Source organism: Mycobacterium sp. 663a-19 (assembly GCF_035616495.1).
Lineage (GTDB): Bacteria > Actinomycetota > Actinomycetes > Mycobacteriales > Mycobacteriaceae > Mycobacterium.
Genome location: NZ_JAPJAV010000005.1, coordinates 343,367 through 395,484 on the forward strand (window position 1 = coordinate 343,367; position 52,118 = coordinate 395,484).

Consider the following 52,118-nt stretch of genomic DNA (forward strand, 5'->3'; position numbering starts at 1 on the left):
GCTGACCGGCGCGATGCGCAGCGTCGACGCGCCCGACGCCGACGGCCCGGCCAACGTGCGCGACGCGCTGGCGCTGGCGGCCAGCCCGGGCGCGCGCGGCCTCGGCGTGCTGGTGTCGTTCGCCGGCCGGGTGTGGCAGCCGCTGGGCCTGCACAAGGTGGCCACCCGGGATGGCTTCGCGGGCCGGCTGCTTGGCACCGGCTCGGGTGAGATAGCGCTGACGGCCCACAAGGCGCGCCCGTACCTCGGCGATCTCGGCGCCGCCGGCGCGCCGCGGGTCGACATCGTCGCGGCGTACCCGGGCAGCGACTCGGTGGCGATGGACGCCTGCGTGGCCGCCGGGGCGCGCGCCGTGGTGCTCGAGGCACTGGGCTCGGGCAACGCCGGGGCCGCCGTCGTCGACGGGGTGCGCCGCCATTGCCGCGACGGGGTCGTCGTCGCGGTGTCCAGCCGGGTCGCCGGCGCGCGGGTCGGCGCGGGCTACGGTCCCGGGCACGCCCTGGTGGAGGCCGGCGCGGTGATGGTGCCGCGGCTGCGGCCGTCGCAGACCCGGGTGTTGCTGATGGCCGCGCTGGCGGCGGGGCTACCCGCCGCCGACGTCGTCGGCCGCTGGGGCTGACTCCTCGGCGCGCAGCACGCCGACGTAGTCCGGCCAGTCCAGGGAGTCGACCGGGTTGGCGGCGGACAGGTCGTCGGTATCGGCGGGGAACGTCCGCGCCTGGCCCGGCCCGGAACCGCGGGTCTCGAAGCGCACCGTGACCACTCCGTGGCCCGCGCCCTGCACCCAGCCGTGCCCGAGATCGCGATGCGCGACGTCGTCGCCGATGCGCCACCGCGAGGGCTCGTCGGCCGGCCCGAACATCGCCTCGGTCGCGGTGGCCGCGGTGTGTTCCTCCGAGGTCTCGCCCGACAGCTCCAGGTCCGGGAACAACGACTCCTGGCGCACGTCGCTCAGGCCCGAAAACCCCACGCCGACAAGGCGAATGGGCCCGATCTCGCGCGGGTCGAGCAGCAGCCGGCGGGCCAACGCGATCAGCGCGCCGGCCTCGGCGGTGGCGTAGGGCAGCGTCGCCGAGCGGGTCAGCGTGCTCATGTCGGACTTCTTCAGCTTCACCGTGACGGTGCGGGCGCCGCGGCCGTCGCGCAGCAGGCGTTGATGCGCGTGCTCGGCGATCGGCTCGACCGCCTCACGCAGCTGCTCCAGGCTGGTCAGGTCGACGGCGAAGGTGGACTCGGAGCTGATCTGCTTCGCCTCGGCGCGCTCGGTGACCGGGCGGTCGTCGATGCCGCGGGCCAGCCGGTGCAGCGCCGGCCCGATCGTCGCGCCCAGGATGTTGGCGACCTCGGCGTCGGTCAGCGCGGCCAGCTGACCGACCGTCTCGATGCCGAGCCGATTCAGCTTCTCCTCGGCGACCGGGCCGATGCCCCACAGCCGCCGCACCGGCAACCCGCCCAGCAGCGGCCGCTCGTCGGCGCGCCGCACGACCCGCACGCCGTCGGGCTTCGCCAGGCCCGACGCGATCTTGGCGATCTGCTTGCCCGAGCCCGCGCCGACCGAGGCGATCAGGCCGGTCTCGTCGCGCACCCGTCGCCGCAAGCCCTCGCAGAATTGCTCGACGTCCGCCGCCGACGCCCCGGCGAGCTGGGGCGGTTCGCCGAAGCCCTCGTCGAAGGACAGTTGCTCGACGACGGGCACCACGCTGCGGATGGTGTCGAAGACCCGCCGGCTGGCCACCCCGTACACGACGCCGCGCGGCGGCAACACCACCGCGGTCACCCCGATCAGCCGACGGGCCTGATGCATCGGCATCGCGGAGCGGGCGCCGAACACCCGCGCCTCATAGCTCGCGCCGGCCACCACACCCCGGCCGCCCAAGCCGCCGACCAGCACCGGCCGGTTGCGCAGCGTCGGCCGGGTGAGTTGCTCGACGGAGGCGAAGAACGCGTCCATGTCCAGGTGCAGCACCCAACGGGACTCCATTGCTACTAGCGTCTCAGACCATGGCCATGAATCTGTGTCACCGGTTGTGTTGCAGCTCGAACCGCTACTTCAAGGCCGTCGAGGACCAGCTGTTGCCGTGGGTGCTCGGCGACGTGGACCTCGGCGACAACGTGCTCGAGATCGGTCCGGGCTACGGCGCCAATCTGCGGGTGCTGGCGGGCAGGACACCGCGCTACACCGCGGTCGAGATCGACGGGCCGATGGCTGATCGGCTGCGCGAACTGTACGGCGAGCGGGCGCGCATCATCACCGGCGACGGCACCGACACCGGGCTGCCGGCCGACGAGTTCAGCTCGGTGGTGTCGTTCACCATGCTGCACCACGTTCCCACGCGCGAACTGCAGGACCGGCTGTTCGCCGAGGCGTTTCGGGTGCTTCGCCCCGGCGGCGTGTTCGCCGGCAGTGACAGCGTTTCGTCGTGGGTGTTCCGGCTGTTGCATGTCCGCGACACCTGCAACCCCGTGGCGCCGGATACCCTGCCGGATCGCTTGCGCGCGGCGGGTTTTCGCGATGTGGACGTCAAGGTCGGCGCCGGCAGGCAGCGCTGGCGCGCGGTCAAGCCGTAACCCTCCTTAGCCGCGAGACTGCAACTACCGACGCATCTACTCGAGAAACGTGTAGCCAGTTACAGTCTCGCGGTCAATGGATGAGCATCATGGCAAACCCGGCGACCATCACGGCTACCGCGGCCACGGCCAATGCCACCAGGACCTTCGTCCCGCGCGATAGTGGCGCCGCGGAGATCTCCGCGGGCGTCTCGTTGTCGATTGAGTGGAAGTCATCAATGGTCGTCATGGCGTGTTCCTTAACCGTGGTCGCGGCCCCGTTGGGCCTCTGTCACAGGTAGGAGCGGCCATCCCCGTTGGCTCGGACACTTTTTTGCAAATGAAGTTCGCCGCGCGGCGCTATTTGGGATAGCCGCGAGCGCATAGCGCCTCGCGAGCCCGGGCCACGACGACATGCGGCCGATGGCGCAGCAGGTCGGAACTCACGCGAACCAGCCGCCAACCCCGCCGCTCGACTTGGGCGGTGCGTTCGATGTCTTCGGCGCGGATTCGCGGGTCCGTCCAGTGTTGGGGACCGTCGTATTCGACGCCGACGAGCCATTCCTCCCAGCCCATGTCGATGCGCGCAAACGGCCAGCCCCACTCGTCTTGAACGACGATCTGGGTTTGCGGCTTCGGCAGTCCACCGCGGATCAAGACCAACCTGGTCCGCGTCTCCTGCGGTGATTCGGCGCCGGCGTCGACCAGCGGCAGCACCCGACGCAACTGCTTCGCACCGCGAGCGCCACGGTGCGCGTCGATCAGCGGCGCAACCTCGTCGGCCGTCACACCGGTAGCCCGGGCGAGGGCATCGATTCGAATGACCGCGGTCTGAAAGCCCGGCCGACGACCGAGGTCGAACGCGGTGCGGGCGGGCGAGGTCACGGGAACCCCGCCGACCACCCGCGTCTCACCGGCCAGCAGGGTCTCGTTGCGGGTGATGATCAGCGGCGGTGGGCGGGTGCGATCGCACACCAATTCGGCGGGTAGCTGGGGGTCGATCCACTCGGCCCCGAGCAGCGCTGCCGCGGAGTTGCCTGCCACGACGGCTTCCTTCCCAGACCACAGCCAGGCGGCGATCGCGCGATCGCGGGCGGTCAGTTCGCTGCCCCGCCGCTGATAGACGTTGCGGTACAGGCGTGTGCAGGACCGTCGCAGCTCGCGCTCCGTGAATGCGACGCCATCGACGGCTTCGGTGCCTATGAACGGTGTCCCCTCCCCCATGGCCGCAGACTGCCATGACCGTCCGACAGCCCGCGAGACTGCAACTACCGACAGCGCTTCTCGGGAAATGCGTAGTGGAATACAGTTTCGCGGGGGCGACGGGTCAGGCCTTGGCGATGCTGACGCGGACGCCGTCGCCGATGGCGGCGGCGTCCGGACCCGGGTCGCCGAATTCGAAGCTGGTGGAGAGGATTTCGCCCGCGATGAGCTCGCGGTGCGTCTGCGCCCAGCCGGCCCGCTCGGCGGGCACCGACATCACCACGCGGATGCGGTCGGACACGTCCAGCCCGGTCGACTTGCGCAGCTCCTGCAGCTCGCGGATCCGGTCCTTGGCCCAGCCCTCGGCCTCCAGCTCCGGGGTGACCGTGCCGTCCAGCACGACCAGCCCGGCCCCGTCGGGCAGCGCCGCGGTGAATTCCGGGTCGGCGGCCACCAGTCGCGAGCTGTACTCGTCGGGTTGCAGCACCGCGGGACCGGCGGTCAGGGTGCCGTCGGGGTTGACGACGCCCTCCCCCGCCTTGACCGCCCTGATGGCGGCCTGCACGTCCTTGCCCAGGCGCGGGCCGGCCACGCGGGCGTTGACGGTGAGCTCGAAGCGGCCGTAGGTGGCGATCGCGTCGGTCAGCTCGACGCGCTTGACGTTGAGCTCGTCGGCGATCAGGTCGGCGAACGGCTCCAGCCGTTGCGGGTTCTCCACGGCCACAGTCAGTTTCGGCAGCGGCAGGCGCACCCGCAGCTTCTTGGCCTTGCGCAGCGACGACGCGGCCGAGCACACCTCGCGGACCTGATCCATCGCGGCCACCAGGGCGGGGTCGGCGGGCAGCGCCTCCGCGTCCGGCCAGTCGGTCAGGTGCACCGACCGCTGCCCGGTCAGGCCGCGCCAGATGATCTCGGTGACCGACGGCAGCAGCGGCGCGGCCAGCCGCGCCGTCACCTCCAGCACGGTGTGCAGGGTGTCGATAGCGTCGCGGTCCTCCTCCCAGAACCGCGAACGCGACCGTCGCACATACCAATTCGTCAGTGCCTCGGTGAACTGGCGCAGCTGCTCGCAGGCCCCGGAGATGTCGCAGGCCTCCATCGACGCTGTCAGCTCGTCGCGCAGCGCCGCGAGCTTGGCCAGGATGTAACGGTCCAGCAGGTGCGCCGAATCGGTGCGCCAGGCACCGACTTTCGGCGCGTACAGGGCCAGGAAGCTGTAGGCGTTCCACAGCGGCAGCTGCACCTGCCGCACGCCCTCGCGGATGCCCTGCTCGGTGACGATCAGGTTGCCGCCGCGCAGGATCGGTGAGGCCATCAGGAACCACCGCATGGCGTCGGAGCCGTCGCGATCGAAAACCTCGGACACGTCGGGGTAGTTGCGCAGCGACTTGCTCATCTTCTGGCCGTCGTAGCCGAGCACGATCCCGTGCGCCACACAGGTTTTGAACGCCGGGCGGTCGAACAGCGCGGTGGCCAGCACGTGCAGCGTGTAGAACCAGCCGCGGGTCTGGCCGATGTACTCGACGATGAAGTCGCCCGGATAGTGGCCGTCGAACCAGTCCCGGTTCTCGAACGGGTAGTGCACCTGGGCATACGGCATGGAGCCCGAGTCGAACCACACGTCGAGCACGTCGGGGATGCGCCGCATCGTGCTGCGGCCCGTCGGGTCGTCGGGGTTGGGCCGGGTCAGCTCGTCGATGTACGGCCGGTGCAGGTTGTCCGGCCGCACCCCGAAGTCGCGCTCGAGCTCGTCGAGGCTGCCGTAGACGTCGACGCGCGGATAGGCGGGGTCGTCGGACTTCCACACCGGAATCGGCGTGCCCCAGTAGCGGTTTCGGGAGATCGACCAGTCGCGGGCGCCGGCCAACCACTTGCCGAACTGGCCGTCCTTGACGTGCTCGGGGTGCCAGGTGATCTGCCGGTTGAGTTCCACCATCCGGTCCCGGAATTGGCTGACCGCGACGAACCACGACGACACCGCGCGATAGATCAGCGGGTTGCGGCACCGCCAACAGTGCGGGTAGGGGTGCTCGTAGGTTTCGTGGCGCAGCAGCACCGCCCCGTTGGCCGCGGCGGCCCCGCTGCCGTTCTTCAGGTCGCGGATGATCTGGGCGTTGGCGTCGAAGACATGCTGCCCCTGATAGTCCGGGACGCTGGCGTCGAACCGGCCCTTGGCGTCCACCGGCGTGACCGGCTCGATGCCGGCCGCCTCCCCGGTCTCCATGTCGTCCTCGCCGTAGGCCGGCGCCATGTGCACGATCCCGGTGCCGTCCTCGGTGGTCACGAAGTCGCCCGGCAGCGCCCGAAAGGCGTTGGGCGAGTCCATGAAATACGGGAACGGCGGCAGGTAGCGCGTGCCCAGCAGGTCCGCGCCGCTATAGGTGGCCAGCACCTCGGGTTCCTCGCCCAGCTCCCGGGCGTAGGCGGCCAGCCGCGCCTCGGCCAGCACGTAGCGCCGCTCCCCCGCCCGCACCAGCACGTAGGTCACCTCGGGGTTGACCGCGACCGCCTGGTTCGACGGCAGCGTCCACGGCGTCGTCGTCCACACCAGCAAATACGCGCCGGCCAAATCGCCGCTCACAACCGGGAATCCGACCGTGATCGCGGGGTCCTGGCGGCTCTGGTAGATGTCGTCGTCCATCCGCAGTTCGTGGTTGGACAGCGGGGTCTCGTCGCGCCAGCAGTACGGCAGCACGCGGTAGCCCTCGTAGGCCAGGCCCTTGTCCCACAGCTGTTTGAACGCCCAGATCACCGACTCCATGTAGGACGGGTCGAGCGTCTTGTAGTCGTTGTCGAAGTCGACCCAGCGCGCCTGGCGGGTGACATACGCCTGCCATTCGTCGGTGTAGCGCAACACCGATTCGCGGCAGGCCTCGTTGAACACCGCGATGCCCATGGCGTCGATCTGGGACTTGTCGGTGATGCCCAGCTGGCGTTCCACCTCGAGCTCGGCGGGCAGGCCATGGGTGTCCCAGCCGAACCGGCGCTCCACCTTGTAGCCGCGCATGGTGCGATACCGCGGGACGATGTCCTTCACGTAACCGGTGAGCAGGTGCCCGTAGTGCGGCAGGCCGTTGGCGAACGGCGGCCCGTCGTAGAACACGTACTCCTCGGCGCCGTCGCGCCGGGCGATGCTGGCGCGGAAGGTGTCGTCGCGGGCCCAGTAGTCGAGGACCTCGAGCTCGAGCGCCGGGAAGTCGGGCGCGCCGCCGCCCAGCTTGGGGTAAGTGTGCTCGCTCAACCGTCGTCTCCTGTGCCACTAGGCCTGGGGACGACGACGCGCTACCTGCGCGAGCGCCGCGGTACCACCCCGCTTGCCGCGCTGCGCGCGACCGCTCGTTGACGGCTGTGACGGGCCTACCCGTTCGGTTCTACTGGGCCTAAACGGCCGTTCTTCCGAAGGCTCCCCGGTGATGGCCGGATCGATGCCAGTACGCCGATTCTAGCCGTTGGGCTACGACCGGACTTCGAGCACACCCACGCGCCACAGGGCCGCGTACACGTGGCGCACGCCGATGCTCAACAAGCGGGCAGTGCCGTCGACCAGCGGGTCGGTGATCACGATGGTCCGGCCGTCGGCCGGGCGGGTCACCTTCTTCGGCGCGGGGGCCCGCGTTTCGGTCGCGTCGCGCACCACCGTCAGCTTGCGGGCGGGCGCTACGGTTACCACTTCGTCGTGCAGGGCTGCGGTCATTGTCGGCTCCTAGAGGGAATTCGAAACGAGGAATTAACTGGACTGACGTGTCCCATCCCGCCCTGGTTCCGATCCGAGAACGCTTGGCCGGTAAGCCGATTGGCGTTGCGGCGACTCAAACAGCGTCGCGCCGGAGACCGGATCGGGACGGAACAGAGCCCGGACTTCGACCCGGACTATCGCTGGAACCCATTCGTCCCTCACCTCCTCTGCGGCAACGACGCGCGCGGCCAACCCGCACGATGTGCGTGCACAAGGGGAGTACAGAAACCGGCCACAGCCGAAGATCCGCACCCCTCTCGTCAGAGCTTCGGCACTACACGACGTGTCCTGGCCTGGAAAGAAATCCAAGCCGGAAGCCACCTGGGCTCAACCCTTAAGCCGGGAGGAGCTGTCCTGACCCGGGGCGTCTTTGGACGTTCGGGGTCAGTGGCCTGTATTCGTGTAGACGCCTCACCTAACGAGGTGCCCACACGATGATGCACGACGGGTGCGCGACGGTCAAACCGATTCGGGCCGGTGTTTTCGAATCTTTATGCGTTCATGATCGCGCGCGGGCGCAGCCCGTCGAGCACCAGCGCGACGACGAAGTCGGCCACCTGGGCCGCGGTGACGTCGTCGTCGGTGCTCAGCCGCCGGTGCGCGAGCTGCCCGACCAGCGCCGCCAGCGTGTAGGCCACCATCCGGGCCGGCGCGGCGATCACCTGACCGCGCCGTTGGGCGGCGACGACGAATCTCTCGATGTCGTCGATGAACCGCTCGTAGATGCCGCCCAGGTGCTTCTCGAACCGGTCGCCGAGCGCGTACGCGTCGCGCAGCAGCAGCTTCACCGTGGCCCGGTCGGCCTCGAAGAACTCCAGCGTCGCCTGCACGGCGGTCCGCAGCGGCACCTCGTCGCCGTTATCCGACCCCGGCAGCCGGGCCAGCGCCGCGGCGATGTGGCCGCGCAGCGCACCCTCCTCGACCGCCATCAACGCGTGGAACAGCTCGTCCTTCGAGTCGAAGTACCAATAGATCGAGCCGTAGGCCAGGCCGGCCCGCTTGGCGATGTCGGCGATGGTGGTGTCGTGAAAACCCTTGCGCGCGAACACCTCCTTGGCCGCCGCCATGATCTCGTCGCGCCGCCGCGACTTGTCCGCGGCGCTGACCGCGCGCCGCCGCCGGGTCGTGGTGGTCACTTCTCGACCAGGTCTTCCAGCCGCCCGACGGTGTCGATGAACTCCTCGACCATGTCGAGCACCACCGAGCGCGTCGGGCGCACCCGGTCCAGCGAACCGACCACCTGCCCGACGAAGTAGGTGGCCAGCTCGCGCGCCTTGGCGCCGGGGTGGCCGGCGGCCTGGTTGATGCGCAGCTGCGATTCGGTGATCAGGGCGGTCTGCAGCGGCATGCCGAGCGGGGCGGGGCTGTCGGGCCGGTCCCACTCGTCGGTCCAGGCGGTGCGCAGCATCCGCGCCGGCTTGCCGGTCATCGACCGCGACCGCACGGTGTCCGAGGAGCTGGCGGCCAGGAACTTCTCCTTGACCACCGGGGCCGTCTCGGCCTCCTCGGTGGTCAGCCACACCGACCCGCACCACACGCCCTCGGCGCCCAGCGCCAGCGCCGCGGCGATCTGGCGGCCCCGCGCGATGCCGCCGGCGGCCAGCACCGGCGTCGGCGCCACGGCGTCCACCACCTCGGGAACCAGGACCATGGTCGCCACCTCGCCGGTGTGGCCGCCCGCCTCGGTGCCCTGCGCCACGATCAGGTCGACGCCGGCGGCGGCGTGCCGCCGCGCGTGTTGGGTGGTGCCCGCCAGCGCGGCCACCAGCACGTCGCGGTCGTGCGCGCGCTCGACGAGGTCGGCGGGGGGCGGCCCGAGCGCGCTGGCGATCAGCCGGATGTCGTGGTCGAAGGCGACGTCGAGCAGCGGCTCGTAGCCCTTGGGCGAGATGTTGAGACCCCCGCCGGAAAACGGCGGCGGCTCGGCGGGCGCCGGGATGTCGTAGCGGGCCAGGATGTCGTCGACGAACGCGCGGTGCTGCTCGGGCAGCAGCTCGGCGGCCTGCTTGGCGTCGATCCCGCCCTGCTCGGCGCCGACGTACTTGGGCGGCAACAGCAGGTCGACCCCGTAGGGCCTGCCCCCGGTCTGCTCCTCGATCCAGGTCAGCTCGCTGTGCAGCCGCTTCGGGCTGTGCGCGACCGCCCCGAGGATGCCGAAGCCCCCCGCGTTGGTGACCGCGGCGACGACGTCGCGGCAGTGACTGAAGGCGCAGATCGGGAACTCAACGCCGAGCAGCTCGGCGACCCTGGTTCGCATTGCCCGACGCTAAGAGTTATTGATTGATATGTCAATCGATTACGGTAGTCTGCGATCCATGGCCGATCCGGCGACCGAACCCCTGTCCCCCGAGCAGCAGCGGCAGCGCCGCCGGGCGGTGCGCGAGGTCATGCTGACCACCCCGTTCATCGGCGGGCTCGGCATCGTCTTCGAGCGCTACGACCCCGACGACGTCACCATCCGGCTGCCGTTCCGGGAGGACCTCACCAACGACGGCACCTACTTTCACGGCGGGGTGATCGCCTCGGTGATGGACACCGCCGGCGCGGCGGCGGCCTGGTCCAACCACGATTTCGACAGGGGCATGCGCGCCTCGACCGTCGCGATGAGCATCCAGTTCACCGGCGCCGCCAAGCGCTGCGACCTGCTGTGCCATGCCCGCACCACGCGGCGCCGCAAGGAACTCACCTTCACCGAGATCACCGCCACCGATCCCGACGGCAACGTCGTCGCGCACGCGGTGCAGACCTACCGGATCGTCTGAGCCGGCGACCGGCCGTCCGGCGGCCAGCTGGACACCCCTTCCTCCAGCGGGACCTGCAGGCTCTGCAGGATCGAGGCGACCATTCGCCACGCACCGATGGCGGTGACGAGTTCGATGAGAGCCGTTTTGTCGCCGCGCAATTCGCGTTCGCAGGCCGCCCAGCTCTCGGCGCTCACCGCGCCGTCGCCCACCACGTCGTCGGTGGCCGCCAGCACCGCCCGCTCGGTCGGCCCGAACCCGTCATGGTTCTGCCAGTCGCGCACGCCGAGCAGATCGGCTTCTGTGACGCCCAGCCCGGAGGCGACGCGCCAGTGCTGCGTCCACTCGTAGTCGCACGCCGTGAGCCAGCCGATGCGCATGATCACCAGCTCGCGCAGCCGCGAGTCCAGGGCGCCGTGCCACAGCATGGTGGCGAGCAGGTCGTTGACGGCGCGCGCCAGCTGCGGGTGGTTCAGCAGCACCTGGAAGATGGACAGCTCGGCCATGTAGTTGGGCACGGCCGCCTCGTCGGCGGCGGCCTTGGCCTCGCCGAGCGGCAGTCCGGGCACGCGGGCTGTTGTCATCAGTTTTGCGGCGTGGAAACCGTCGGCTTTAGCCGGGGGAGGAAACGCCGCTTCCCTCCTTTCGGCAGGTTGTCGGTGGTCGCGTCTAGGTTTTTGATGTGTCGCGGTTTCGGTTGCTTCCCAACCCTGAGCAGACCACAGCGTTGGCGGACCACTGTCGTCATGCCCTGCTTGTGTGGAATCTGGCCGTGGAGCAGCAGCGGCACTGGCAACCGGGCCGCCGGGCGCCTGGGTATAACGAGCAGTGTGCCCAGTTGACTGAGGCCCGCGCCGAATATGACTGGCTGGCAGCCGGGTCGCAGACCGTGCAGCAGCAGGCGTTGCGCGACTTCGCGCAGGCAATGCGCAACTTTTTCAACTGTACCCACCGCCGCCCGACGTGGCGGAAGGCCGACAGGCATGAAGGATTCCGGCAGGTCGGAGTCAAACCGCGCCACATCAAGCGACTGAGCCGCCGCTACGGGCAGGTATGGATACCGAAGGTCGGTTGGGTGCGGTTCCGCTGGACCCGCAACGTAGCCAACACCATGAAGTCGTATCGAGTCACATTGGATCGGTCTGGGCGGTGGCACATCGCTTTTGCTGCCATCCCCGAATCTGTCCCGGGACCCGGCGATGGCAGCGTTGTTGGTGTGGATTGTGGCGTGGCGGTCTCGGCGGCGCTGTCCACCGGCGAATTGTTTCATGCTCCGGTTCTTAGTGCCGGTGAAACAAGGCGGCTGCGCCGATTGCAGCGCCGTCTGGCTCGGGCGCAGCGTGGAAGTAACCGACGAGCACGAACGAAGCTCGCGATCGCCAAGTTGCGCGCCCGCGAAACCGATCGCCGTCGTGACTGGGTGGAAAAAACCACCACCGATATGGCGCGCCGCTTTGACACCATTCGCGTCGAGGATTTCAATGTGCGGGCCATGACCCGCTCGGCGCGCGGTACCCGGGAATGCCCCGGCAGCGGTGTCGCGCAAAAACGGGGTCTCAACCGTGAGATCAGCCGCCAAGGGTGGGGTTTGTTGGTGGCGCGGTTGAAGCACAAGGCCTCGGGGCGACTCGAATTCGTCCCAGCAGCGTACACGTCGCAACGATGCTCCCAGTGCGGGCATATCGCACCGGAAAACCGCAAGAGCCAAGCGGTTTTCCACTGCGCCGCCTGCGGTGCGGGGCCGTGCAATGCCGACATCAACGCCGCACGCAACATCGCCGCCGGACGGGCGGTGACAGCACGGGGAGACCTCGGCACTAGCCAGTCCGTGAACCGTGAACCTCAACTCTGTTCTCCTGCTGTCTAGGCGACGGGGTTGGAATCCACCGGCTTAAGCCGGTGGAGGACGTCAAGGTGTGAGCACTCCGTGTACTGGCGGGACACCGTCGCGTTCACCGGCCATGGTAGCCAGCAACTCCGCGGCGTCTTCGAGGCGCGCGCAGCGCCGGGGCAGGCTCTCGAACGGGTAGCGGCCGGAGACCAGCAGGTCCAGCGCGGCGCGGTAGGCGGTGACGTCGACGCCGAGGGCCCCGATGATCCGCAGCTCCTTGACCACGACCGCGTCGGGCGAAAACCCCGGGGCGCCGGCGCCGAACCCGCGGGTGCCGGCGACGACGACGGTGCCGGCGGGCCGGGCCAGCGCGATCGCCTGCGCGAAAGCCGTTGGAGCCCTAGCGGTTACGTCAACTACCACGTCCGCCATCGCGCCGGCCGCCCTGCCCAGCGCGGCGACCGGGTCGTCGACGGCGACGTCGACAGCCAGGTCCGCGCCGAACCTCGGCGCCAGCGCCAACCGCTCCGCATCGCGCGGGCCCATCCCCGTCACGATCACGAACGCGGCACCGGCATCCTTGGCCGCCGCGGCCGCGCACAGCCCCCGGATTCCCGGTCCGAGCACCGCCACGACGTCGCCGGCCTTGGTGCCGGGAACGGTTACGCCCCAACGTATTCCGGCGCCTAGCGGGTTGAACAGCGTCGCCACCACCGCGTCGAGGCCGTCGGGCACGGCCAACACCATCGAGTCGCGCGCCAGGTATTGGTATTCGGCGTAGCCGCCCCACAGGCCCGGCGCGCGGTCGACGGGAATGAAGCCGTACATGTCGGCCAGGCCGTGCCGCGCGCAGCGCCGGTACTCGCCGCGCCGGCAGCTGTCGCAGTCGCGGCACGACTGGAACACCTCGACGGCCACCCGGTCGCCTCGCGCCACGCCCCACCGCCGCGCCGCCCGCGGCCCGATCGCCTCGATCGTGCCGACCGTCTCGTGGCCCGGGACGAAGGCGAACCCGCCGCCGAGCTCGCCGGTGTACTGCTCGTGGTCGGTCCCGCACAGGCCGCAGGCGGCGACCCGCACCACCGCGTCGTCGTCGCCGATCGCCGGCACCGGGAGCTCCCGGATGACCAGCTGGCGCGGCGCCTCGAGAACCAACGCCCGCGCCGTCGCGCCGTCCGACATACCGGCACAGTATGAGGTGTCGACCGGTGGAGCAATCGCCGCCGCGCGCTGTTAGCGTGCGATACCGGACGGTGAGGAGGATCCGTGAAAGCCATCCTTAAGAGGCTGGTGCTCGGCCTGATCGAGCTTGCCGTGCTCGGATCGTTGCTGTTCTTGTCGGCGGGCACGCTGAACTATTGGCAGGCATGGCTTTTCCTTGCGGTGTTCGCCGCCACGACGTGGATCGCCGGGATCTACGTGCTGAGCACGAACCCCGACGCGCTGCAGCGCCGGGCGGGCGGGGGGCCGACGGCGGAGACCAGAACGGTGCAAAAGGCCGTCATGGGTGGCCTGTGGTTGTCGCTGGCCGCGATGGTCGTGGTCAGTGCCCTGGACCATCGCTTCGGATGGTCGCGGGTGCCGACGGCGCTCTGCCTGGTTGGCGATGTCCTGGTGGCCGTCGGACTGACCGTGTGGATGCTGGTGGTCATTCAGAACGCCTACGCGGCCGCTACCATCCGGGTCGAGGCGGGGCAGCAGCTCGTGTCGACGGGCCTGTACGGGCTGGTGCGGCATCCCATGTACACCGGCAACGTCATCATGATGGCCGGTGTCCCGCTTGCGCTCGGCTCCTACTGGGGACTGGTCTTCGTCGCGCCCGGCGTCATCGTGCTCGCGCTGCGCATCCGCGACGAGGAACGGCTCCTCGCGGAGGAATTGAGCGGGTACCGCGAGTACACCGGCAAGGTGCGCTATCGGCTGGTGCCATATATGTGGTAGCCGACGCGTCGGCCCAGCTCCCGGCTCAGGGCGCCGACGGATGGGGCGTCGAACAGGGCGGACACCGCCACGTCGGCGTCGAGGGACGCGTTGATCGCGGCGATCGCCCGCAGCGCCGCCAGCGAGTTGCCGCCCAGGTCGAAAAACGACTCGTCGACCCCGACGTCGTCCACCCCCAGCACCTGGGCGTAGATGCCGGCCAGGATCGGCTCCAGCGAGCCTGCCGGGGGCGCGTCCCCGGTGTCGTCGCTGTCGTGCTGCCCGGCGGGCCGCCGGTTGAGGCGTGCGCGTAAACCGTTGTCGGGCAACGCGATCGACGACAACAGCCGGGTGGGGTCGGCGGCCATGGCCGCCAACGTCTGGGTGAACCGGTCTATCAGCGCTTCGATGTCGGCCGGCTCGAATAGGTCGGTGCGGTATTGGACGCGAAGCTCGATCTCGGCGCCCGGGGCGGCCTGGATCGTCAGCGGGTAGTGGTAGAAGTCGCGGGTGCGCAGCTCGGCGACGGTCAACCCGTCGACGCTGAGCAGCGCGGCGGTGTCGACGGGGTAGTTCTCGTACACGAACACGGTGTCGAAGAGTCGATCGTGACCCGCGATGCGGTGCACGTCGCCGAGCCCGAGGTGCTGGTGCTCCAGCGTGCGGTTGTGGGCGTCTTGCAGCCGATCGAGCAGGCCCGCGACCGTCGTCGCCGCCGTGGTGTTCGCCCGCACGGGCACCGTGTTGATCAGCAAGCCCACCATGGACTCCACGCCGGCCACCTCGGGGGGCCGCCCGGAGACGACGGCGCCGAACGCGACGTCGTGCCGGCCGGTCAGCCACGTCAACAGCTGCGCCCAGGCGGCCTGCAACACGGTGTTGACCGTGGTGCGGCAGGAGCGCGCCAGCTCGCCCACCGCATCGGTGGTCTGCTCGGGCAGCCGGAAGGATGCGACGCCGCGCGGGCCCAGGCCCAGCCTGTCCGGCGGACCGACCAGGCTGGGCGTGTCGAAGCCGGCGAGCACCTCACGCCAGACCGATCGCGCGGCGTCCTGGTCTCGATCGGCCAGCCAGGTGAGGAAGTTGCGATACGGCGGGGCCGGGGGCAGTCGATGGCCGAAGTAGCTGGCGAAGATCTCCCGCAGCAGGACCTGCAGCGACCAGCCGTCGAACAAGATGTGATGGTTGGTGAGCACGAACCGGTGCCGATCGGGCGCGGTGTTGATCAGCGCCGCCCGGAAGGCCGGCTGGCCGGCAAGGTCGAACACCGCGGCGCGTTCGGCGGCGCACACCCGCCGCACCTCCGCCTCGACGTCGGCGCCCGCGTCGAGTTCGACGTACCGCCACGGCGCCACCGGGTCGGCCGGGACGATCTGCACCGGCTCGTCGAACTGCTCGGAGAACCGGGCCGCCAGGTTCGGATGCCGGTTGACCACGGTTTGCACCGCATCGTGGAGCCGGTGGGGGTCCAGCGGGCCGGCCACGGTGACATCCAGCTGCACCGCGTACACGTCGTCGTACAGGTCGTGGTCGCCCTGGGTGGCTCGCGCGTGAAAGAGCAGCCCCTGCTGCAACGGGGTCAGCGGCAAGACGTCGGCGAACTCGCACTGGCCCGCAAGCTCGTCGAGCTGCCGCTGGCTGAGCCGGGCCGGCGCGACATCCGAGGGTGTCAGCCCGCCCCCGCCGCCGCGCACGTGCGCGCAAATGCCGGCCAGCGCCTCGAACCACAACCGGCCCAGCCGGGCGACCCGCTTGTCATCCAATGCCGAGGCGCCCCAGGTCCAGTTCGCGAGCAGCCGCGGCCCGGCGTCGGTGTCGATGGTGCTGGCGTTGAGCTCCAGCGTGTGGGGCAGCGGCAGGGCGATCGCGGTGGCCGCGCCGCTGGCCGACAAACCCTCGTGGCTGACCCGCCACAGGTCGTCGGACACCTCGCCCGACGCGGCGCCCAGCCGCCCCAGATAGTTGAACCCGATCGGCGGGTCGGACTCGGCCAGGTCGACGTCGGGGTTGAGGTAGCGCAGCAGGCCGTAGGTCAGGCCGTCGGGCAGGGCGCGAAGCTGTTCCTTGGCGTCCTTGAGCGCCGCGCCCAGCGCGGCCTCCCCGGCCACCACCTGCTCCCAGGGCAGCCCGCCGACCGCGAGTGACACCGGGTATTTGGTGGTGAACCACCCCACCGTGCGGGTCAGGTCCACATCGGGTGCCAGCTCCTCGTGGCGGCCGTGGCCCTCGACGTCGATGCCGACCGGCGCACCGCCGGTGCCCAGAAACTCGGCCAGCGCCAACCCGAACGCGATCAACAGGATGTCTTGCACACCGGCGTGAAACGCCGCCGGCACCTCGCCGAGCAGCATGCGGGTCGTCTCGGTGTCCAGCTCCATCGACGAATGCCCGGCCGCGGCGAACGTGTCCACCTCCGGGCGCACCGCCGGCAACGCGGCCGGGGTCGCCGCCACCCGCCACCACGCCTCGGCTGTTGCCGCCACCGCCGCGGAGCGCGCGTGCTCGGCCAGCAGCCGCGACCACCGGGCAAACGACGTGCCGCCCGCCGGCAACGCGATCGGTTGCCCGCTGTGATGCTGGGCCCACGCGATGTTGAGGTCCTCCAACAGGATTCGCCACGACACGCCGTCGACGGCCAGGTGATGCACCATCAGCGCCAGGTGGGCCGTCGAGGTCACCCACAGCGCGCTGAGCATCACCCCGGCGGCGGGGTCCAGCCGCGACCGCGCCCGGACCAACGCCTCGTCGGACAGCACGTCCACCGACTGCAGGCACTCGCCGGCGTCCACCGACCCCACCTCGGGCACCCGCAACGACCATCCCCCCGCGCCGTCGTCCTCGATCCGCAGCCGCAGCATCGCGTGCCGATCCAGCAGGGCCTGCAGCACCACCACAACGTCGGCCACCGTGGCGCCCGCCGGGGCCGCCACCACCATGGTCTGGTTGAACTGCTCGACCGGGCCGTCCATGTCCTGCAGCCAGCGCATGATCGGCGTGGCCAGCACCGGCCCGACACCGTGGTCGACCACGCCGCCCGCGTCGCCGGCCACCCCCGCCACCCGGGCCAGCCGGGCCACCGTCTGCTCGACGAAGATGTCGCGCGGGCGACACACGATTCCGGCGGCCCGGGCCCGGGCCACGACCTGGATCGACAGGATGCTGTCCCCGCCGAGGTCGAAGAACGAATCGTCGACGCCGACGCGGTCGACCCCGAGCACCTGGGCGTAGATGTCGGCCAGGATCTCCTCGACGGCGTCGGCCGGGGCGCGGAAGTGATCCGCCTGGGCGTATGCGGGTGCCGGCAGGGCGCGGGTGTCGACCTTGCCGTTCACGGTCAGCGGCAGCGCCGGCAGCGCCACGATCGCGGCCGGCACCATGTAGGCCGGCAACCGCTCGGCCAGCTGGGCGCGTGCCTCGGCCGGATCCGCCGCCCCGGTGACATACCCCACCAGCCGCTTGTCGCCGGGGCTGTCCTCGCGGGCGATCACCACCGCCTGCCGCACCCCGTCCAGGCGGGCCAACGCGGCCTGGACCTCGCCGAGCTCGATGCGATAGCCGCGGATCTTGACCTGGAGATCCACCCGGCCGAGATACCGCAGCTGCCCGTCGGCGCCCCAGCACACCAGGTCCCCGGTGCGATACATCCGCAGCGCCGGCGCCCCGAACGGGCACGCCACGAACCGCGACGCCGTCAGCCCCGCGCGGCCCACATAGCCGTAGGCCAGCCCGGCGCCGGCCACATACAGCTCGCCGCCCACGCCCGGCGGCACCGGCCGCAGCCACTGGTCCAGCACGAAGAAGCCCAGATGGGCAAGCGGCACCCCGATCGGGCTGCTGTTGTCGTCGACGTCGCCGTCGGTGATTTCCCGGAACGAGGCGTGCACCGTCGTCTCGGTGATGCCGTACATGTTCACCAGGCGCGGTAAGCCGCTGTGGTTGTCCAGCCACGTCCTCAGGCGGTGTGGCTCCAGCGCTTCCCCGCCGAAGACAACCGTCTCCAGCTTGAGCTGTTGCCCCACGTCGGGTGCCAGCGCGTCGGCGGTCTGCAGCGCGTAGAACGCCGACGGCGTCTGGCTCAGCACGCTGACCTGTTCGGCGGCCAGCAGGGCGTGCAGCTCTTCGGGCGAGCGGGTCACCGACTCGGGCACCACCACCAGCCGCCCACCGTGCAGCAGCGCACCCCAGATCTCCCAGACCGAATAGTCGAAAGCCAGCGAGTGGCACAGGGTCCACACCTGCCCGGCGGACAACTCGAGATCCGCGTCCAACGACTCGAGCAGCCTGGTCACGTTGCGGTGCGCGACGGCGACGCCCTTGGGAACGCCGGTGGTGCCGGAGGTGTAGATCACGTAGGCGACGTCGTCGGACTCCGGCGCCGGCAGGCCCGTGTCGGGCTGGGTGTCGATGCGGGGGTCGTCGACGTCGATGACCAGCAGATCCCGCCCGCCCAGCCGCTCGGCGAACCCGGCGGTGGTGATCGCGGCGATCGGCGCGGCGTCGCCGAGCACGAACTCGATGCGGGCCGCCGGCACCGTCGGGTCGATCGGCACATAGGCCGCGCCGGTCTTGAGGACGGCCAGGATCGCCGCGACCGCCTCGGCCGTCCGCGGCATCAGCAGCGCCACCCGCTGCCCGGGACCAACGCCGTGGCCGGCCAACAGGTGCGCCAACCGATTCGACGCCTCGTCCAGCTCGCGGTAGGTCATCGAGCGGCCCTCACAGGTGAGCGCCACCGCCTCCGGGGCGCGCTCAACCTGCGCGGCGAACACCGCGGGAATCGACACCCCGGTCACCGGCTGGTGCGGGACCGCGCGACTGACCCAGCCGTGCAACCGGCCCTTGCCGGGCTGCAGGCCGACCACGATCGGGGCCGGCGCGTCCCTCGGCGGGGCCAGCGCGGCCCGATTGCCCCAGCGCTCCAGCCGGGCATGCTCGCCCGCGTCGAGCACATCCACCGACGAGAGCGGCCGCGCCGGATCGGCGGCCATCGCCACCACCACCCGCTGCAACCGCTCGATCAGCGTCTCGATGCTGGCCGCGTCGAACACGTCGGTGCGAAACTCGACCTGCCCGCCGATCCCGGCGGGCTCACCGTCCGGGGCCCAGCGTTCGGCCAACGAGAACGTCAGGTCCATGCGGGCGGTGTGGGTGTCGGCCCGCAGCGGGGTGACCTCCAGATCACCCAGCGTCACCCCCGCGGCGGGGTCGTCGCCCTGCCAGTTCTGCCAGGCCAGCATGACCTGGACCAGCGGGTGATGGGTCAGCGACCGGGTCGGGTTGAGCCGCTCCACCAGCACCTCGAAGGGCACGTCCTGGTGCTCGTAGGCGGCCAGGCTGCGGGAGCGCGCCTGCGCCAGCACCTCGGCGACGCTGGGGTCGCCCGCCACGTCGACGCGCAGCACCAGGGTGTTGACGAAAAATCCGACCAGCTCGTCCAGCGCCGGATCACGCCGCCCGGCGATCGGGAAGCCCACCGCCACATCGGAACTGGCGCTGATCTTCGACAGCAGCATCGCCAGCGCGGCCTGCATCACCATGAAGCTGGTCGCATTGTGCTCGTCGGCGAGCTCGCGCACCTGCGCCTGCAACTCGGCCGGCCAGTCCACGGCCACCGTGGCGCCGCGTTGATCGGCCACCGGCGGGAAGGGCCGATCGGTGGGCAGCGCCAGCCGCTCTGGCAACCCGGCCAGGGCCTCTTCCCAGTAGGCCACCTGCGCCCCGATGCGGCTGTCGCGGTCGTCGAGCTCACCGAATTGCGCGCGCTGCCACAGCGTGTAATCGACGTACTGCACCGGCAACGGCGCCCACCCCGGCGGCTGCCCGACGCTCCGACTGGCATACGCCACGCCCAGGTCCCGCACCAACGGCGTCACCGACAACCCGTCGGCGGCGATATGGTGCACCACCGCGACCAGCACGTGCTCGTCCTCGGCGACCCGGAAAAGCCTTGCCCGCAACGGAATTCGGGCCACCAGGTCGAACGGGCCGCGGGCCGCCTCCTCGATCGTCTCCTGCAGCCGGCTTGCCGGCCAGCCGACGGCATCGACGACGTCCCAACTGAAGTCGGCTCGATCGGCCGGCATCACCACCTGCTGGGGAATCCCGTCGGACGCGACGAACAGGGTGCGCAGGCTCTCGTGGCGGGCCACCACGTCGGCCAGCGCGGCGCCCAGCGCGTCGGCATCCAGCCGCCCGCCCAGCCGCAGCGCCACCGCCATGTTGTAAACCGGTGAGGGACCGTGCAATTGCTCCAGGAACCACAACCGGTTCTGGGCGAACGACAACGGCACCAGCGCCGGCCGCTCGCGGGCCACCAGCGGCTCGAGCGGCGTCCCCTCGGCGCCAACCCGGGGCGCCAGCTGGGCCACCGCGGGCGCCTCGAACAGCACGCGCACCGCGAGGTCGGTGTCCAGCACGGAGTTGATCGCGGCGATGACCCGCATCGCCGACAGCGAATCCCCACCCAGGTCGAAGAAGGACTCGTCGACGCTGACGCGCTCGAGCCCGAGCACCTGGGCGTAGATGCCGGCCAGCATGTCCTCGACGGGGTTGCTCGGGGCGCGGTAATGGTCGGCGTCGTGGTACTCCGGGGCCGGCAGGGCGCGGGTGTCGAGTTTGCCGTTGGGTGTCAACGGCAGCGCGTCGACCGCGAGCACCGCGGCCGGGACCATGTACGCGGGCAGCCGCTCGGCCAGCTGGCCCCGGGCCTGGTCCGGGTCCGCGGTGCCGGTGACGTAACCGACCAGGCGCTTGTCGCCGGGGCGGTCCTCGCGGGCGATCACCGCCGCCTGATCCACGCCGTCCAGCCCGGCCAGCGCCGCGCGGACCTCGCCCACCTCGATGCGGTATCCGCGGATCTTGACCTGCTCGTCGGTGCGGCCCAGGTATTGCAGCTGCCCGTCGGGGCGCCAGCGCGCTCGATCCCCGGTGCGATACATCCGCAGTCCCGGCCCGCCGAACGGGCACGCCACGAACCGCGACGCCGTCAAGCCCGAACGGCCCACATACCCGCAGCCCACCCCGGCGCCGGCGACGTACAGCTCCCCGACCACGCCCGCGGGCGCCGGCTTCAGCGACCCGTCCAGCACGAACAGCGCCGCGCCGCCGACGGGCGAGCCGATCGGCACCACGCTCGACCCCGCCTTAAGCGGCGCGCTGATCGCCACGCACATGGTGGTCTCGGTCGGGCCGTAGGCGTTGACCATGACCCGCCCGGGCGCCCACCGGTCCACCACCTCGGCCGGGCAGGCCTCACCGGCCATCACCAACGCCGTCGACTCCAACCCATCCGGGGACAGCATCGCCACCGCGGAGGGTGTCTGGGTCAGCACGGTGACCTGTTCGCGAACCAGCACGTCGTGGAAGTCATCGGGCGAGGCCGTCACCGCCTCGGGCACCACCACCACCCGGCCGCCCCGCAGCAGCGGGGCCAGGATCTCCCACGCCGAGACGTCGAACGCCAGCGAATGACACAGCGGCCATACCCCGGGCAACGGCAGCCCGGCGTCCAACGACGCCAACAGCTGGGTCACGTTCTGATGCGTGATGGCGACGCCCTTGGGGACACCGGTCGTCCCCGACGTGTAGATGAGGTAGGCGATGTCGGCGGGATCCGGCGGCGGCAGCGCGGTTCCGGGTGGGCCATCGGCGCGGGCGTCGTCGACGTCGATGACCGCCAGGTCGTACCCGTCCAGCTGCGACCCCAGGTCCGCCGAGGTGATCGCGGCGACCGGCGCGGCGTCCTCGACGATGAACTCCCGCCGGGCCGCCGGCACCAAGGGGTCGATCGGCAGGTACGCGGCTCCCGTCTTCAAGATCGCCAGGATCGCCACGACCGCCTCCGCGGACCGGGCAAACAGCAGCGCGACGTACTCGCCCGGGCCCGCGCCTTGCCCGGAAAGCAAGTGCGCCAACCGGTTTGACGCCTCATCCAGCTCGCGGTACGTCATCGCGCGGCCCTCGAAGGTCAGCGCCACCGCGTCCGGGTTCTGGGCCACCTGCTCGGCGAACAGCGCCGGAATCGACACCGGCGCGGCCGCCGGCCGGGTCAGGACCGCCCGGTTGCCCCACTTGTCCAGCTGGGCCTGCTCATCATCGTCGAGCAGATCGATCGACGACAACCGCTGCCCTGGACGGGCGCTCATGACTCCCGTTCCAGGTCGGCGGTCACCGCGACCACCGCGCGCCGCAACCGCTCGATCAGCGCCTCGACGGTTTCCGGGTCGAACACGTCGGTGCGAAATTCCACCTCCCCGCCGATCCCGGCGGGCTCGCCGTCCTCGGTCCAGCGCTCCACCAGGGCGAAGACCAGGTCCATGCGGGCGGTGCGGGTGTCCATGGGCAGGGACGAGACTTCCAGATCGCCCATGCTCAACGCGGCCGCGGGGTCGTCGTCCTGCCCGGCCACACTTTGCCAGGTCAACGCCACCTGGACCAGCGGGTGGTGGGCCAGGTTGCGGCTGGGGTTGAGCCGCTCCACCAGCACCTCGAAGGGCACGTCCTGGTGTTCGTAGGCGGCCAGGCTGCGCTCGCGCACCTGGGACAGCAACTCGTCGACGGTGGGATCCCCGGACAGGTCGATCCGCAGCACCAGGGTGTTGACGAAAAACCCGACGAGCTCATTGAGCGCGGGGTCGCGGCGCCCGGCGATCGGGAACCCCACCGCCACCTCGGTGCTGCCGCTGATCTTGGACAGCAGCACCGCCATGGCCGCCTGGACCACCATGAAGCTGGTCGCGTTGTGCTCGCGCGCCACGTCGCGCACCCGTTGCTGCACCTCCACCGGCCAGTCCACGGGCACGCTGGCGCCGCGGTAGTCGGCCACCGCCGGGTAAGGGCGATCGGTGGGAAGCTCCAATTGCTCGGGCATCCCGGCCAGGGCGTCTTCCCAGTAGGCCAGCTGCGCGCCGATGCGGCTGCCGCTGTCGTCGAGCTCGCCCAGCTGGGCGCGCTGCCACAGCGTGTAGTCGACGTACTGCACCGGCAGCGGCGCCCAGTCCGGGGCCTGCCCCGCGCACCGGCTGGCATAGGCGACACCCAGGTCGCGTACCAGAACGTTCACCGACCAGCCGTCGGCGGCGATGTGGTGCACCGCGGCGACCAGCACGTGCTCGTCGTCGCAAACTCGGAAAAGCCTTGCCCGCAAAGGGATCTCGTTCGCCAGATCGAACGTGTGACGCGCGACGGCGCCGACGGCCTCCTGCAACCGTTCCGCCGGCCAGCCGCCGGTATCGACGACCTGCCAACCGAAGTCGGCCTGCGCGGCGGGGATCACCACCTGCTGCGGGACCCCGCCGGGCGCGACGAACAACGTGCGCAGGGTCTCGTGGCGGGCCACCACGTCGGCCAGCGCGGCACCCAACGCCTCGGCGTCCAGCGGTCCGCCCAGCCGCAGCGCCACCGCCATGTTGTAGACGGCCGAGGGTCCCTGCAACTGGTCCAGGAACCACAACCGGTTCTGGGCGAACGACAACGGCACCACCGCCGGCCGCTCGCCGGGCACCAACGGCGCCAGCCCGCCGCCGTCTCCGCCGAGGCGGCGCACCAGCTCCGCGACGGTGGGCGCCTCGAACAGCACCCGCACCGACAGGTTGGCATCCAATGAATTGTTGACCGAGGCGATCACCCGCATCGCCAGCAACGAGTCCCCGCCCAGGTCGAAGAACGACTCGTCGACACCGACCCGCTCGAGGCCCAGGACCTGGGCGTAGATGCCCGCCACGAGCTGCTCGGTGAGGGTGTCCGGGGCGCGATAACCGCCGGCGTCGTGGTACTCCGGCGCCGGCAGGGCCCGCTTGTCGAGCTTGCCGTTGACCGTCAACGGCAGCGCGTCGAGCACCACCACCGCGGCCGGGACCATGTAGGCCGGGAGCCGGTCGGCCAGTTGGGCGCGCACCGCGGCCGGCTCTGCCGTCCCGGTGACGTAGCCCACCAGGCGCTTGTCGCCGGGGCGGTCCTCGCGGGCGATCACCGCCGCCTGCCGCACCCCGTCGAGGCCGGCCAGCGCGGCCTGGACCTCGCCGAGTTCGATGCGGTAGCCGCGGATCTTGACCTGGTCGTCGGAGCGCCCGAGGTACTGCAGCTGCCCGTCGGCGTTCCAGCAGACCAGGTCCCCGGTGCGATACATCCGCGCTCCCGGCGCGTCCGCGCGGGCGAACGGGCACGCCACGAACCGCGACGCGGTCAGCCCCGCCCGGCCCACGTAGCCATAGCCCGCCCCGGAACCGGCGACGTACAGCTCACCGATCACCCCGGGCGGCACCGGCTGCAACCAGGCGTCCAGCACGAAGAAGGCGAGGTGGGCCAGTGGCCCCCCGACGGGGCTGGAACTCCTGCCCGCGTCGCTGTCGACGATCTCCCGCAGCGAGGCGTGCACCGTCGTCTCGGTGGTGCCGTACATGTTGATCAGCCGCGGTAACCCGGCGTGGTGGTCCAGCCAGGTCCCGAGGCGCTGGGGTTCCAGCGCCTCGCCGGCGAACACCACCGTCTGCAGCTTGAGCTGCTGACCCAACTCGGGTGATTGCGCGTCGGCGGCCTGCAGCGCGTAGAACGCCGACGGCGTCTGGCTGAGCACGCCGACCTGTTCGGCGACCAGCAATGCGTGGAACTCCTCGGGCGAGCGCGCCACCGCCTCGGGCACCACCACCAGCCGGCCGCCGTGCAGCAGCGCCCCCCAGATCTCGCACACCGAGACGTCGAAGGCCAGCGAATGCCATTGCGACCACACCTGCCCGGCCAATTCCAGGCTGTCGTCCATCGACGTGAGCAACTCGATCACGTTGTGATGCGTGATCGCCACGCCCTTGGGCACACCGGTGGTTCCCGAGGTGTAGATCAGGTAGGCGATGTCATCGCCCGCGGGCGCGGGCAACCCGGTGCCGGGCCGGCTGCCGATCCGCCGGTCGTCGACGTCGATGACGAGCAGATCCTGCCCGTCCAGCCGCTCGGCCAGCCCGGCGGTGGTGACCGCGGCGATCGGCGCGGCGTCGGCGAGCACGAACTCCCGCCGGGCCGCGGGCACCGTCGGGTCGATCGGCACGTAGGCCGCCCCGGTCTTGAGCACCGCCAAAATCGCCACGATCGCCTCGGCCGACCGCGACAACAGCAGCGCCACCCGCTGCCCCGGGCGGGCACCGTGGTCGGCCAGCAGGTGCGCCAACCGGTTCGACGCCTCGTCCAGTTCGCGGTAGGTCATGCAGCGGCCCGCACAGGTGAGCGCCACCGCGTCCGGGGAACGGGCCACCTGCGCGCCGAACACCGCGGGAATCGACAGCCCGGTCGCGGGCTGGGGGGCCGCGCGATTCACCCACCCGTGCAACTTGCCCCCGGCCGCCTGCAGGCCAACCACGATCGGCGCCGGCGCGGGCCTTGGCTTGGCCAGCGTGGCGCGATTGCCCCAGCGGTCCAACCGGGCATGCTCGCCCGCGTCGAGGACGTCCACCGACGACAGCCGCCGCCCCGGATCGGCGACCATCGCCGCCACCATCCGCTGCAACCGCTCGATCAGCGTCTCGACGCTGGCCGCGTCGAACACGTCGGTGCGGAACTCCACCTCCCCGCCGATCCCGGCGGGCTCGCCCCCCTCGGTCCAGCGCTCGGCCAACGAGAACGTCAGGTCCATGCGGGCGGTGTGGGTGTCGGCCCGCAGCGGGCTGACCTCGAGATCACCCAGCGCCACCCCGGCGGCGGGATCGCTGTCCTGCCAGTTCTGCCAGGCCAACATCACCTGGACCAGCGGGTGATGGGCCAGCGACCGGGCCGGGTTGAGCCGCTCCACCAGCACCTCGAACGGCACGTCCTGATGCTCGTAGGCGGCCAGGCTGCGCTCTCGCACCTGCGCCAAGACCTCGGCAACCGTGGGATCTCCCGCCGCGTCGACGCGCAGCACCAGGGTGTTGACGAAAAAGCCCACCAGCTCGTCGAGCGCGGGGTCGCGCCGCCCGGCGATCGGAAAGCCCACCGCCACATCGGAACTGGCGCTGATCTTCGCCAGCAGCAGCGCCAGCGCGGCCTGCATCACCATGAAGCTGGTCGCATTGTGCTCGCGGGCCACCCCGCGTATCCGTTCCTGCAACTCGGCCGGCCAGTCGACGGCCACGGTGGCGCCGCGGTAGTCGGCCACCGGCGGGTAGGGCCGATCGGTGGGCAGCGCGAGCCGCTCGGGCAACCCGGCCAGGGCCTCTTCCCAGTAGGCCAGCTGCGCGCCGATGCGGCTGTCGCGGTCGTCGAGTTCGCCGAATTGCGCGCGCTGCCACAACGTGTAATCGACGTACTGCACCGGCAGCGGCGCCCACGCCGGGGCCTGCCCCGCGCAGCGGCTGGCGTAGGCCACACCCAGGTCCCGCACCAACGGGGTCACCGACAACCCGTCGGCGGCGATGTGGTGCACCACGGCGACCAGCACGTGCTCGTCGTCGGCGACCCGGAAAAGCCTTGCCAGCAACGGGATTTCGCCCGCCAGGTCGAATGCGTGCCGCGTGACTTCCTCGATGGCCTCCTGCAGCCGGCTTTCCGGCCAGCCGCCGACATCGATGATCTGCCAACCGAAGTCGGCGCGGTCGGCGGGGATGACCACCTGCTGGGGCGTTCCGTCGGGTGCGACAAAGACCGTGCGCAGGCTTTCGTGGCGGGCGACCACGTCGGCCAGCGCGGCGCCCAGCGCCTCGGCGTCCAGATGCCCGCGTAGCCGCAGCGCCACCGCCATGTTGTAAACCGGTGAGGGACCGTGCAATTGGTCCAGGAACCACAACCGGTTCTGGGTGAACGACAACGGCACCACCGCCGGCCGCTCACCGGCCACCAACGGTTCCAGGCCATCCCCGCCGGTGCCGATACGGGGCGCCAGCTGCGCCACGGTGGGCGCCTCGAACAGAATGCGCACCGCCAGGCCGGCATTCAGGGACTTGTTGGCCGCGGCGATCACCCGCATCGCCGACAGCGAATCGCCACCCAGGTCGAAGAACGACTCGTCGACACCCACCCGCTCCAGCCCGAGCACCCGGGCGTAGATGCCTGCCAGGATCTCCTCGACCGCGCCGGTCGGGGCGCGATAGACGCCGCCGTCCTGGTACTCCGGGGCGGGCAGGGCCCGGGTGTCCAGTTTGCCGTTCGGGGTCAACGGCAGCGCGTCGACGGCCACCACCGCGGCCGGAACCATGTAGGGCGGCAGCCGGTCGGCCAGCTGCGCGCGCAACGCGCCCGGCTCGGCGGTCCCGGTGACGTAGCCGACGAGACGCTTGTCGCCGGGGCGGTCCTCGCGGGCGATCACCGCCGCGTCGTCCACCCCGTCCAGCCCGGCCAGCGCCGCACGCACGTCACCGAGCTCGATGCGGTACCCGCGGATCTTGACCTGCTCGTCGGCGCGGCCGACGTACTGCAGCTGCCCGTCGGCGCCCCACCGCACCAGGTCCCCGGTGCGATACATCCGCAGTCCCGGCCCGCCGAACGGGCACGCCACGAACCGCGACGCCGTCAGCCCGGCGCGGCGCAGGTACCCGTAGCTGACGCCCCGGCCGGCGGCGTACAGCTCGCCGATCACCCCGGCCGGTACCGGCCGCAGCCATTTGTCCAGCACAAACAGCGCGGCCCCGGGCACCGGCGAGCCGATCGGCACCACCCCAGACCCGGCGGTCAGCGGTGCACTGAACGTCACGACCATCGTCGTCTCGGTCGGGCCGCAGGCGTTGAGCATCACCCGGTCCGGGGCCCACCGATCCACCACGTCGGCCGGGCAGGCCTCACCGGCCACGATCAGCGCCATCTCCCCCAGGCACTGCGGCGACAGCGTCGCCACCGCGGACGGGGTCCAGGTGAGCAGGCTGACTTGTTCCCGGACGAGCAGGGCGTGGAAGTCTTCGGACGCGGCCGCCACCGATTCCGGCACCACGACCACGCGCCCGCCGTGCAACAGCGGGCCCCAGACCTCCCAGATCGACGTGTCGAACCCGTAGGAATTGCACTGCGTCCACGCCCCGGTGGGTGGCACATATTCACCGGCCACCGTCAGGAACTGGGTGACATTGCCGTGGGTTACGGCGACGCCCTTGGGGACGCCGGTGGTGCCCGACGTGTAGATGATGTGGGCGATGTCGTCCGCGGCGGGTCCCGGCAATGCGGTGACGGGCTGGGTGTCGACGACGGGGTCGTCGACATCGATGACCGGCACACCGCACGCGCGCAGCCGGTCGGCGAGCGCGGGGGTGGTGATCGCGGCGATCGGCGCGGCGTCGGCCACCATGAACTCGATCCGCGAGTCGGGATGCGCGGGGTCGATCGGCAGATAGGCCGCGCCGGTCTTGAGCACCGCCGCGATCGAGACGATCGCCTCGGCGGACCGGGAGAACAGCAGCGCCACGCACTGCCCCGGGCCTGCCCCCCGGTCGGAAAGCAAGTGCGCCAATCGATTCGACGCCTCGTCGACCTCGCGGTAGGTCCACGACCGCTCCCCGCAGCTGATCGCCACCGCGTCCGGGGTCCGCGCCACCTGCGCGGCGAACAACGCCGGGATCGACGCCGCGGGGGGTGCCGGCTGGGTCAACACCGCCCGGTTGCCCCACCGGTCCAGCTGGGCTTGCTGCTCGTCGTCCAGCACGTGAATCGACGACAATCGCCGGGCCGGGTCGGTGGTCACGGCCAGCAGCACCCGCCGCAGCCGTTCGATCAGCGCCTCGATGCTGTCCGCGTCGAAAATGTCGGTGCGGAACTCCACCTCTCCGCCGATCCCGGCGGGCTCACCATCGTCGGTCCAGCGTTCGGCCAGCGAGAACGCCAGGTCCATGCGGGCGGTGTGGGTGTCCACCGGCAGCGGGGTGACCCGCAGATCGCCCAGGTCCAGCTGCGCGGCCTCGTTGTTCTGCCAGGCCAACAGCACCTGGACCAGCGGGTGATGGGCCCGGCTCCGGGTGGGGTTGAGCCGCTCCACCAGCACCTCGAAGGGCACGTCCTGGTGTTCGTAGGCGCCCAGGCTGCGCTCCCGCACCTGGGCCAGCAACTCGGCGACGGTGGGATCACCCTCCAGGTCGACCCGCAGCACCAACGTGTTGACGAAAGACCCGACCAGCTCGTCGAGCGCGGCGTCGCGGCGCCCGGCGATCGGAAACCCCACCGCCACATCGCTACTGGCGCTGAGCGTGGACAGCAGCACGGCCAGGGCCGCCTGGACCACCATGAAGCTGGTCGCATTGTGCTCACCGGCCAGCTCGCGCACCCGCGCCTGCAGGTCGGTGGGCCAGTTCACCGCCACGGTCGCGCCGCGGTAGTCGCCGACCGGCGGGTAGGGCCGATCGGTGGGAAGCTGCAAGTGCTCGGGCATCCCGGCCAGGGCTTCTTCCCAATAGGCCAGCTGGGTGCCGATGCGGCTGCCGCTATCGTCGAGGTCACCCAACTGCGCGCGCTGCCACAGCGTGTAGTCGACGTACTGCACCGGCAGCGGCGCCCAGTCCGGGGCCTGCCCCGCGCAGCGGGCGGCATAGACGACACCCAGGTCGCGCACCAGCGGAGCCACCGACCAGCCGTCGGCGGCGATGTGATGCACCGCGGCCACCAGCACGTGCTTGTCCTCGGCGATCCGGAAAAGCCTTGCCCGCAAAGGGATCTCGTTCGCCAGATCGAACGTGTGGCGCGCCGCGGCGCCGACGGCCTCGTCCAGCCGTTCCGCAGGCCAACCGCCGGCATCGACGACCTGCCAACCGAAGTCGGCCTGCTCGACGGGGATCACCACCTGCTGCGGGACCCCGTCGGGCGCGACGAACAGCGTGCGCAGGCTTTCGTGGCGGCCCACCACGTCGGACAGCGCGGCGCCCAACGCCTCGGCGTCCAGCGGTCCGTCCAGCCGCAGCGCCACCGCCATGTTGTAGACGGCCGAGGGCCCCTGCAACTGGTCCAGGAACCACAACCGGGATTGGGCGAACGACAACGGCACCACGGCCGGCCGCTCGCCGGGCACCAGCGGCTCCAGCCCGCCCCCCTCGGCGTCGATACGCGTCACCAACTCCGCGACCGTGGGCGCCTCGAACAACACCCGCACCGACAGGTCGGTGTCCAACGACTTGTTGACCGAGGCGATCACCCGCATCGCCAGCAACGAATCCCCGCCCAGGTCGAAGAAGGACTCGTCGACACCGACCCGCTCCAGCCCGAGCACCTGGGCGTAGATACCGGCCAGTATTTCCTCGGTGAGGGTGGCCGGGGCGCGAAAACCACCGGCGCCGTGGTACTCCGGTGCCGGCAGGGCCCGCTTGTCGAGCTTGCCGTTGACCGTCAACGGCAGCGAGTCGAGCACCACGATCGCCACCGGCACCATGTACGGCGGCAGCCGCTCGGCCAGCGTCGCGCGCGCGGCGCCCGGGTCGGCCATCCCGGTGACGTAGCCCACCAGCCGCTTGTCGCCGGGGCGGTCCTCGCGGGCGATCACCGCCGCATGCTCGACCCCGTCCAGGCCGGCCAACGCGGCCTGCACCTCACCGAGTTCGATGCGATAGCCGCGGATCTTGACCTGGTCGTCGGCGCGTCCCAGGTAGTCCAACTGCCCGTCGGCGCCCCAGCAAACGAGGTCCCCGGTGCGATACATGCGCGCTCCCGGCCCCCCGAAAGGGCACGCCACAAACCGCGACGACGTCAACCCCGCCCGGCCCACATAGCCATAGCCCGCTCCGGAGCCGGCCACATACAGCTCACCGACCACCCCGGCCGGCACCGGCCGCAACCAGCCGTCGAGCACGAAGAAGGCGAGGTGGGCCAGCGGCACCCCGACCGGGCTGACACTGCGGGTGACATCGGCGGCCACGATCTCCCGCAACGAGGCATGCACCGTCGTCTCGGTGGTGCCGTACATGTTGATCAGCCGCGGCAATTCCGGGTGGTTGTCGAACCAGGTCCTCAGGCGCTGCGGTTCCAGCGCCTCGCCGGCGAACACCACCGTCCGCAGCTCGAGCCCAGGTCGCCGGTCCGGTGCTTGCGCATCGACGGTCTGCAGCGCGTAAAACGCCGACGGCGTCTGGCTCAACACGCTGACCTGCTCCCTGGCGAGCAGGGCGTGGAATTCTTCCGGCGAGCGGGCCAGCGACTCGGGCACCACCACCAGCCGGCCGCCATGCAGCAGCGCACCCCAGATCTCACACACCGAGACGTCGAAGGCCAGCGAATGCCATTGCGACCACACCTGCCCGGCCAATTCCAGGCTGTGATCCATCGACGTGAGCAACTCGATCACATTGCGATGGGTGATCGCCACGCCCTTGGGCACGCCGGTGGTCCCCGACGTGTAGATCACGTAAGCCATGTCATCGGCGGCCGGCGCGGGCAAACTCGTGCCGGGCTGGGTGCCGATACGCGGGTCGTCGACGTCGATGACCGGCACACCGTGCCCGTCCAGCCGCTCGGCCAGCCCGGCGGTGGTGACCGCCACGATCGGCGCGGCGTCGGCGAGCAAGAACTCGATGCGCGCCGCCGGCACCACCGGGTCGATCGGCACATAGGCCGCCCCGGTCTTGAGCACCGCCAGAATGGCCACGATCGCCTCGGCCGACCGGGAAAACAGCAATGCGACCCGCTGCCCGGGGCCGACGCCGTGCTCGGCCAGCAGGTGCGCCAACCGATTCGACGCCTCATCGAGCTCGCGATACGTCATGCCGTGGCCGTCACAGGTGAGCGCCACCGCCTCCGGGGCACGCTCCACCTGCGCGCCGAACACCACCGGAAGCGACACGTCCGTCACCGGCGCCGTCAGCGCCGCCCGGTTGCTCCAGCCCTCCAGCCGGGCCCGCTCACCGGCGTCCAGCACCTCCACCGACGACAGCCGCCGCCCCGGATCGGCGATCATCGCCGCCAGCACCCGCTGCAACCGCTCGACCAGCGCCTCGACGCTGGCCGCATCGAACACGTCGGTGTCGAATTCGACCCGCAGGCCCAGCTCGCTGCCCGGCAGGACCTGGACCGCCAGCGGGTAGTGGTTGTATTCGCGGTTGGTGAACCCGGTGATGGTCAACCCGTTGGAGCCGAGAAACGCGGTGGTGTCGAGCGGGTAGTTCTCGAACGCGAAGAGGGTGTCGAACAGCTGGTCGTGACCGGCGATGCGGTGAATGTCGCCCAGCGCCAGATGCTGGTGCTCGAGCGTGTGGTTGTGGGCACTTTGCAGCTGATCCAGCAGTTCCGCCGTGGTGGTTGCCGGCGTGATGCGCGCGCGCATCGGCACCGTGTTGATCAGCAGCCCCACCATCGAGTCCGCGCCGAGCACCTCGGGTGACCGGCCCGAGACCGTGACGCCGAAGGCGACGTCATGCTGGCCCGTCAGCACGCACAGCAGCTGCGCCCAAGCGCCCTGCAACACGGTGTTGACGGTGGTGTGGCAGGCGCGCGCCAGCTCGCCGATGGCCCGCGTCGTCTCCTCGGAGAGCCGAAACGACGCAACGCCTCGCTCCCCGACCCGCAACCGGTGCGGCGGGCCGACCAGGGTCGGGGTGTCGAAGCCGGCGAGCACGTCACGCCAGGCCGTCTGGGCGGCCTCGAGGTCTCGATCGCCCAGCCAGGTGACAAACCGGCGGTACGGGACCGCCGCGGGCAGCGGCTGCCGGTAGTAGCTGGCGAAGATCTCCCCCACCAGGATCGGCAGCGACCAGCCGTCCACCACGATGTGGTGCAGGGTCAGCACGATCCGATGCCGGTCTTCCGCGGTGCGGATCAGCGCGGCCCGGAACGCGGGCTGGTCGGCGAGGTCGCAGACCGCGGCTCGTTCGGAGGCGCACACCCGCTGGACCTGCTCGTCGACGTCAACGTCGTCGAGATCAACGTCGCCGTGCAGGTCGACGTACCGGCAGGGCACCGCGGGATCGGCCGGGATGATCTGCACCGGCTGGTCGAATTGCTCGGAGAATCGGGCCACCAGGTTCGGATGCCGGCTGACTACCGCGTGCACCGCATCACACAGGCGGTCCTGGTCGAGCGGGCCGGTCACGCTGATATCCAGCTGAACCGCGTACAGATCGTCGCTGCCCACCGCTGAATTGGTGTGAAAGAGCAGCCCCTGCTGTAGCGGCGTCAGCGGTAGGACGTCAGCAATCCGCATATTGTCGCTGGAGCTCGTCGATCTGCTGCTGGCTGAGACCGGCAAGTGCGATATCGGACGGTGTCAACCCGCCCCCGCCGCGGCTGACATTGACGCAGATACCAGCCAGGGCTTCGAACCACAATCGGCTGAGCCGGTCGACCTTCGCGCGATCCAGCGCTGAGGGCGCCCAGGTCCAGCTGGCGTGCAGCCGCGAGCCGGTGTCGGTGTCCACGGTGCCGGCGTTGAGCTCCACGGTGTGCAGCAGTGGCATCCGCACCCCCGCGGACGCGGCGGTCAACGACAAGCGTTCTTCGCTGACCCGCCACAGATCACCAGATGCCCGGGCCGCTCGGCCGCCCAACCGGCCCAGATAGCTGAACCCGATCGACGGGTCGAACCCGGCCAGGTCGACATCGGTGTTCAAATAGCGCAGCGCACCGTAGCTCAGCGGATCTGGGAGAGCGCGAAGCTGTTCTTTGGCGGCTTTGATCACCGCTCCCAGCCCGGCGCCGCCGGATCTCACCTGCGCCCAGCTCAGCCCACCGACCGTCAAGGACACGGGGTATTTCGCCGTGAACCACCCCACCGTGCGTGACAGGTCGACATCGGCGGCCAGCCCTTCGTGGCGGCCATGGTCCTCGACCTCGATGCCGATCGGCACGCCGCCGGTGCCCAAGAACTCCGCCAGCGCCATCCCGAACGCGATCAAGAGAATCTCGTGCACCTCGGCGTGAAACGCCGCCGGTACGTCACCGAGCAGCATGCGGGTCGTGTCGACGTCCAGCTCCAGCGACAGGTGCCCGGCGGTGGCAAACGTGTCCACGGCGGGTTGCACCGCAGGCAACGCGGCGGGAACGGCGGCCACCTCACGCCACGCCTCGGCCTGGTTCAACACCGTGGCGCCGCCGGCGTAATCGGCCAGCAGCGACGCCCATCGGGCGAACGACGTCCCTCCAGCCGGCAATGCCACCGGCCGCCCGGCGAGATGTTGCGCCCAGGCGATGTTGAGGTCCTCCAGCAATATCCGCCACGACAGCCTGTCGACGGCCAGGTGGTGAATGATCAACGCCAACTGGCCGGTGGAGGCCACCCACACCGCGCTCAGCATCGCCCCGGCGGCCGGGTTCAGCCGCGACCGCGCCTTCACCAGCGCTTCGTTGGACAACACATCGACCGACTGCAGGCAATCGCCCGCGTCCACCGACCCCGCCTCGGGCACCTCTAACGCCCAACCGCCGGCGCCATCGTCATCGATACGCAGCCGCAACATCGCATGGTTGTCGAGCAGGGTCTGCAGCAGCACCACCACATCGGTTTCGCTGACCCGCGCGGGCGCCTGCACCACCATCGTCTGGTTGCAATGCTCGACGGGGCCGTCGACCTCCTGCAACCAGCGCATGATCGGCGTGGCCACCACCGGCCCGACACCGTCGTCGGCCAGGTCGCCGACACCGCCGGCCACCACGGCCACCCGCGCCAGCCGGGCCACGGTCTGCTCGATGAAGATGTGGCGCGGCCGACACAGCACCCCGGCGGCGCGGGCGCGGGCCACCACCTTCATCGCCAGCAGTGAGTCCCCGCCCAGGTCGAAGAACGAGTCGTCGACGCCGACGCGCTCGACACCGAGCGTCTGGGCGTAGATGGTCGCCAGGATCTCTTCGGTGGGGTTGCCGGGGGCGCGGTAACCGCCGCCACCGGCGTCCTGGTATTCGGGCGCCGGCAGGGCCCGCTTGTCGAGTTTGCCGTTGACGGTCAGCGGCAGGGCGGCCACCGCCACCACCGCGGCCGGCACCATGTACGCCGGCACCCGCTGGGCCAGCTCGGCACGTGCCGTCGCCGGGTCCGCCGTGCCGGTGACGTAGCCCACCAGCCGCTTGTCGCCGGGACGGTCCTCGCGGGCGATCACCACCGCCTGCTCGACGCCGTCCACCCCGGCCAGGGCGGCCTGCACTTCGCCCAGCTCGATGCGATGCCCACGGATCTTGACCTGCTCGTCGGCGCGGCCGACGTATTGCAGCTGCCCGTCGGGGCCCCAGCACACCAGGTCGCCGGTGCGATACATGCGCGCCCCGGACCCGCCGAACGGGCAGGCCACGAACCGCGACGCGGTCAACCCGCCGCGACGCCAATAGCCGCAGCCCACCCCGGCGCCGGCGACATACAGCTCGCCGACCACCCCGGTAGGCACCGGCCGCAACCATCCGTCCAGCACGAACAACGCTGCCGTCGGCAACGGCGACCCGATCGGCACCACACCCGATCCGGGTGTCAGCTGCGAACTGATCGCCACCCACATCGTCGTCTCGGTCGGGCCGTATTCGTTGATCATCACCCGCCCGGGCGCCCACCGATCCATCACTTCGGCCGGGCAGGCCTCGCCGCCCACCAGCAGCGCGACCGACTCCAAACCCTCCGGCGACAACGCCCCGACCGCGGACGGGGTTTGGCTCAACACGTTGACCCGCTCGGCAACCAGCAGGGCGCGGAAATCCTCCGGCGAGGCGGCCACCGATTCGGGCACCACCACCAGCCGGCCGCCCCGCAACAGGGCGCCGAAGATCTCCCAGCCCGAAATGTCGAAGCTGTAGGAATGCCACTGCGACCACACCCGCTCGGGTCCCGGTGGCAAGCCCGTGTCGTCGAGCGAGTCCGCCAGCTGGGTGACGTTGTGGTGAGTGATGGCCACGCCCTTCGGCACACCGGTGGTGCCCGAGGTGAACATGATGTAGGCAAGACCGTCAGCTGCCGGTACCGGCAACGCGGTGTCAGGCTGAGCCTGCACCGCAGCGTCGTTGACGTCGATGACCGCCAGCTCGCAGCCCTGCAGCCGATCGGCCAACTCGGCGGTGGTGACCGCCGCGATCGGCGCGGCATCGGCGAGCATGAACCCCACCCGCGGCCGCGGGTGCGCGGGGTCGATCGGCAAATAGGCCGCCCCGGTCTTCAGGACCGCCAGCATCGCGATGATCGCCTCGGCCGACCGGGAAAACAGCAATGCCACCCGCTGTCCGGGACCCGCACCCTGGCCGACCAGCAGATGCGCCAGCCGGTTGGTCGCCTCGTCCAACTCGCGGTAGGTCCAGGAGCGTTGCCCGCAGACCAGCGCCACCGCCTCCGGGTCGCGCGAAACCTGCGCGGCAAACACCGCCGGAATCGACAGCGCGGGCGCCGCCGGCTCGGTCAACACGGCCCGGTTGCCCCACTCAGCCAGCCGGGCCTGCTCGACCTCATCCGGCAGGTCCATCGACGACAACCGCCGCGCCGGGTCGGCGGCCATCGCCACGAACACCTGTTCCAGCCGCTTCGCCAAATCGGGGAGATCGCAGTTCGGAAGCAACTGGCCGCTACCCGGCGTCTTGAGGAACAGCTTTTCCTCGTCCCGGAAAAAGACCAGCCTGAACTGATCCCCCAGGCCATCATGGGTCAGCGTCGCCGTCACCGGTGAACCGGCAAGATCCGCCAAGTGTGTGACCGGGATGAAATTAACGGCTACCCGATTCGATGCCTCCTCGAGGCTGCGGAAACCCGTCTTGCTTTCCAGGGTGTGTACCGGGAACCGCTGATGCCGCACCGCTTCCCGGATTCGCGTGTCGACGTGTGCACAGAAGTCGGCGACCGTGGAACCCGGCGATGGCTTCAGGACCAGTGGGACCATTCCGGAAACCATTCCGGGCACCGTCTTCGATTCCTGGCGCACACGCCTGCTCACCGGAAAGTCGAATACGACCTCCGGATCCTCGACGTCGCACCCGCGAACCAGCAGCGCGCATGCCGCGGTAATCGCCGCCGATCGACGGACACCCAGCGTCTGCGCCACCTTGTCAATCGCGGCTACCGCGTCGGGGTCCAATTGAACGGGTAACGAAGATTCATCGGCATTGCGCCCGCCCGCGGCGTCCGCCAACCGATGGCGCGGTTCAGTCTCCGGCGGCAGGTTTGCGGCCCAATATTCCTGATCTTCGAGATAGTCGGTGGATGATTCGTACTCCAACTCGCAATCGATCAGATCGCGCAGCGAACCGAAATAATTAGCGGGGAGCGATTCGCCGGAGGCAATCGCGGTATAGCTGGTCGCGATCCGGTGCAGCACCAGCGCGACGCTGATGCCGTCGGCCACTATGTGATGGCAGCAGATGAATACATAAGTTTCATCTATGCGGGTCTGCAAGAACGCGAATTTGAACAGCGGGCCACTGAGCGGCATCGCGGTGCGCTGAATCGACGAGGCCAGCCGATAGGCGTCGCGCTCCGGATCCTGCGATCCGGTGAGGTCGTAGTGGGTCATCTCGACGTGGGGGTCGTCGACCACCTTTTGAATGACCTGGCCGTCGACCTGGAAAAAGGCGGCCCTCAGTGGCTCGGCCTCGTGCACCGCTTGACGGATCGCCGACTCGAGCAAATCGGTGTCGATCGGGCCCGCGATTTTCACAAATACGCCCAGCTGCCACCTGGCGCCGAACCGACCTGTTTCCTCAGCAAGCCATATATCCAGCTGTCCCCGCGTCAGCGGAAGCGTTCGGTCGTCAGGTCCCATACGACTCCCCCTAAACATGCGGTCTACCTGTGAGCAGGTCGGCCGGCTGCCAGCCCCTCGCGCAGACTCCTCGGCCGTATATCGGTCGAGGGCCGCTCGATGTAACGCGGACGCGCAGCGCGGTCGGTTTCCCCGTAGACCACCCGCCAGCTACCTGCAACATCAGCGAAGATCGGCCACAGGCGGTGTCGCTCTTCGTCGTTGACCAAGACGAAAGAGCTGCCACTGTCGTCGTCGAACGCATTGCCCCTCACTGACGTTCCGTACCCTCCGTGCGAGATAGGTGAAACCCCTTTCAAACGGTAGATGAGGGCAACAGACCTGTCCGGCGTTTGGCCAAAGTTCCTGGTGTGACCCACCGTGATTCAAGACACAGGCCGGTAATCAGTGCTCGATACCGGGTGTCGGCGGTGGTGAACTCGCCGTCCTCGTCTGGGGACGGGCTGCCGCGGCGTGGGTCGACGGGATCGGCTGCCTTCGCCGATTATCGGCCAACACGCCGCGAGCGGACGAATTGTTCCACAAGATCGGCTGTAGCGGCAACGCTTTCGGCGGGTTTGGTCATCCGGCCGGCGATCTCGCGAGCCCGGGCGACGTACGGCGGGGCCAGGATGGTGCGCAGGTCGGCGACCAGCGATTCGCGGGTAATGCGCGAAAAGCGACGGGTGGTGCCCACCTTCAATCGCTTGACTCGGGCTCCCCAGACCGTCTGATTGACGTCCATCGAGAGGATCAACGTCGGAATCCCCGAGCGCAGGCCCACGGCCGTGGTGCCCGCGCCACCGTGGTGCACGACCGCGCGGCAGGCGGGAAAGATCGCCGCGAAATTGACCGCGCCCACCACCTTGACGTGCTCGAAATGCGGGACCTCGCTGAAGTCGCTCCAGCCCGAGCAGACCAGCGCCCGCTCACCCAACTGCGCGCACGCCGCGCCGATCATGGCGAGCGTGCTTGCCGGAGATTCGACGGGCATGCTGCCAAACCCGAAGAAAACAGGCGGCGTTCCCGCGGCGATCCACGAGGCGACCTCCGTGTCGGCTTCCGTCGGCAACTCCAACGTCAGCGCGCCGACGAACGGCCTCAAGGGGCCATTGGGCCCAACGCATTTCGCCCATTCGGCTGCCAGCTCGGGAAAACACACCTCGTCGTAGGCCTGGATCTCCAGCGATCCGCGTTCGGCGATCCGTCGTGGCGCGGGCCGGGTGGCCTTCGGGAGACCGAGTTCACGGCGCTGCGCGTCTTCGACCTTCTTCTCCACAAGCCAATCCAGCCACTCCATGCCCCTCATTGCGGAGCGCGCCAACGGCGCCGGCAACAACGGCACGAACTGGCCGTTCGCGCGCACCGGGAGGTAATGCAGCGTGGCCAACGGAATGTCGTAATACTCAGCGACATTGGCGGCGGGACGCTCGAAAGCCAGCCCGGTGAACAGCAGGTCGGCCCCCTCCGCCAGCGACGTGAGGGTCGTGCTCATCTCGGACCAGCACCGGGTCACCGGCTCCCGAAGTTCGGCCCACAACCTGCGCAGCTCCCGAACCCTCCAGAAGTTGCCGAACAAGGACATCCAGAAGTCGCGGTACGCGCCCAGCAAGGCCTGCGTCTCCACCCCGTAGGCGACGGCGTCAAGCCCAACCGACTCGGCGAAGCCAACCAGGTCCGGCGCGACGGCCAGGCGCACCTCGTGCCCCCTGCGCAGCAACTCGCGGCCGAGGGCGGCGCAGGGCTCCACATCGCCGCGAGTTCCGTAGCTTGCCAGCACAACCTTCATCGTTCAGAGACGTCCCATGTGTAGCGCGGACGTTTGTGTACAAAGATCTCGTCGAAGAAGAGTAGGCCCGCATACTCGAAGCCCGACGTCGTCAGCAAATCATGGACTGCGGGGAACTCGGGATTGTGCTCGATGCAAATGACGTTCACCTGCACCCGCTCGAAGTCGATACCGCGCAGAACCTCGAGTTCGGCGCCTTCGACATCGATGGACAGGAAGTCCACAATTTCCGCGCCGCGGTCCCTGAGCACGCTGTCGATGCGAAAGCACGGCACCGTATGTTCGGTTTGGTCGAGTTTCATGGCCTTGCGTATCCATTCCACCCACCGCACCTGGTTCATGTGCTCGGGTATTCCACCCAGCATGGCTCCGCCGTGGTTCGAGTCGAATATCATCGCCAGCACGCTGCCGGGGCGACGCGACTTGGCTTTGCGCTGCGCGCTTTCCGAAAGTCCGAGGAAGGAAATCTGGCCGTCCCGATCGTATGCGCACCCTTGGATCAAATGACATGAGCGATTCGCGCGCAGGGCCTCGAATGCCGGCGGATTGGGCTCGAACGCAATACCGTTCCAGTGTAAATGCTTTTCGAAATAGAACGTGTTGCTGCCCACAATTCCGTCGTATGCCCCCACGTCGACAAAGAAGCCGGGGCCTCGGTCCTTGAAGAACCACCGGTTCAAGAACATGTCTTGGCCTATTTGGCTTTGGTAGCCCTGCTCGAACCGCTCCGGGGAGAAAACGTCTCGATAGATGTCCTTCGCGGACAGCTCGGGATCGTGGTTCCCGAACAGGTAGCCCATCGCCCGTCCGGTGGGCCCCGGCGTCGTCGTCGCCTCGATGGTTCTTCTCAAAAAGAACGTCTCGACGAGGAAGATCATCCCCCGGATCAGCGGCAGCCGCGCCGTGAAGACGATTGCCCCGAGCGCGATCTGATGGACGACGCGCGGGGCTTTGATCAGGAAGGCCAACATCGGTTCTATCGCCTTGGTCGGAGGTTCAATCGGGTGGGGGATCGCGGGCACACGGCTGTTTCGTCTCATCATCCCCCACCCGCCGCCGTTCGCCTTCCGTCACATCGTGCCGTCGCAGGAAAGACGGTGCGCACCAAACGCGAAACTATCATCGCGGGGGCTGGCCCGTCTCGAGCCAGCGCAGCGTGGGTTCGTCCAGCTTCAGCGACAGCGCGGCCACGTTGTCGGCGAACTTCTCGGCCGTCGCGCAGCCGACGACGGCGAACACATGGAGCGGGTGGCACAGCACCCACGCGAGCGCCACCTGCGCGACGCTGACGTGCTGCTCGCGCGCGAAAGACCTTGCGCGCTCCAGCCTTTGGACGTTCTCGTCGGTGCCGAAATAGGTTGCGCACCAACGGCTCACGCGGTTGGCACCCGGATTCTTCGGATCGTAGTGGTCGGAGAAGAAGCCGCGCGCGAGGCTCGACCACGCGAACACCGACAGCCCGTGCGACGCATACCATTCCCTTGCGCCGCGCCGGCCGTCCCCTCCGAGCGTTTGCGCGCCGGGCCACGGCGATCGCGTCCACTCGGCAAGGCTGAGTTGAGCGCTGGCGGCGCCAAACGGCTTCAGGCCCTCGCGCTCGGCGAACGTGTTGGCTGTGGCTATTCGCTCGTGCGACCAGTTCGATGCGCCGATCGCGCCGATCTTGCCTTCGCCGATGTGCCGGTTGAGCCGCTCCATGATCGGCTCGACCTGTGCGGCGGGGTGGTCGTAGTGAAGCAGGTACAGGTCGATGAATTCGGTGTCGAGCGCCTTCAGGGAGGCGTGCAGGTCGCGCGTCACATCGTCCGGGGACAGCCGGGGACGTTTCAGCAAGAGGTGCGGATGACATCCCTTGCTGATCACCACCACCTCGTCGCGGTTTCGGCGTTGCCGAATCCACGCCCCCAGCGTGCGTTCGCTGTCCCAATAGATGCGCGCCGTGTCGAATGTATTGCAGCCGAGCTCGAATGACCGATCCAGGAGCGAGAAGGCTTGTTGCTCGAGGCTTCTGGGCAGCAAGGGCAATCCCCGGCTGCGCAGCCGATCGGTGCCGAAGACGATGCGGGACACCGGCTTGTCGACGCCGGCAACCTTCCCAGAGTCCATTCAGTTCACGCTCTTCGCGTAGTCATCGACGATGAAGCGGCACGCCCGAACCGTCAGGGCCATCATCGTGAGGGTGGGATTCTGGAATCCCGAGGACACGAAACATGCACCGTCGGTGACGAACACATTATCGGCATCCCAACACTGACAGTAGGAATTCAGCACGGAGTTGCCGGGTTCGTCGCCCATGCACGCGCCGCCGGTCTCGTGAATGGCTCCCCCGGGCCACATGGCGCCGGAGTTCGCGAGGACCAGAGAGCGAAGCAGTCGGAAGGGGATGTTCCAGCGGCCGACATCGAAGTTGTTCTCGTTCTGCAGGCCGCCGGCAGCCGCGATCTGTGGAAGCGTCCGCCTCATGTGCGCAACCATGTTGACATCACTCCCGGAATGTGTGCACTCGATCCTGGCCACGGGAATCCCCCAGGCGTCCTTGACTTTTGGGTCGAGCGACACGCGATTTTCGTATCGGGGCTGCATTTCGCCATACCCGCTCATGACCCAGACCGGCATGCCGCGGCCGATTGCGATCTGAATGCCGTAGCCGCCGGGAAAGTCCTTCGACTCCTTCTCGCAGAAGCTCGGAATGTAGAGGCCCGTTCCCCCGAAGTCGAAGCCGTCCTCGTTGAGGCCGACCTCGACATCGCCTTCGGACACCGCCCCGCTGTGTGTGTATGCGATGTGGTCACACAGATAGCGACCGAGACGACCCGACGAGCCGCCGACACCCGACGGATGCTTCGCGGATTTCGAGTTCAGCAGGATCCGGACGCTCTCGATCGTCGACGCACACAACACGACGACCCTTCCGTGAACCGCCCGCGCCTCCTTGGTCGGTCGATCGATGTATTCGACGCCGGTCGCCTTCCCCGACCGCGCGTCGGTCAACAACCGGCTCACCACCGCGTCGGTCCGAATCTCGAGCCGACCGGTGGCCAGAGCGAGCCTGATCGGAAGCGGAACCCTCCCGTCGTCGTACCTGGTCTTCCGCACGTACGTCACCCGGACGTCCGGAAGCTGTTTCTCGACGTTGGCCAGGAACGCTTCTTCCAGCTTCGTCGTTCTCGCGGGCCCGATGTACTGACCGTCCGGACAGTTCGCAATGCCTTCGGGTTTGCCGTAGACGCCGAGCGTCCGCTCGACGATGTCGTAGTACGGCGCCAGGTCCTCGTAGGACAACGGCCAATCGACCCCGTCCCCGCGCACGCTCGCCGCTTTCAGCTCGTAATCCGACATGCGGGGAGCAATTCTCCACCACGTGTGCAGGCGGCCGCCGAGCTGCCGGCCCCTGAACCAGAGGAACTTGTCACGCCCCACGGTCGCATAGGGGTTCTCTCGGTCGCTGACGAAGAACTGCTTGGTGGTTTCGGAGAAAGATGAGCACCGCACCTGGATGTGCTGGCCCCTGATGCCGTACTTGAGGCGCCCGGCAATCCCCATCACGTTCTGTTCCGCATCGGCCGGAAAGTCCCGGGCGACGTCCAGGTCCCTGCCGGCCTCGAGCAGGACAACGTTCAGGCCGCCCTCCGTCAGCTCCTTGGCAGCCCACGATCCGGTGGCGCCGGAGCCGACGACGATGGCGTCATACGTCGATGCGCTTCCAGGCATACGTGTTCGTCTCGTTTCATGCGTGCTTGGTGTCGGCCATCGGGCGCGGCCATCGCGGCGTTCGCACCGCTGGGAGAAGGATATGCCCCCTGAGCGTTCCGATCAGCCCACCCGCCTGTGGCGAGCGAAATCCTCGACGAGGTCGGCGGCGGTCGCGACGCTTTCGGCCGCTTTGGTCATCGAGGCCGCGATCGCCCGGGCATTGGCGACGATCTCGGGCGCGAGGATGGCGCGCAGGTCGGCGACGAGCGACTTGTGGGTCATGCTCGGAAAGCGCCGGGCGGTGCCCACTTTCAGGCGTTTGACCCGAGCGCCCCACAGCGGCTGATCGCCCAGCATCCACAGGATCAACGTGGGGGCACCGGCGCGCAGGCCCGCGGCCGTGGTGCCCGCGCCACCGTGGTGGACGACCGCGCGGCAGGCCGGGAAGATCGCCGAGTGGTTCACCGCGCCCACCACCTTGACGTGCTCGAAACGGGGGACGTCGCTGAAGTCCGCCGCGGAAATCAACGCGCGCTCGCCCAGCTCCGCGCAGGCCGCGCCGACCATGGCAACCGTGTCCGCGGGAGATTCGACCGGCATGCTGCCGAAGCCGAAGTAAATCGGCGGTGTTCCCGCCGCGATCCACGACAGCACCTCCTCGTCGGCGTCGGTGGGCAACTCCATCGTCAGCGCGCCGACAAACGGGCGCTGGCCGTTCCATTTCGCCCATTCGTCCGCCAGCCCGGGAAAGCACACCTCGTCGTAGGCCTGAAGCTCCAGCGATCCGCGTTCGGTGATGCGCCGCGCCCCCGGGCTGTTGGCCTTCGGCAGGCCGAGTTCGCGGCGCTCCGCGTCCTGCACCTTCTTCCATAAATGCCAAACCAGCTGCTCGCCCACCGTCATGGCAAAGTAGCCCACCGGGCCCGGCAGGAACGGCAGCAGCTTGCCGTTGGGCCGCAGCGGGATGTGATCCAGTGTGGCCAGAGGGATGGCGTAGTACTCCGCGACGTCGGCGACGACCTCCTGGTAGGCCAGGCCGGTGAACAGCAAATCGGCGTCTTTGGCCAGCGACACCAGCGTGGTGCTCATCTCCCCCCAGCACCGGACGCTGGGCTCCCAGGATGCGCGCCAGACCTTGTTGAGCCTGCGGACCCGCCAGAAGTTGCCGGACAACTCCTTCCAGAAGTCGCGGTGCGCGTCCAACATGGCCTGGTCGCCCAGGCCGTAGGGAACCGCCGTGAGCCCGGCGGCCTCCGCGAAGCCAACCATGTCCGGCGAGACGGCCATGCGCACCTCGTGGCCACGGCGCAGCAGTTCACGGCCCAGCGCGGCGCACGGCTCGACGTCCCCGCGGGTTCCATAGCATGCCAGCACAAACCTCATCGCGTGAGTCTCGCCTCTCAGATTCCAGTGCTCAACCGCTCGGCAGCCTAGCTCATGCCCGCCGGACCGACCCCGTATTAGAAGACTCAGCCGAATGAGACTGAGACGCTGAGGAATTGGTAGGCAGCGTCTCGGGCGGGCCCTCGATGCGGTCCATGCGATGCCGCCGAAGTGGAACAATGGCGCGTGTTCCAACGGCCCTCTCACGAAGTTGGTGACCTTGCGCCAGGCCGATAGCATCAGCCCTGTCGATGCGGGTCACCGCCGGGCGGAGCCCGGATTTCGCCCGGACATCGAGGGCTTGCGCGCCGTCGCGGTGTTGGGCGTCGTCCTTTTTCACGCCGACGTGCCCGGCGTGGGTGGCGGCTACGTCGGCGTGGACGTGTTCTTCGTCATCTCGGGCTTCCTCATCACCGGACTGCTCTGGCGCGAGGTGAGCAGCACCGGCACCGTGCGGCTGCGCCGCTTCTACGGCGCGCGGGCCCGCCGCCTGCTGCCGGCGTCGGCCACCGTGGGCGTCGTCACCGCGATCGCCTCGGCCGCCCTGTTGCCCCTGCTGCAGGCCAAGACGGTCATGGGTGATGGCGTCGCGAGCGCGTTGTACGTCGCCAACTATCGGTTCATCGTCCAGGGCGTCGACTACCTGGCGGCCAACCTGCCGCCGTCGCCGTTCCAGCACTACTGGACCCTGGGCGTGGAAGAGCAGTTCTACCTGGTGTGGCCGGCCATGATGATCGGTACGGCGTGGCTCATCCGGCGTGCCCGCCGGCGCACTCGCGCCCGGGCCGCGCAAGGCCCGTACCTGGCGGTCCTCGTGCTGGTCGGGGTGGTGTCGTTTGCGATGTCGCTGGTGGTCACCTACGTGACGCTGCCCGTGGCGTTCTTCTCGCTGCCCACGCGGGCCTGGCAGCTGGCCGCCGGCGGCCTGGTGGCGGTCACGGCCGGCCGGTGGCGCCGGCTGCCGGCACTCCCCGCCGCCATCGTGGGATGGGCCGGGCTGGCGCTGATCCTGCTGGCCTGCACGCTGTTCGGCACGAACACGCTCTATCCGGGCACCGCCGCGCTGTTGCCCGTGCTCGGCACGGTGCTGGTGATCGGCGCGGGCTGTGCCGCGGCTTCCCGGGGCTGCGGCCGTGTCCTGTCGGTGCCGCCGATGCGGGCGATCGGCCGGGTGTCGTACTCGTGGTACCTGTGGCACTGGCCGGTGCTGGTGCTCGCACCGCCCTTGCTGGGCCACCCGCTGGGGCCGGCCGGCAAGCTGGCGACGGTCGTCATCTCGGCCGGGCTGGCGGTGCTCACACTGCACCTCATCGAGAACCCGTTGCGCTTCGCCGCTCCCCTGCGCCGGTCTCCACGCCGCAGCCTCGCGCTCGGCGGTGCCGCCACCGCGGTAGCGGTCTGTGTGAGCCTGGCGCTGCTGGTGTCGGTGCCCACCCCGGTCGGCCGCGGCGAACCGGCCTCGGCGCTGACGGTCACCGTGCCCCGGACGGGCCACAACGTCGACGCCTACGACGCGGCGGTGCGGGACGTGTTCGGGCAGGTGCAGGCGGCGGTAGCGGCATCCGCCGGGCTGAAGGCCGTGCCATCGAACCTCAACCCGCCGCTTGCCGACGCGGCGGCCGAACTGCGGGCATTGCTCCTCAACGGGTGCCTGCTGCGGGCTTTCCAGATCAGCCAAGTCAGACAGCCGGAGTGCGCGACGGGTGACACCGCGTCGACGACGACGGTTGCCCTCGTGGGTGACTCGCATGCCGCGATGTGGGCCCCGGCGTTCCAGCGGCTCGCCGAGCAGCGGCACTGGCGGCTGGAGACCCTCACAAAGGGGGCCTGCCCGTTGCTGAACCTGCCCATCGCCAACCCCCTCCGCCGCTGGGTCACCCACTGCGAGCAGTGGCGCGACGAGGTCCTCGACCGGTTACGCGCCGAGCGCCCGCGACTGGTCGTCGTGGACATGGCGCGGGGCTATCGCGCCGACCAGAGCTGGCAGCCGGGTTTCACGTCATATGACCGGGTGTGGTTCGACAGCCTGACCCGCCTGGCGCAACAGCTGCGCGACACCGGCGCCAAGGTGCTGGTGCTCGGGCCCGTCCCGAGCCAGCAGGCGGCAGTTCCGATCTGCCTCTCCGGGCACCTCGACGATGCGACGGCCTGCGCGTCGCCCAGCGCGACGGCGGTGAACGAACCCGGCATCGCGGCCGAGACCGCCGCCGCCCACGCGGGCGGCGCGCAGTACGCCGACCTCACCGAGCTGTTCTGCACCGCCGAGCGCTGCCCGGTCATCGTCGGCAACACCCTGGTGTATCTCGAGGGAGGCCACATCACCGGCGAATACGCCCGGCTGTTGGCACCGGTGATGGGGGTGCTGGCCGACCGCGCGCTCGCCGCGGGGTGAGCTGCTGCCCAAGTCGCGGTGGCGCTACGCAAGGCACGGATATGATCGACCGGATCTCGTGCAGGCAACCCGGAAGGCGTCGGCTCTTGTCAACATCCGTGCTCGTCACCGGTGGGGCCGGGTTCATCGGATCCGCGCTCGCTCGCCGCCTTGTCAAGGAGGATTACGACGTTGCCGTGATGGATGTCCTGCACCCGCAGGTGCACGCCGGACATCAGCCGATCGACCTGCCGCCGTCCGTGCGGTTCTTCACCGGCGATGTCAGCCATGCCCCCGACTGGGATGCGGTGCTCCGGTTGTTTCGCCCGTCCCAGGTCGTCCATTTGGCGGCGGAAACCGGAACGGCACAATCGCTTTCGGAGGCGACGCGCCACGGCTCAGTGAACGTGGTGGGCACCACCCAGCTCCTCGACGCCCTGAGCCGATCGGAGATCGTGCCCGACCAGCTCGTCCTGGCATCGTCACGGGCCGTGTACGGCGAGGGCGCTTGGCGATGCGGCACGCAAACCTTCTACCCGCGCCCTCGCAGCCACGCTCAGCTGCTGGCCGGCAGCTGGGATCCCCAGGGGCCCAACGGCGAACCGGCGGTGCCGCTGCCGAGCCACGCGGGGCAGACCGAGCCCCGGCCCACCAACATCTACGCCGCGACCAAACTCGCGCAGGAGCACATGTGCGCGGCCTGGGCGGCCGCGCACGACACCAACCTCAGCGTGCTGCGTCTGCAGAATGTCTACGGGCCGGGCCAATCGCTGACCAATTCGTACACCGGAATAGTCTCTCTCTTCGCACGATTGGCGCGTCGGCAACGGCCGTTGGAGGTCTACGAAGACGGCCGGATCGTGCGCGATTTCGTCTTCATCGACGATGTCGTCGACGCGTTGTTCGCGACGGTGCAGCAACCCGCCGCCGAGTCACGCTGCCTCGACATCGGGTCGGGCACCGCGACCACCATCCACGAGCTTGCCCGCAGGGTCGCCGCCATCTGCGGCGCCCCGGAACCGGTTGTGGTGCCGAAATTCCGCGACGGCGACGTGCGCGCCGCGAGCTGCACCATCGGGCCGGCGAAGGACACGCTCGGCTGGCATCCGAAGTGGACGCTCGAGGACGGTCTGCATTCACTGCTCGAGTGGATCGACGAACAGCCCCAATTGCCTTCGTAGCCAAGCGATCAGCCAGCCGGCCTCTTGCGCGCGAGATCTTCCAGCAGATCGACGGCGGTCGCAACGCTTTCGGAGGGTTTGGTCATCCGGGTCGCGATCTCGCGTGCCCGCGCGACGTATTGCGGTTCGAGGATCCGGCGCAGGTCCGCCACCAGTGATTCTTCGGTGGCCGAAAAGTTCTGTGCGGTACCCACTTTCAGTCGTTTGACCTGGGCCGCCCAGAGCGTCTGGTCGAGAAACGTCGAAAGGATCAACTGGGGAACGCCGGCGCGCAGGCCGGCGGCCGTGGTGCCCGCGCCACCGTGGTGCACGACCGCCCGGCAGGTCGGAAAGATCGCCGCGTAATTCACCGTGGCCACCACCTTGACATGCTCGAAATGGGCGAGGTCGCTGAAGTCGGTCTCGGCCGCGCAGACCAGCGCCCGCTCGCCCAGCTGCGCGCAGGCCGCGCCGATCATGGCAATCGTCTCGGCGGGAGACTTGACCGCCGTGCTGCCGAAGCCGAAGAAAATCGGCGGCGTTCCCGCGGCAATCCACGACGCCACCTCCTCGTCGGCGTCCGTCGGCAATTCCAGCGTCAGCGCGCCGACAAAGGGCCGCTGGGCTTCCCATTGCGCCCATTCGGCTGCCAGCCCGGGAAAGCACACCTCGTCGTAGGCCTGAATTTCCAGCGTTCTGCGTTCGGCGACCCGTCGCGACCAGAGCTTTGTGGCCTTCGGCAGGCCCATTTTTCGGCGCTGCGCGTTCTCGAACCTCTTCGTCATGGGCCAGCCCAGCCAGTCGTTCACCGACATCGCGGAGCGCGCCAGCCTCGGCGGTAGGACGGGCAGGAGCTGACCGGTGGGCCGCATCGGCGAGGTGTGCAGCAACGCGAACGGAAGGTCGTAATACTCGGCGACGTCGAACGCGGCCTCCTGGCCGATGATCATGCTCAGTAGTGCGTCGGCCCCGTCGGCAAGCGAAATCAGCGTCGTGGTGATCTCGTCCCAACTCCGGGCGACCAGCCGCCAATCTTCGCGCCCCAACCTGACCAGATCCGGGACGTTCCAGAACTTGCGAAGACGCGACAAGAAGTCGCGGTGCAGGTCCTGCCACGTCCGGGCGTCCGGCCCACAAGCGACCGCCGTAAGACCGACCGACTCGACGAAGCCAACCAGGTCCGGCGCGACAGCCATGCGCACTTCGTGCCCCCTGCGCAGCAACTCGCGGCCGAGGGCGGCACAGGGCTCGACGTCACCGCGAGTTCCATAGCATCCCAGCACAAACTTCATCGCGCAGCTTCAGCCTTTCACTCGGCGCGTTCAACCCTAATACCCGCGGCCCATCGGATACCCGGGATTCCGGGAGGCCCGGGCTACGCCCAGGTGCCCCTGCGCCGATGGGCTATGGCGGCGACCTCGTTGACCAGCTTCCAGACCAGCGGCGGGACAACGCTGTTCAGCTTGTGGAAGCGGTGAAAATCCTCGAACACGGTCGAGAACGCACGTTCGCTCGCCCGATACACCTCGAAAACACGATCCAGCCCAGCACCATCCCAGGACTCGTCCCGCGTGGCCGCGCGCAGCGTCTCATAAACCGTGGACATCCAGTCGGTGCCGAACGGCTCTGTTACCGGACCGCTGTATCGCTGGCGCCGAAGGTCTGGTTTGACGAACTCATCGATCGCGGCCTCGTCACGGGTGTCGAGATCGATCGCGAGCGCCGCGGAGATCCGCTTCACCTCCCGGCGCCAGTCCTCGAGGAGGTTGGCGTACTCGACGAACACGCGCGGCAAACCGCGCGTTTGTCTCTCGGCCAGGAGGAGGTATTTCAACCACAAGGCGCTCGAGAACTCCTGCGAGACGCGGGTTTTCGCGCCGACCGACGCGTTGACCTCCTCCGGGTGGCGTACCGCGATCACGGTCGCGACGTCGAATCCTGCCTCATGTGCCGCCTCGAACCACACGCCGGTCAGCAACGTAATCCTGGGGTCCTTGATGACGACGACCGGCGCGGCGGGCAGCTTGGCCAGGAACACCCCGATCTCGGCGACGCAGGCCGCCTTCTCCTCGGGGTCGAGCGCACCATGCTCCTGCAAGCGCAGTGACGGGTCGTAATGGGCGCTGCCGTTGCGGCGCAGGATTACTTCGTTCAGGTAAACGGCTTGGCGCGGCTCCCAATAGCCACGCGGATTGTCGGAGTTGGCTCCCAGCATCCCGGCCGGGGACGCAGCGCCGCACAGCGAGAGAACTCGGGTGAGCGCCGCCGTTCCGGAGCGGCCCGAGCCCAGCACGAACACGAGGACCGGCCTGGCAGCGGTCCCTACGTCGGCGGCGGTCACGGCGCCCACCTCCCCCTTGATGCTCCGCGGCGCGCAGGAGTGCGCCGCTCCACCATAAGTCGGTCGGTTGGCGGGCCGGCCCGGTGCCGTCGGTGCATCGGTTCGAAAAGCCTTTCCACGTTGGTGGCCGCCGCGGCAACGTGGTCGATCTGCGCCGGCGCCGGACGGATGGAAGGAGACCCCGCGGCGCGCACACCACTTCGGCCCCCGATCATGGCGGGATAATAGCCGCCATCCGGCGCCGTTGGTCGGCTTTTCGTGCGACTCTGGTCCTACGTGGAAGACCGTGTGGGCGAAGCGGCAGTGGGAGCCGACCGCCGCGAACGCAATAGGCGTCCCAATGCTTTCGATCGCTCGTATGCGTATTCCAAGAAGCGCAAGCAGTATTCCCAACAGGTCAGGTAAACGATCGAGATCCGCCGCCCGCCCAGCGGGTAGTAGCCATGGAAGTCCCACAGGCGCCGCAGTTCACGGCAGACCACGCGGGCGGGCATGTTCGACGAGATTCCACCTCCGTCGAAATCGCATAGCACACGCCGGATCGTGATCGGCGTCCGGTGCAACGCGGCCCGGAAAATGAATTCTTGGTCGGCGGCGAACCCGAATTCAAGGTTGTAGAGACCTACCTTGTCCACCAGCGACGACCCGAAGAACGACGCTTGATGTGGAACCCCCTGCCAGCGAGGCCAGCCGGCGACGAACCAACGGAGGTGAAAAGGCATCGGGCCGCCATAAATTCGCCCCCTCTTGATTACGCGATACATGCCGTAGCCCCACAGGTCACGCGCCGGCCCGTGGCCCGAGATCGCCTCCGCGACCTGAGCCACCGCGTCGGGATCGGAAAATCGATCGCCCGAATGCATGAACCACAACAGGTCGCCCGTCGCGTGGGCGATGCCCTGGTTCATCCCGTCGTACCGTCCGCCGTCGGGTTGGGACTGCCAATAGCTGAAGCCCGGCTCGCACCCGGACAGATATTCCACAACGGCGTCGCCGGACCCACCGTCGATCACGATGTGCTCGATGCGTCCCTCGTAACGCTGCGCCCGCACGCTGTCCACCGTGCGCTTGAGCCCGTCGAGGTCGTTCAGGGAGATCGTTATCACCGAGACGGTTGGAGCCGACGTCACCGGCTTTCCTCTCGCCCCACTGTGTCCGCCCGACGCCCGGCGCCACTTGCGTCGAAAGGCGCCATGGCAAACCTCCTGATGCTCCGCCGTGTCAAGCACCGTAACCGTACACTAAGCCGCGTCTGGTCGGTGCGACTTCAGCGGCGCCAACGCGTGCCTGCCAGCGGTTACCTATCAGCTTGGAATAGATTCAGGCAGAACAGAACTGGCGATCGTCTGCCCGCGACATGTCAGCGGCCGACGAGCGCGCGGTCGGCCAGCGCGCCCATCACCGGTGCCAGCAATCGCGAGTATTGGCGTGTCAGGTGATCCTGGTCGAGATACACCAGAGTGTTGCCTACGATGACCGGGCAGCGGTCGGCGGTGCAGAACAGCGCGGTGATGTCGGAGTATTGCCCGTCGCCAGCTTTGGTGGCGGCAATCTCAGCCGCGATGCCGGCCTGGTTCACCGCCGTCGACCGTGGCGGCGAACAGGCCGTCGCATCGTCGAGGTGGCCGGATAGGCAGACCGGGACGCTTGATTGCGGATTCGGGATGGGGCCGAGCACCAGCACCTGCGCATTGATGCCGCGTAACTGCTGCACCAGCCGGGTCAGGCGATCGATCCACGCCGGGTCATACGACCGCAAAGTATCTTCCCTGTAGGTGCGCGAGATGCTCAGCACGATCAGCCGCGGGTGTTCGGCTTGTAACCGGGCGATGATCTGAGCGCGCCACT

Annotated in this window: 26 protein-coding genes, 1 pseudogene and 1 riboswitch (1 of these 28 cut by a window edge); of the genes and pseudogenes, 7 read left to right on the forward strand and 20 right to left on the reverse strand. The window is 69.3% G+C overall.

Annotation, left to right across the window (positions count from 1 at the left end; translation table 11 throughout):
- Positions 1 to 619, forward strand: the 3' portion of a protein-coding gene (locus OQ968_RS11940; protein ID WP_324677930.1) for an asparaginase. Its footprint begins 302 nt before the window's first position; only the last 619 of its 921 coding nucleotides appear in the window; its start codon lies beyond the left edge, outside the window; its stop codon occupies positions 617 to 619.
- On the opposite strand, the gene OQ968_RS11945 is transcribed toward OQ968_RS11940, so the two are convergent.
- The gene (locus OQ968_RS11945) at positions 584 to 1,966 is read right to left on the reverse strand and encodes a DNA polymerase IV (RefSeq protein ID WP_420715896.1); all 1,383 of its coding nucleotides are present in this window, start codon (positions 1,964 to 1,966) and stop codon (positions 584 to 586) included. The two genes, OQ968_RS11940 and OQ968_RS11945, sit on opposite strands and share 36 nt — an antisense overlap.
- A 35-nt stretch (positions 1,967 to 2,001) precedes the next feature.
- On the opposite strand from OQ968_RS11945, the gene OQ968_RS11950 reads away from it, so the two are divergent.
- Positions 2,002 to 2,568 (forward strand): class I SAM-dependent methyltransferase, encoded by a 567-nt coding sequence (locus OQ968_RS11950; protein WP_324677934.1) that lies wholly within the window; start codon positions 2,002 to 2,004, stop codon positions 2,566 to 2,568.
- Positions 2,569 to 2,641: 73 nt separating this feature from the next.
- On the opposite strand, the gene OQ968_RS11955 is transcribed toward OQ968_RS11950, so the two are convergent.
- The 6 genes from OQ968_RS11955 to OQ968_RS11980 form a co-directional block, all read right to left on the reverse strand.
- The gene (locus OQ968_RS11955) at positions 2,642 to 2,797 is read right to left on the reverse strand and encodes a hypothetical protein (RefSeq protein WP_324677936.1); all 156 of its coding nucleotides are present in this window, start codon (positions 2,795 to 2,797) and stop codon (positions 2,642 to 2,644) included.
- A 110-nt stretch (positions 2,798 to 2,907) separates the two neighbouring features.
- Positions 2,908 to 3,771 carry a hypothetical protein gene (locus OQ968_RS11960; protein ID WP_324677938.1) on the reverse strand — a complete coding sequence of 288 codons (864 nt, stop codon included), beginning with the start codon at positions 3,769 to 3,771 and terminating at the stop codon, positions 2,908 to 2,910.
- Positions 3,772 to 3,874: 103 nt separating this feature from the next.
- Complete coding sequence (ileS, locus tag OQ968_RS11965; protein ID WP_324677940.1) at positions 3,875 to 6,991, reverse strand: isoleucine--tRNA ligase; 3,117 nt, start codon at positions 6,989 to 6,991, stop codon at positions 3,875 to 3,877.
- A 213-nt stretch (positions 6,992 to 7,204) separates the two neighbouring features.
- On the reverse strand, positions 7,205 to 7,444 hold the full coding sequence (locus tag OQ968_RS11970) for an Rv1535 family protein (RefSeq protein WP_324677942.1): 240 nt from the start codon (positions 7,442 to 7,444) through the stop codon (positions 7,205 to 7,207).
- 287 nt (positions 7,445 to 7,731) lie between these two features.
- A riboswitch (M-box (ykoK) riboswitch) is annotated at positions 7,732 to 7,916 on the reverse strand.
- Between the two features lie 61 nt (positions 7,917 to 7,977).
- A complete protein-coding gene (locus OQ968_RS11975) occupies positions 7,978 to 8,622 on the reverse strand; it encodes a TetR/AcrR family transcriptional regulator (protein ID WP_324677944.1) in 645 nt (214 codons plus the stop codon).
- Positions 8,619 to 9,743: a nitronate monooxygenase family protein gene (locus OQ968_RS11980; protein ID WP_324677946.1), complete on the reverse strand. Its 1,125-nt coding sequence runs from the start codon at positions 9,741 to 9,743 to the stop codon at positions 8,619 to 8,621. Before OQ968_RS11980 ends, OQ968_RS11975 begins: the two co-directional genes overlap by 4 nt.
- Positions 9,744 to 9,801: 58 nt before the next feature.
- Between OQ968_RS11980 and OQ968_RS11985 the strand changes: the two genes are divergently transcribed.
- On the forward strand, positions 9,802 to 10,248 hold the full coding sequence (locus OQ968_RS11985; RefSeq protein ID WP_324677948.1) for a PaaI family thioesterase: 447 nt from the start codon (positions 9,802 to 9,804) through the stop codon (positions 10,246 to 10,248).
- Here OQ968_RS11985 and OQ968_RS11990 read toward each other — a convergent pair.
- On the reverse strand, positions 10,233 to 10,811 hold the full coding sequence (locus tag OQ968_RS11990; RefSeq protein WP_324677950.1) for a carboxymuconolactone decarboxylase family protein: 579 nt from the start codon (positions 10,809 to 10,811) through the stop codon (positions 10,233 to 10,235). The two genes, OQ968_RS11985 and OQ968_RS11990, sit on opposite strands and share 16 nt — an antisense overlap.
- 98 nt (positions 10,812 to 10,909) lie before the next feature.
- Here OQ968_RS11990 and OQ968_RS11995 point away from each other — a divergent pair, with 98 nt between their 5' ends.
- Positions 10,910 to 12,094 carry a transposase gene (locus tag OQ968_RS11995; protein ID WP_324677952.1) on the forward strand — a complete coding sequence of 395 codons (1,185 nt, stop codon included), beginning with the start codon at positions 10,910 to 10,912 and terminating at the stop codon, positions 12,092 to 12,094.
- A 42-nt stretch (positions 12,095 to 12,136) separates the two neighbouring features.
- On the opposite strand, the gene OQ968_RS12000 is transcribed toward OQ968_RS11995, so the two are convergent.
- Positions 12,137 to 13,240: a zinc-binding dehydrogenase gene (locus OQ968_RS12000; protein ID WP_324677954.1), complete on the reverse strand. Its 1,104-nt coding sequence runs from the start codon at positions 13,238 to 13,240 to the stop codon at positions 12,137 to 12,139.
- A gap of 84 nt (positions 13,241 to 13,324) precedes the next feature.
- On the opposite strand from OQ968_RS12000, the gene OQ968_RS12005 reads away from it, so the two are divergent.
- Positions 13,325 to 13,999 carry an isoprenylcysteine carboxylmethyltransferase family protein gene (locus OQ968_RS12005; RefSeq protein WP_324677956.1) on the forward strand — a complete coding sequence of 225 codons (675 nt, stop codon included), beginning with the start codon at positions 13,325 to 13,327 and terminating at the stop codon, positions 13,997 to 13,999.
- Here the strand turns inward: OQ968_RS12005 and OQ968_RS24895 are convergent.
- The 7 genes and pseudogenes from OQ968_RS24895 to OQ968_RS12050 form a co-directional block, all read right to left on the reverse strand.
- Positions 13,975 to 37,554, reverse strand: a pseudogene (locus tag OQ968_RS24895) (amino acid adenylation domain-containing protein); the annotation flags it as partial. The gene OQ968_RS12005 and the pseudogene OQ968_RS24895 sit on opposite strands and share 25 nt — an antisense overlap.
- A 23-nt stretch (positions 37,555 to 37,577) precedes the next feature.
- On the reverse strand, positions 37,578 to 37,808 hold the full coding sequence (locus OQ968_RS12025; protein WP_324677962.1) for an MbtH family protein: 231 nt from the start codon (positions 37,806 to 37,808) through the stop codon (positions 37,578 to 37,580).
- Positions 37,809 to 38,038: 230 nt separating this feature from the next.
- A complete protein-coding gene (locus OQ968_RS12030) occupies positions 38,039 to 39,322 on the reverse strand; it encodes a glycosyltransferase (RefSeq protein WP_324677964.1) in 1,284 nt (427 codons plus the stop codon).
- The gene (locus OQ968_RS12035; RefSeq protein WP_324677966.1) at positions 39,319 to 40,293 is read right to left on the reverse strand and encodes an FkbM family methyltransferase; all 975 of its coding nucleotides are present in this window, start codon (positions 40,291 to 40,293) and stop codon (positions 39,319 to 39,321) included. The genes OQ968_RS12030 and OQ968_RS12035 overlap by 4 nt, the downstream gene beginning before the upstream one ends.
- Positions 40,294 to 40,441: 148 nt before the next feature.
- Positions 40,442 to 41,392: an aldo/keto reductase gene (locus tag OQ968_RS12040; RefSeq protein WP_324677967.1), complete on the reverse strand. Its 951-nt coding sequence runs from the start codon at positions 41,390 to 41,392 to the stop codon at positions 40,442 to 40,444.
- 36 nt (positions 41,393 to 41,428) lie between these two features.
- Positions 41,429 to 43,033, reverse strand: coding sequence for a GMC family oxidoreductase (locus tag OQ968_RS12045; RefSeq protein ID WP_324677969.1), 1,605 nt, complete (start codon positions 43,031 to 43,033; stop codon positions 41,429 to 41,431).
- A 102-nt stretch (positions 43,034 to 43,135) separates the two neighbouring features.
- Positions 43,136 to 44,398: a glycosyltransferase gene (locus OQ968_RS12050; RefSeq protein ID WP_324677971.1), complete on the reverse strand. Its 1,263-nt coding sequence runs from the start codon at positions 44,396 to 44,398 to the stop codon at positions 43,136 to 43,138.
- A gap of 160 nt (positions 44,399 to 44,558) precedes the next feature.
- On the opposite strand from OQ968_RS12050, the gene OQ968_RS12055 reads away from it, so the two are divergent.
- Positions 44,559 to 46,790 (forward strand): acyltransferase family protein, encoded by a 2,232-nt coding sequence (locus OQ968_RS12055; protein ID WP_324677973.1) that lies wholly within the window; start codon positions 44,559 to 44,561, stop codon positions 46,788 to 46,790.
- A 98-nt stretch (positions 46,791 to 46,888) separates the two neighbouring features.
- Entirely contained in the window at positions 46,889 to 47,950 is a 1,062-nt protein-coding gene (locus OQ968_RS12060) for an NAD-dependent epimerase/dehydratase family protein (RefSeq protein ID WP_324678032.1), read from the forward strand.
- An 8-nt stretch (positions 47,951 to 47,958) separates the two neighbouring features.
- Here the strand turns inward: OQ968_RS12060 and OQ968_RS12065 are convergent, their stop codons facing one another.
- The 4 genes from OQ968_RS12065 to OQ968_RS12080 all read right to left on the reverse strand — a co-directional run.
- Positions 47,959 to 49,221, reverse strand: a complete 1,263-nt coding sequence (locus OQ968_RS12065) for a glycosyltransferase (RefSeq protein ID WP_324677975.1) — start codon at positions 49,219 to 49,221, stop codon at positions 47,959 to 47,961.
- A gap of 83 nt (positions 49,222 to 49,304) precedes the next feature.
- Positions 49,305 to 50,270 (reverse strand): sulfotransferase family protein, encoded by a 966-nt coding sequence (locus tag OQ968_RS12070; protein ID WP_324677977.1) that lies wholly within the window; start codon positions 50,268 to 50,270, stop codon positions 49,305 to 49,307.
- 272 nt (positions 50,271 to 50,542) lie between these two features.
- Positions 50,543 to 51,400 carry a glycosyltransferase family 2 protein gene (locus tag OQ968_RS12075; RefSeq protein ID WP_324678034.1) on the reverse strand — a complete coding sequence of 286 codons (858 nt, stop codon included), beginning with the start codon at positions 51,398 to 51,400 and terminating at the stop codon, positions 50,543 to 50,545.
- 230 nt (positions 51,401 to 51,630) lie between these two features.
- Positions 51,631 to 52,118, reverse strand: a 488-nt coding sequence (locus tag OQ968_RS12080) for an SGNH hydrolase domain-containing protein (protein WP_324677979.1), incomplete at its 5' end; no start/stop codon positions are given.

Excerpts from the sequence above, each read along its gene's own strand:
- OQ968_RS11950 (WP_324677934.1), top strand. The coding sequence starts at position 2,002 with ATGGCCATGAATCTGTGTCACCGGTTGTGTTGCAGCTCGAACCGCTAC.
- OQ968_RS11955 (WP_324677936.1), bottom strand. The coding sequence starts at position 2,797 with ATGACGACCATTGATGACTTCCACTCAATCGACAACGAGACGCCCGCG.
- OQ968_RS11960 (WP_324677938.1), bottom strand. The coding sequence starts at position 3,771 with ATGGGGGAGGGGACACCGTTCATAGGCACCGAAGCCGTCGATGGCGTC.
- OQ968_RS11970 (WP_324677942.1), bottom strand. The coding sequence starts at position 7,444 with ATGACCGCAGCCCTGCACGACGAAGTGGTAACCGTAGCGCCCGCCCGC.
- OQ968_RS11980 (WP_324677946.1), bottom strand. The coding sequence starts at position 9,743 with ATGCGAACCAGGGTCGCCGAGCTGCTCGGCGTTGAGTTCCCGATCTGC.
- OQ968_RS11985 (WP_324677948.1), top strand. The coding sequence starts at position 9,802 with ATGGCCGATCCGGCGACCGAACCCCTGTCCCCCGAGCAGCAGCGGCAG.
- OQ968_RS11990 (WP_324677950.1), bottom strand. The coding sequence starts at position 10,811 with ATGACAACAGCCCGCGTGCCCGGACTGCCGCTCGGCGAGGCCAAGGCC.
- OQ968_RS12000 (WP_324677954.1), bottom strand. The coding sequence starts at position 13,240 with ATGTCGGACGGCGCGACGGCGCGGGCGTTGGTTCTCGAGGCGCCGCGC.
- OQ968_RS12030 (WP_324677964.1), bottom strand. The coding sequence starts at position 39,322 with ATGAAGGTTGTGCTGGCAAGCTACGGAACTCGCGGCGATGTGGAGCCC.
- OQ968_RS12035 (WP_324677966.1), bottom strand. The coding sequence starts at position 40,293 with ATGTTGGCCTTCCTGATCAAAGCCCCGCGCGTCGTCCATCAGATCGCG.
- OQ968_RS12045 (WP_324677969.1), bottom strand. The coding sequence starts at position 43,033 with ATGCCTGGAAGCGCATCGACGTATGACGCCATCGTCGTCGGCTCCGGC.
- OQ968_RS12050 (WP_324677971.1), bottom strand. The coding sequence starts at position 44,398 with ATGAGGTTTGTGCTGGCATGCTATGGAACCCGCGGGGACGTCGAGCCG.
- OQ968_RS12055 (WP_324677973.1), top strand. The coding sequence starts at position 44,559 with ATGCCGCCGAAGTGGAACAATGGCGCGTGTTCCAACGGCCCTCTCACG.
- OQ968_RS12065 (WP_324677975.1), bottom strand. The coding sequence starts at position 49,221 with ATGAAGTTTGTGCTGGGATGCTATGGAACTCGCGGTGACGTCGAGCCC.